This is a genomic window from Pseudomonas sp. W2Oct36 (genome assembly GCF_041060465.1).
GTDB classification, from domain to species: Bacteria; Pseudomonadota; Gammaproteobacteria; order Pseudomonadales; family Pseudomonadaceae; genus Aquipseudomonas; species Aquipseudomonas graminis_B.
Genome location: NZ_JAUERW010000026.1, coordinates 1 through 56201 on the forward strand (window position 1 = coordinate 1; position 56201 = coordinate 56201).

Consider the following 56201-nt stretch of genomic DNA (forward strand, 5'->3'; position numbering starts at 1 on the left):
TGGTAGTGTGGGGTTTCCCCATGTGAGAGTAGGTCATCGTCAAGATTAAATTCCAGAACCCCATTTGCGAAAGCAGATGGGGTTTTGTTTTAAGTGAAGGTCATACATTTTCGCTGGAACGTTACGTCAGTAACGGGTCGGCTACAGAACTTCTTGACGACCATAGAGTGCTGGAACCACCTGATCCCATCCCGAACTCAGCAGTGAAACGGTGCATCGCCGATGGTAGTGTGGGGTTTCCCCATGTGAGAGTAGGTCATCGTCAAGATTGAATTCCGAAACCCCAGTCTGCTTACGGAGACTGGGGTTTTGTCGTTTAGGCCACCGGCACTGAAGCTCCGCAGGCTTCTGCTATGAGGGCATCACGGCTCTCGGCACGTTCTTCATCGCACCATCAGCAAAGCCCTGCAAAAACTCTCTGAAGCCCTCAATGCTCGTCGAGCCGTTGTCCACAGGCTCGGCAATGATCGCCCAAGTAGCAACGCAGCTGACACCGTCCTTGGGGACAACCGTCATTGAGGACCAGAGCTTGCTGACGCCTAGGTTGTTGTAGATGGTTGTCCATGTCATAGCCATTGCGTCATCGTCGTACGAATTGAGTTGTTCGATAACCACCAGACCACCTTCCTTGAATTTCTTGTAACGGACTGAGCCAGGACCGTTACCAATCACTTCGATGCTCGCAAGCTCCGGAATGAATTGAGTGAAACCACCGAAATCGCCCACGACCTTCCAGACCTTACGCGCTGGTGCGTTTATCGAGATAGCAGACACCACCGGTTCCCCGCCAGGGTTGGTAATCAGCGTATCGGGCGACAGGGAGCCAAGGGTGTTGAGCGGCTGAATAGCGTTCATGTTGTTCTCCACAACTTAAGGGAATGTTGCGTTGGGGTGTATCAGATGAAAGCAATCTCTTTCAGGTAATCGCAGCCCTTGCGAAGCAGCGCCGGGGTTTTTGAGGGGTAGCATTCGCCCATCCGTTGAACACCCGCATGGGCGTTCTGATACGCGATCATTGATATGTCTCCGATGTCTTCCTCCAACCCGTCGAGATAAAAACCGAGCACGCCGAATAAAGCGTTCTCGCTGTTCACCCGTTTCAACTGGGTTTGCCATTCACTGACGCTGACCATTTCGAAATCACTGCCCGCTTCACGGAACGCGCTGACGTAATTGCTCCAGCTCAATGGCTCCGGGTTATGGAGGTTGAAGACTGCATGGGATGGCTGGTAACGACTGGCGTGGAATGCGATGAATCGGGCGAGGAAGTCGACAGGCATCAAATCGAAGGTCATGGTGAAGTCCGGGACCTGGCCCAGTTGCATCGAACCCTTGAGCATCAGCATCAAGCGGTTTTTGTGCGGCTGGCAGACCCCCGTCGTGCTGTTGAACGCGATATTGCCGGGCCGGTAGATGTTTACCCACGCGCCTCGCTCCCTGGCTTGCTGCAGGATGCGCTCGGCGACCCACTTGGAAAGGTTGTAGCCGTTCTTGATGTAGATGGGCGGTGTCTCGGCAGCAGGCGCTTCGAGGACGCGACCGTCAGCCCCGACGGCGCTTGAGGCAGACAGCGTCGATACGAAGTTGAACACCTTCTTGCTGCGCCCTTCGCACAGCTTCAGGCATTCGAAGATGGGCTCGACGTTATCTTTGGCCAGGGTCTCGTAATCCTGGACGTGGTTGACGTTAGCGGCGTTATGCACCAGCGCGCCAAACTCGCGATCAAGCCGCTCGTACACCTCGTTGCTCAATCCAAGCTGTGGCCGTGTGACGTCGGCGGCATAGACCCGTACTCGCGCCAGATCCAGATGCTCAAGACGGTTTTCGCGCAGTGCCTGAATAAAGCGATCCTGCGCGGTCATCCCTGCGTTTTCACGCACCAGACAGGCAACCTCGGTTGCGCCCCACGCCAACAGCGCTTCGACGATGTGAACACCGAGAAATCCGTTGGCGCCGGTGACGATGACTTTGTGCACGTCGCCCATGCGCTCCACGGGCAGTACGGGCAGCTCGAAGGGCGCCGAACCATCCAGGAACGCTTGCGGGCTGACGGTCCATGATGTGGTGCCGTCGCTGTCGAGCAGTGACGCCAGATTGGTCAGCGTTGGCGCCTCGATGAAGCGATTGATAGGGATGCTGCGGCCGAACCGTTCGCGGATACCCAGCAGCATCTGCGACAACAGAATCGAGTGGCCACCCAAATTGAAGAAGCTCTCGTCGGTCGAGATTTCGCCGGGCGGAAGTTCCAGCAGGTCCGCCCACAAGGTCAGGAGCAGCCTCTCGCTTTCGCTATCGGGTAAACGACGCGGCGCTTGCTCAAGCATGTTCACGGGCAACTGCAACAGTGCCTTGCGATCAACCTTCCCGTTGCTGGCAAACGGCATGCTCGCCAACTCCGTGTAGGCGGTCGGCCGCATATAGTCGGGCAACGTAGCGGCGACATGGTCCTTGAGCAAACGCCGAGCGGCGTCCGGTTCTGCGCCGTGCGGTTGCGCGAGAAAAGCCAGGATGCGTCGCTGGTCGTCAATCACTACCGCGACTTGGCGGTACAGCTGGCTGTCGCGCAGGCAGTGCTCGATCTCCTCAGGCTCGACCCTGAATCCACGGATCTTCACTTGGTTGTCACGTCGCCCGGACAGCTCGATGCCTTCGCTCGTCCATTTGCCGATGTCCCCGGTTCGGTAAGCCCGAATACTTTGGCCATCACCCAGAGTGACATGCACATAGCGGTCATCGGTGAGCTCAGGGTTGTTGATGTAACCCAGGCACACGCCCGGACCGACGATGTAGAGCTCGCCGGGCGTCTGGTCCGCGACAGGCTGCATGTCCTCGTCGAGAATCAGGACCTGGCTGTTAGCAATCGGGCGACCCAGGTTGCGGTTGCTGCCGCCGAGTTGAAACTGGCCGGCAGTGATCAGCACGGTGGCCTCAGTGGGGCCGTACAGGTTATGGAAGTGACATTGCGCTGCCAGGCGTTCAATCACGTAGGGCTCGCAGACATCACCGCCGGTGCACAAGTGCTTGAGCTTCAGCGGTCGGTCAATCGGCAGGATGCTCAACAAGGCAGGCGGCAGAAACGCGTGGCTGAGATTCTGATCCAGCAGCTCGAACAGTTGCAGCGGATCACGACGCTGGTCATCGCTCGCCACGATCAGTTCAGCGCCGCCGAGCAGCGTCGGGAAGATGTCGATGACCGAGGAATCGAAACTCAGTGTCGAGAACTGCAGTACCCGGCTGTGCTCGGAGAGCTCGACATAGTGTGCGTACCAGGCCGTGAAGTGGCTCAGGTTGCGCTGGCTGAGCATTACGCCTTTCGGGTGTCCGGTCGTACCCGAGGTGTACAGCGCCATGCATGGCGCGTCGGTCTCTGGGCGATAGCGCATCAGCGACTGCGCCGTCGGCACGATCTCGATGCAGCTGATATCCAGCCCCGGCACAACAACGCCCGCCAGCGGGTGGCTGCCATTGTGCAGCAGCAATACGGCATGTGCGTTTTCGAGGATGTACTGCTGACGCTGCAGAGGCTGGCTGGGGTCCAATGGTAGATACACCGCCGCGTTGCCCAGAATGGCGAGGATCCCGGCGAACAGCGCCGCAGACTTCGGCATACAAATGCCAATCACCACCGGTTCAGCTGATGCGTGCGGCCGCATGGCCTGTATCTGCGACTGGATCGCGACGCTGTGTGCCCGCAGTTGGTCATAGCTGATGCGCTCGCCGTCGATACTCAGCGCAATGCGTCCGGCGAATTGGCTGAAGCTCCGGTCCAGTCGTGCGATCAGCGTCTGCTCGGCAACGCGCAGCAATTCCGGCGCCGCGGTAAAGTTGAAACAGTGCTCGAAGGCCAACCGGTCCAGTTGCAGCAGGCTTTCCTGGCGTCCACTGTGCGGCGGGTCGACGCGCTCGGCGCGTGCAAAGTACTCGGTATCGCGCGAGAACCGGCTGATCAGCATCGCAACGTTGTCCACCAGCGTCGCGACCGCCGCGTCCCGCAAGACGCGTCCGTTGCCGGAAAGCGTGGCAGCCACGGTATGGCACGCGATCAAGCGCTGAGCCGTAGCCGTCCCGAGCCAGCACACTATTTCCAGCTCCGGCAGCGCCCGCTCGCTCACCGGTGTCAGTCCTACCCGGAGGCCGAGATGAATGGCTGTCTCGAACACGCCCAATTCTGCGCCGGGCAGGTCCAGCGTGCCGTCCTCGATGAGGATCGACGCGTTCTGCGGTGCGCTCAGCTTCAGCGTTGCCTCGTCGCGCAGGTGGTGAATCAGATGCCCGTGGGCATTCAGTTCTGCACTCAGCTCACTCATTGTCTGGCTATGACCGATGAGCACAATCTCCAGGCGCTTCATTGCGAGCCTCCGACCGGTAGATAGTCGGCAAGGGCATGCTGGACGCAGGGGGAATCGAGCATCGAGCTGGAGGTAAAGAAACGCATGATGTTGCCCACCAACGGATGGTGGCGATTGATCGGAAAGCACATCGCCTGCGTTTCTTCCCTCAGCGCCTGTTTGATCGGCTCTGCGACCGGCAAGCTGTCGATCAGCACGAAGTCGAAAGACTTCTGGATGTCATTGGTCAAATACTGAGCAATGAACACAGGCAGGATCTGCGCGATAAGCTGCTTGTCCTGCTCGGGCGCTGTGTGCCAGTAGATCCTGACGAGGCGCGACCAGAAACCGGAGTGCCGTCCTTCATCGAGCAGGTGGTCCGCCATGAGGCCTTTGACGGATTGCTTCACCGTGTCGTCTTTGGCGAACGCGGCCACGTCGTTGGTCACGGTGTTCTCGGCAATCGCCACGCAGATGAGCTCGACTGCGCTGCGCAAGTGGCCTGGCGCCAATGCCAGAGCAGCGGGGATGGCCCTGCTGAGTTCGATTTCCTGTGGCAACGGGATTGGCTGGATGCCAGTGAGTGCGATGGTTTGCTGCATGAAGTCCATCGCCACCAGTGCGTGGTAATCCTCATCGACAACCACGGTCATGGCGTCGTAGCGGCAAGCGAAGGGAAAGCGGATTGCGAAGTTGTCTTTGGCGATGCTTCGCGCGGTCTTGTCGACGATTTCAGTCTCGAAAATCACCACGTCGTTGATGAACTTGTACAGGCTCTGCACCAGCGCCAGATCGCGCAGATGGGCGCATTCACGGGTGAACGTCTCGCTGAGCACCAATGGCTGGCGGCTGAGCGGGTAGATCAGTTTTTCGTCGTTTTCGACGATGCGGCGCGGGCGTGTCCGAATCGTCGCGCGGCCTTCCCAGGCATCGACGAATGACATGTAGTCTTCGGCTTTCATGATGGCGTCCTTGTGTGGAGGGCTTCTGGGTTGCGGAGGCGGGAGGGGCTCACGCGCTGACTTCCCGCGCCGTCTCACGCAGGGTGTGTTGCAGGGCGTCCCAAAGCGCCATGCGGCTATCAACGGCGGCAATGGCAGCGGCGTACACCTCGCGCTGGTGCTGTTCATTGCCGGCGACTAGCCTGGCCAGCAATGATTCCGCCGCCGGGCCGTGGTCTTCGGAGTCCACCTCGATGTGGCGTTCCAGGTAGTAGCGAAAGGTCGGTGCCTTGTCGGCCGTGATGCCCCAGTCGTCGAGAATTCGCTGAAACATCTGCGGGATAACACTCTCGCGCCCATGCAGAAACGCGGCCGCTACGCAATGCGCCGGTGCATTCAAAGCAATGTCGAGCGTGTCGCGGACGAAGTGCGTGGCCGCTCGGCCTGCGCCGACGCTGTCGAGCGCGGTGTTGTAGTGAATGCCTTCGTGCAACAGTTCGACGAAATGCTCGATGCGGGCCGTACTGGCGCCGACTTCTCGCATGGCATCCAGATACAGTTCGAAGTGGCTGTAATGATCGTGGCGTCCCGGCCGGTCGTCGGACTCCTCACCCAACACGATTTCATTGATGAGCCGCGCTGCCTTCGGGTCTCGCGGTGGCAGCCAGGGCAGCCGGGTGCACGTCAGCTCCTGTTGCAGCCGTTTGGTGAGTGACATGAAGTCCCAGACCGCGAACACATGCACCTCCATGAAGCGCTGCAGGACGTGCAGTGAATTAATTTCGGAAAAAACAGGGTGCGCGCTAAGTGCTGATTTTTTTGCAATAAGTTGCTGTTTGAGACTGTCCATTTTTACGTCCTTGGTAGATTAAGTGTGTCAGCATTTCTTCTAATTGCCACAACGGGTGGTCGTCTTAAGTTGCCGTGCAAACAACGGATAACATGACTCCCGTTAATCTCGGGCAATAAAAGGCCGCAAACCTTATTTCGTGTGTGATCAACAATCGTGCAGGCTGGAATCGGGCATGCGCACTTGGCCTATGCCCTCGCTGCCCAACGTGTGTGGGGGAATAGCCCTTAAACGTTGGCGGCCAGAAAACGTTAGAACAGTTTCAAAGGGTTCCGCAAATACTTTTTAATATAATTAACAGCCTATATAAATCGGGCGTGAGAGATGGCAATAAAACTTCTGAGTGAAATTTTATTGGGGCGAGCGCAACCCTTCCGGCCCATTAAGGCCAGAATTGAAATGAATGAACGAATACCTCGTTCAGCGTTGCGCTTAATCGGGTTAATACAGTTTTTGAGAATTTTCGGTTTGGGCGACATTCAGGGTTTCACTTCAATGTCTCCGCCCGGGGCAATGCTCCTTTTGCCGCTCCATGAGAACTGCTTTCCCTGAATCGGCTGCAGACCGATTCGTCGTTCGAGTTTGCCTGAACACACCGGTACACCGCGTCAACGACGACCAAGTTTCACGATAGGTGCATAAGCCGCGGCCCGAGCGTGGGAGGGCCGGCTTTTAGTCGTAGGAGGCTTCAGGGGGGAGGGGGTAAGGAGTCGATGCAGAAGGAGTGGGCGGCGGTTTCCGTTCAGCCGCCCAGCAAGCCGAGGTGCGTGTTGATGATGTGCAGCAGGCGGTCGCGTTGCGAGCTGAGGAAGTCATGAGTGCCGCGCACTTCGATCAGTTCGAACTCGCGACGTGTGAACTCCCGCCACTTCATCATGCTGGCGGCTGTGGCGACCGGATCATCGCTGCCGTACAGACCGGTCAACGGAATGTCCAGGCCCTCGTCTGCGCGGTGCGACCAGATTTCAGACAGCTTCACGTCGCTGCGCACGACAGCCTCCAGCAGCTTCAGGCGTTTCTTATCCTGGTCGAACGTGTTCGGGAGCACGCCCAGCCTGATCAGCGCTTGAATGAAATCGTCCTGCGGCAGCGTGTGCAAAAACGGCCAGGGTTGTCGGCTGTCAGGGCTGCGGCAGCCGGAAATGAACAGGTGACGCGTCAGATTCGGGTAATGATGCTGCGCCAGCCTGGCCATTTCATAAGCGACACGACCGCCAAAGCTGTGGCCATAAAATGCGTGAGGTTCGCTCAGATAGGGCTGCAACGCGAGGAAGGTGTCTTGCAGCAAGGGCGCCCACTGATCGTAGGGCGTTTCCTTGAGCCGGCTGCCGTGGCCGGGCAGGCGCAGCGTTACCAGTTCGATGTGATCCCCAAGGCCTTCGGACCAGTCACGAAAATGCTCCGGATCGCCACCTACGTGAGGAAAGCAAATCAGGCGTGTTCTGACGGGTTGTCCAGAATTGACAACCATCAGCCATTTGTTCTTTTCGGCTTGCACTCAGCTTCCCCGAGCCTTGATAGAGGCGTCATAACCGTGGAGCCGGGTCCTTCGGCGCATACGCCGTCATGAACGGCGTTCGTTGATCCCTTGTGCTTATCGGCCGATTAGCCAGTGGCGAGCAAGGTCAAGGTTGAAAAAACAGCGAATGTCACTGGGTGACGGCACGTTTTCGTGAGGCCGCCGCAGGTTTTGCCTCTTCCGCCTTACGGGCGCTCAAGTAGGCATTGATGGCTTCAACACCACGATTCAAGTGGTGAGTCAGCGCCTCGACGGTGGCGTCCACATCACCGGCGCCGGCCTTTTCCAGCAATTCGTAGTGGTCGCGCTGGGACACCTTGCCCAGGTTCATTTGCTTAAGATTGAAACGCAAGAAGCGCTCTTCCTCGTTCAAGCCGTCCTCGACCAGTTTGAGCAGGCGTGTGTTGTGCACCTTGGAATACAGCGCCATGTGGAACTGGCGGTTGAGCGTGCCCATGATGCTGTAGTCGGTTTCGACCTCCAACTGTTCGATGTACCCACGCGCCATGCTGATGTCTTCATCGGTCAGCAGCGGGATCGACTGGCGCAGGGCCTCGGACTCCAGCAGGATGCGTAACGCATAGGCGTCCGTAGCATCCTCGTTGATCAACGGGGCAACGACCGCACCTTTGTGGGTTTCGACACGCAGCAACGATTGAGCTTCCAGCTGACGCAGCGCCTCGCGCACGGGCATGCGGCTGACACCGAAAAGTGTCGCCAGCTCTTGCTGGCGCAGGGCGATGCCTGCCGGGAGGCGTCCTTCAAGAATGGCGCTGCGCAGTTTTTCTTCGATGACGGCACGCGCCAGATGTGCAGGCGGCTGCTCATCACCCAGGGTTTCCCGCAGAAATTGCTCTTTCTCAGTCCTGCGCATGCTTGATCTTCTTCAGCTGAACAGTTATTGGATCCAATGAAACACTAGAGACCGCTGCCGGCCTTGTCAAACTTTGCTACAAGTTTAGCGGGCTGTCTCGGCGCGGCATTCTACAAGGGATTAAGCGTAGAGGTATTGCCATCAATCGGGGATTGGGAACGGGCTGCCCGACCTCGGTGACGCAAGTCTTTGCGGCACGCGAGGCTGGCTTCACGGCCGAACGGCGTCAGATATAGCGGCCCGTCACGAAATGCTGCACGTCATTGAAACCCGGCGTGGACGCATGCCCGGGTGTGACGAGGGAGTCGATAAACGCTTCGTCTTCGGCCGTGATGTTCACGCTGAGCGCCTTGGTGTAGCTGTCCCATTGGTCCTCGGTACGTGGCCCGACAATGGCAGAGGTCACAGCCTGATTGTTCAGCACCCAGGCAATGGCGAATTCCACCAGCCCTACGCCTTTGGCCTGGGTGTACACCTGCAGTTTCTGGGCGATGTGCAAGGACTCGGTGCGCCATTCGGTTTCCAGGATGCGCTTGTCCTGACGGCCGGCGCGGGTGCTGCTGTCTGGCGTTACATCAGGGGCGTACTTGCCACTCAACACGCCGCGTGCCAGCGGGCTGTAGGGCACGACGCCCAAACCATAGAACTTCGCCGCAGTGATCTGCTCCAGCTCGGCCTGACGGTTGACGATGTTATACAGCGGCTGGCTGATTACCGGTGTGTCGACGCCCAGACGCTGAGCCACATTCACCACCTCCGCGATACGCCAGCCGCGGAAGTTCGACACGCCCCAGTACCGGATCTTGCCCTGGCGAATCAGATCGCCAATGGCCGACACGGTCACTTCGAGTGGCGTGTTGTGGTCTTCCTTGTGCAGGTAATGGATATCGATGTAATCGGTGTCGAGACGACGCAGGCTGGATTCGATTTCATTGAAGATGTGCTTGCGATTCAGGCCGCTGGCGTTCGGTGCAGTATTGCCCGAGCTGCTGCCGACCTTGGTGGCGAGGACCCACTCGCTGCGCCGCTTGGCAATGGCTTCGCCGACGATCTCCTCAGACCGGCCGGCGTTGTAGACGTTGGCCGTGTCGATGAAGTTGACGCCTTCATCCCAGGCCTTGTCGATGATGCGCAGGGATTCTTCGGTGCCGGTCTGCACGCCGAACATCATGGAGCCCAGTGTCAGCGTTGAAACCTGGAGGCCGGATTGGCCAAGGGTGCGGTATTTCATTGCTCGATATCCTTTTCGTCAGGGAAGTGGAAATCAGGACAGTCTGGAACAGGCTTGCAAGGGGTCTCGTAAAGACCGATCAGACCGAAAGCTCTAGGCCGGACATACTCACCTGTTTGGGCGGGTTTTGAAAAGTGACAAATTGACGAGCCGCAGGTGGCCGAGCACGGCGTCAGAGGGAGAGGTCAGCGTGAGTGAGCTTCCCGTGGCGCCCGGCCAGGAAGCACAGTGTGCCGCCCATGGCGGTCAGGCACGCCAGGACATAAAACATGGTCGGCGCGGGGCTGTTGATCAATAAGTAGCCGCAGATCACCGGGCTCAACGCTCCGCCGAAGGCCGCCAGATTCTGCGCCCCCAAGTAACTGCCGCGAAGGTGATCCGGTGCGATGGTGTCGACGAACAGGTATTCGGCGGGATAGATGATCATCTCGCCCAACGTAAAAACGAACATTGCGGCGCACCAGGCCAGGGTTGTTTCGGCAAAGCTGAAGCCGACAAGGCCGATCGCAAACAATGCGGTGCCAAGGCAAATCCAGTACGGCAACTGCTCGCGTTTGAGAAAGCGGCCGATCTGGTACTGCATCAAAATGACCGTTAACGCGTTGCACGCCAATACGGCTGACAGGATTTTCAGCGCCTGTTCCGCCGTGTGCGTGACCAGCAGAAACTGCGACAGGTACAACGTATACCGGCCATGCACGATGGTGCTGAGCAAGCTGCCGCCCGTGAACAGAATCAGCGTGCGGTCGTTTTTCAGCGTGACCAGGGTGTCGAGAAAGCTGCGCGGTGGGTGCTCGGTATCCGCGACTGTGCGCGGTATGCCGAGCATCAGGAAAAGACTGCAGAACGCGATCGCACTGGCGATGAAAAACGGTGCCAGTGGCAGGTGCCCGGCAATGACCACGCCGAGCATCGGGCCGGTGGCGTAGCCAATGTTGGTGAGGGTATAGCGCAGCGAGAAAACCCTCGCACGCTGCCCGATGGGCAGGTTTTCGCTGATGATTGCTTTGGAGCCGATCAGGAACAGCGCCGAGGCCGTCTCAGTGATCACCAGCGTGAGGGTCGTCAGATAGACGTTGTGGGCGAAGGTCAGCAGGGCGAAGCCGACGGCACTGGACAGCATCGCCAGGATCAGCAACTTGCGCTTTTCCAGCCGGTCGATGATGTAGCCACCGTACAGGCCCAGCAGCGTGGCGATGAACACCGCGATGCCCATCAGCAACCCGACGTCTTGCTGATTGAGCCCCAGCCTTGTGCTCAGGAACAGCGTCAGCAGCGGGCTGGTCATCGCCCGGCTCATGACGATAGTCAACGAGCAGACCATCAAGCGGCGGATGACGAGGGAGTAGGTGGCCACTGTTGTTTTTCCGTCCTTGTTCAAGCCTCGGAGCAGATCCATTGTGGGAGCGACCGGGTTGGTGCTCCCACAAACGCTGCCCGACAGCGCCGCATTCTAGACGACGAGTCATCCCTGACGGGGCTGGCTTGATCGCCTGTTACTTACCCTGATTCATCCCGACCTTGGTCACCGCGCCCTGTTCCAGCTCCCATTTTTTCAAAATCTTGCCATAGGTGCCGTCGTCGACCATGGCCTGCATCGATTCAGAGATGGCCGCCGCCAGTTCAGGGTTGGACTTGCTGACGCCCAGGCCGGTGAACTGTTTCGAGATCGCCAGGCCAAGGGGCTTGTACGTGTCCTTCTCCTGGGACATCAGGTAAGGAATGGTTTCGCTGCCCTGCATCGCGGCGTCGAGCCGGCCCTGACGCAGTTGCGCGCGTGCATCGGCCGAGCCTTCGGAGCCACTGACGATGATCGCCGGCTTGCCTTTCGCTTCGCAGTTTTCCTTGCTCCACCCCGCGATTTCCGCAGGCCAGGTGGTGCGGCGGCTGGTGCCGACTTTTTTGCCGCACAGATCGGCGGGCTCATTCAGATCAGCGTTTTTGGTCAGCGTGTACAGCTGCGGCCCGCTGGCGAAATAGTCGATGAACGTCACCGACTTCTGCCGCTCGGCCGTGTCGGTCATGCCCGACAGAATGATATCGAAGCGCCTGGTGACCAAGCCGCTGACCATCTGCTCGAAAGCGGTCTCCTGCCATTTGATCTTGACGCCAAGGCGCTCGGCCAGGGCGTTGCCGAGATCCACGTCCAAGCCGGTCAGCGTGTTGGTGCTGGTGTCTTTGAAATCCATCGGCGGGTAATTCGGCACGATGGCGGCGGTGATTTCGCCCTTTTCCTTGAGGCTGGCGGGCAGCGCGGCGAACACTGACGCGGACGCCATCAGGCCGGCGAGCAAACTGGGGATGAGGATCTTTTTCATGGTCGTTCTCGTTTGTTCTGGTTTAAGTGCGAACGGCAGAAATGAAGCTTTGGGTTCTTGGATTTTGTGGGCTTATTAGAATGTCTTCCGGGGTGCCGGCCTCCACAATCTGGCCGCCGTCCATGAACACCATCCGGTTGGAAACTTCGCGGGCAAAGCCGAGTTCGTGTGTCACGACGATCATGGTCATGCCGCTGTGCGCCAGGTCACGCATGACCGACAACACTTCGCCCACCAACTCCGGATCGAGGGCGGAAGTGGGTTCGTCGAACAGCATCAGCTTGGGCCGCATCGCCAATGCGCGCGCGATCGCGACACGCTGTTGCTGGCCGCCGGAGAGCTCCACGGGATAGGAATGGCGCTTGTCCGCCAGCCCGACGCGGGCCAGTAGCTCGGTGGCTTCTTCATTGGCCTCTTTGGGCGAGCGCTTGAGCACCTGGATCGGGCCTTCGATCACGTTCTGCAACGCCGTCATGTGCGGGAAGAGGTTGAAGCGCTGAAACACCATGCCGGTGCTCAAACGCTGACGGGCGATCTGAGCGTCCGTCAGTTCGTGCAGTTTATTGCCGACGATGCGGTAGCCCACCAGTTCGCCATCGACCCACAAACCGCCCTTGTCGATTTTTTCGAGCTGATTGACGCACCGCAGCAGGGTGCTCTTGCCCGAGCCCGAGGGCCCGATGATGCACAGGACTTCGCCTTGTTCGACTTCAATGCTGACGTCTTTGAGGGCGTGGAACTGGTCGTAGTATTTGTTCAGGCCGACGGCTTTGACGATGTTTCTCATGCTGATTCTCCTGGGCCTGACTTACGAACGCTTGCCGGCGCCGCGGGCGAAGCGCAGCTCCAGCCGGCTTTGACCGAACGACAGGACAGTCACCACCGCCAGGTACCAGATCCCCGCGACAATCAGCAGCTCCATGACCCGGGCGTTGGCGTAGTAGATGTTCTGCGCGTTGTGCAGCAATTCGGAATACTGGATGACGCTGGCAAGGCTGGTCATCTTCACCATGCTGATGAATTCGTTGCCAACCGGCGGGATGATCACGCGCATCGCCTGGGGCAGGATCACCCGACGCAATGCCTGCAGGCGCGGCATGCCGATGGATTTGGCGGCTTCGTACTGACCGGTGTCTACGGACAGCAAGCCTGCGCGCACGACCTCGGCGGTGTACGCGCCCTGATTGATGCTCAGGCCCAGTAGCGCGGCAACGAAAGGTGTCATCAGGCTGACCGTATCGATCTCGAACACACCGGGAATGCCGATGACCGGGAAGATGAGCGCCAGGTTAAACCACAGCAGCAACTGCAAGATCAGCGGCGTGCCACGAAACAGCCAGGTGTAGGTGATCGCGACGTAACGCAAAATCGGGTTCGCCGACATGCGCATGATGGCCGTGATCACGCCGATCACCACCCCGAGGGCCATCGCCAGAATCGACATGATGATCGTGTTCAGCAGACCCCAAAGAATGGCCTCGGACGTGAGGAACTGGCCGATATAACCCCACTCGATCTGCCCGTTGGCAAACGCACGGGCCAGGCCGGCGAGGGCAACGATGATGAGGGTCGCGAAGAAAATGCGCCCGTAATAGCGGCGTGGGACGTGTTCGTACTGGGTGATGTCGAACGCGTTTTCGGTCTTCCTGCGCTCGGCTTGCAGCTGCTCCGCCTGATTCTGATTCATGTGTCTCTCCGAAGCTGTGTGCAGACCGCGCCTGCCTGATCTGGGCAACCCTACCCAGCCTCCCCGCCCCGACGTAGGCCCGCCGCTGCAGCATGGAATCGTCCTGGATAGAGGGCAGTTACTAATTGAAAGTCCTGATCAAAGTGTCAGGTTATTTAATGTTGGATCCGCTTTCTGCCTATGTTGCAGAGTACCGCGTGCGCGGTTGCCAATCGGGTTTTTCTGTGTTCATTATTATCAACCGGGCACGTTTTTGTTGTGAGTCAGAGCCTGTTGAATCCAATAGGCGAGGTCAATAAGCATTATGGAAACTCCACTTTCCAATTCTGGAAACGTGCCGCCTAAACCGGGAATACGCCCGCCTCTTACTCTCAGCGGAATGGACTTCAAGCTGTTGCGGGTGTTTCAGGCCGTGGTCGAGGCGGGTGGCTTCAGCGCCGCCCAGAATGAGCTGAATGTGGGCCTTGCAGCCATCAGCAAGCAGATTTCGGACCTTGAAATCCGCATCGGCATGCGCCTCTGTACACGAGGCCGGGAAGGGTTTCATCTCACTGAAGAGGGCAAGCTGGTCTATCAGGCGGCGATCGAATTGTTCGCGTCTGTGGACAGTTTTCGCGACCGGATTAGTTCTGCGCAGAATGAGTTGATTGGCGATTTGAGTATCGGCGTAATTGATAACACCCTGACCGATAAAAGTTCGCCGCTCATTGCCGCACTTAGACTAATGCGCGATGAAGCGCCCAAAGTCAGACTGCGCCTGCAAGCGTCTCAACTGGATGAAGTCGAGCGTGCCATGGTCGAAGGACGGGTGAGTCTTGGCATCGTGCCGGTGTATCAGCGGCGCGAAGAGTTTGATTATTTCCAGTTGTACGAAGAGACCTCCCACGCGTATTGCGCAGTGGGGCATCCGCTGTTCGAGGCGGACGACGGTGCCCTGAGCATCGACAGCCTGCGCGCATTCGACATCGTGAATCACCGCTATGCGATCCATCGCGACAAGGCGAGCTTCGTCAATTCCGACAGCCAGTGCGCCTCCGCCTCCCAAGTCGAAGCCGTCGCCATGATGATCCTGACCGGGCGCTTCATCGGCTTTCTTCCCGAACACTATGCGCGCAATATGATCCGCGACGGTCAGCTGCGCGCCCTGCGCCGCGACCTGATCTTTCTACAAACGCCCGTCAACCTCATCCTGAGGCACAACGCCCCCCGGAGCCCGCTGGTCAAGGCGTTCGCTCGGGCGTTGGGGGTGGATTTAAGGGTTGGGGTGTAGCGTAAATGTCACGCAATTGCCGCGAACGTAAGCCCGGTGGCGCGCAGCAAACACCGTCCCTGTGGGAGTGAGCTTGCTCGCGAAGGCGCCCTTTCGAACGCCTGCGACCTAGCGGATGTGCCGGCCTCATCGCGAGCAAGCGCGGTCCTGCGCCTACAGCGTGATCAGCGGGCAAAGCCCGGCAAACCCCAATCTTCCAGCGGAAACTCGGTCAGCGAGCCCAGTATCAGGTCGGCGTGCGCATATTGCTCGACCGGCATGTGCGAGTCAGGCACCGCCACGGCATACATCCCTGCGGTCTTGGCAGCGGTGACGCCGAAAGGCGAGTCTTCAAACACCAGACAATCCTTCGGGTCCACGCCCAGGTGGCGCGCCGCAGCCAGGAAGATATCCGGCGCAGGCTTGGCCGCGGTGACCTCGGCGTGATCTGCCGTCACCACGTCTTTAAACAGCTCAAACCAGGCGCGGTGATTGCTCGTTTTCACGTGGAAGTAGTGAAGGGAAGAACTGGTGCCCACCGCGATGGGGATGTTGTGCTCGGCGAGGTGACGCACCAGTGCCTCGGCGCCACGCATCGGCACGGCGTGCGGGAAGCGCTCGTCCAGCATCGGCTGGCGAACGGTCAGGAACTCCTCGGGAGACATCGGCAGCTCAAGCGCGCTGATCACGTACTCGGCGAAATCCTGGGAGCCGCGGCCAATGGAGTGCTGTTTCACCGCCCAGTCGAACGTCCTGCCGTGCCACTTGGCGATGGTGTCGGTCACTTCGGTGTAGATGCCTTCGGTGTCCAGCAGCAGGCCGTCCATGTCGAAAATCACCGCCTTGACCGGACCCTTGGGCTTTTGCACGTCGCTCATCTCATCGATTCCCTTAGCAAATTGGCGTCCAGCCTAACGCCTCGGCGAACGTCGTGGCTAGGCGCAACGGCTGCAAAACGTCCTCGCCAAGTGCTAATCTCGCCGGGCTCTCGGCAGCGCAAGGTGCTGCACGGCCGCTCTGTGTGGCGCCGAAACCCTCCGGGGTCAAGGAAGGCAAGACCTCTCTTCAAGAACGGACATCTTCGAGTCGACACATGAAAAAATCAGTCAACATCGCCGTAGGCGTCATTGTGGTTGCGGGCGTCCTCGTTACCGCTGGCGCCTGGTACACCGGAAAACGGCTGGAGGGCGCGCTCAACGACGCCATCCAGCAAGGCAATCAGCAGCTTCAAGCCGCGTTCGTCGGGCATGAAGGCAAGGCGAGTGTTGAGCTCCTTTCCCTTGACCGTCACTTCTTCACCAGCACCGCGCACTACAAGCTGAATATCCAGGACCCCCAATTCAATGAGGGCAAGCCGGTCGAGCTGCTGTTTGTCGACAACATCGAGCACGGGCCATTGCCGTGGAGCCGCGTGAAATCGCTGCAACTGCTGCCGGTAATGGCCGCCAGCAACGTGCAGATTGAGAAGAACGCTTTCTCCGAGAAATGGTTTGCCATGACCAACGGCCAGCCGCCGCTGACCGGCCACTTCAGCATGGGCTACGACCGCGCCGCATTGGGCCGGGTGGACTTGCTGCCGTTTGAATTCACCGATCAGACCGGCGCGTTCAAGTTTTCCGGTTTCACCGTGAATGCCTCCGGCTCGGGCGATGGCCAGAAGCTTGAGGCCAACGGTGTGCTGGGCAGCGTCGACGTCACCGCCACCTCCGAAGAAGGCCCGGTGCATCTGACGCTCAAGGATTTCACCTTCAACACCGGTGGCACAAAAGGCAAATCGGGTTTCTACCTGGGCCACACCGACGCGAAAATCGCCTCGGCCACGTTCCAGGCGGCAGGCCAGCCGGCTATTCAGTTCAAGGACTTCGTCAACACCAGCCTGTTGCAGGAAGTGGAAGGCAACCTGAATGCGCAGGTGACCTACGACATCGGCAACGTCAGCTTCAATGGCAATGACGTTGGCGCCATGCAGATGCTCTGGAAGTTCGGCAATTTCGACATCGCCTCAACCCAGGCACTGATGAAGATCTATCAGGAGAAAGTGCAGCCTCAAGCCCAGGCCGCCGCGGCGGTGGGTGAAGCCTACACGCCACATTTGAGCCCGGCTGATCAGGCCTTGGTGCAGGCTGAAGTCAGCAAGTTGCTGAGTGCCAAGCCGCACATCGAGCTGGAAAAGCTTTCACTGAAAACAGCCAGCGGCGAGAGCCAGTTCAGCCTGTCGATGGACTTGGCCAATCCTTCGGCACTCGATCAGCCAGGCGCGGAATTGCTCAAGCAGCTGCTGACCCAGCTGGACGCCAAGCTGGTGCTCTCCAAGCCGATGATCAAGGATCTGGCCGCACTGCGCGCCAAGTCTGCCGGTCTGACCGACCCCGCCGCCATCGCGCAGCAGGCGCAGGGCGCAGCGGATTCGGTGGGCGGCATGGCGGTCATGTTGCAAATGGGCAAGGTCGATGGCGACAACATCGTGTCCAGCCTGCACTACGCCAACGACGTGGTGGACTTCAACGGCGTGAAGATGCCGGCGCAACAGTTTGCCGCAATGATGATGGGCAAGTTTGTGATGTTCAGCGGCGGTCAATAAGTCTTGCCTGGCCACCGCTGAGGTGGCCGGGCAGCTTGCTTTGACCTGTCTTCAGACTGGCGGCTGACGCGCGATTTCCGTGGGCGCTTCGTGGCCTTCGCGCTCCGGCTGAACAGTGCGCGACGACATCTCCGCACGCAGCTGAGGCAGGCACTGCGGGTATTGCCGTGCGACGAAACTGATCAGCCGCTCGCGCATGTGGCATCGCGCATCCCAACTGCGCGATGAATCCGCCGAACTCAACAACACCCGCAACTGCATCGCTTTGTCGGTGGTGTCCGTGACCTGCAATACGCAGACGCGGCCATCCCAGAGGTGCGGAATTTCCTTGCAGATGCGCTCCGCTTCTTCGCGCAGCTCCTCCAGTGGCAACGCGTAATCCACCCACAGAAACACCGAGCCAATCAGGCTCGACGTGCTGCGCGTCCAGTTCTGGAAGGGCTTCTCGATGAAGTACTGCAACGGAATCACCATCCGCCGCTCATCCCAGATCTTCAGCACCACGTACGTGCCGCTAATCTCTTCAATGCGACCCCACTCGCCCTCAACGATCACCACGTCATCCAGGCGAATCGGCTGGGATATCGCGATTTGCAAACCCGCGATCAAGTTACCCAGCACCGGCTTGGCGGCGAAACCGGCGGCCAATCCCGCAAGCCCTGCCGACGCCAGCAGACTGGTGCCGATCTGACGCACCGGCGGGAAGCTCATCAGAATCAGCCCGGTACCGAACAACAACACCAGCACATTCAGGCAGCGCACCAGCACCCGCACTTGCGTCTGAATCCGGCGGGCTTGCAGGTTGTCCTCGATGTCCAGCGGGTTTCGGATCGCGACCGCTTCGCCAATGGCTTTCACGCAACTCAACGCCAGCCAGGTGAACCCGGCCACCACCAGCATGCCGTTCAAATGCCGAACACCCTTGATCAACATCAGATCATCAGGCGCAGACGTCCACACGGTTTGCAGGGCCAGCAGCGGGATCAGCCACAAGGTCGGCGGTTCGGCGCGGTGAATGAGCTGCTGGGCGAAGACGAAGGACTTGGCGACGCGACGGAGCAACACCAATGCGATCCAGCGTCCCAACAGTGCGATGCAAATCGCGAAGGCGGCGGCCACCAAGGTGTTGAGCCAGGGCAACGGCAGTGCGTTCAGCCAGGCTTCCGGGAGTACGTGTTCCATAGAGGGGGTCACCAACAGGACGGTTCAAAGGCAAGAGGTGTGAGCTCCCTCAGCGCTCAATGTTCCCCGATCCACCCGCCGCCGTAGAAATCGTGACGGGCTGCAATCAGCGAGCCAGAGCATCCGACACGTTTACTACATGTCGAATGCGCTGACCAGATCAGGCCAATGTCGGGCGAAGCCTGAATCTCTGACTCATGCTGCAGCGGCCGGCATTGCTTGCGCGCAACGCCATGGCGAAGGCTCGTCTATTACATACGTTGCATCCAGATGCCGGCAGTCCGCGACCGCCGCTCAATCCCAAAAGCGAAGCTCTCAACGCAGCAGACGGAAGGTTTCACGCACATGCTCGGTGAGCGTCGCCGGGTTTTCCATGGCAGCGAAGTGGCCGCCGTGCTCGGCCTCAGCGAAGAACCGCAAGTCGTCGAAACGCGCCTCTGCCCAGCGCCGGGACAGGCGAAGTAGCTCGCCCGGGAACATGCTCACCCCAGCTGGGATGGGCACAGCGCGTGCAGGGCCTTGCTGCTGCATTGCGCGCATCCCTTCCCAGTAGAAACGGACCGAGCTGGGTCCCGCATTAGGCAGCCAATACAGCATGATGTCGTCGATCAGCGCGTCGAGCTCATGACCCGCTCGGGCTCTCCGCCGCTGTCGGAAGCGTCCTGAAACAGCGCGTAAACCCACGCCGCTAAGCCAACGGGCGAATCCGACAGGGCGAAGCCTATCGACTGCGGCCGGGTGCTGTGCACCTTCATGTAACCGGACAGCTCCCGCTCATAGCGTTGCGCATCGGCCAACATGCGCTGCTCTTCAGGAGTGGCCTGCGCGATCTCCTCTTCAGTGGGTTGGTACATGACCATGTTCAGGTGAATGCCAATCAGACCAGGCGGACGCATGTGCCCAAGTGCGCTGGTCACGGCCGCCCCCCAATCCCCACCCTGGGCGGCCCAGCGCTGGCCATATCCCAAGCGGTCCATCAATTGCGCCCAGGCCGCAGCGGTTTTACCCACGCCCCAACCCGGCGAACGTGGCTTATCACTGAAACCAAAACCCGGAAGCGCCGGGATCACCAGATGAAACGCGTCGCTCGCCGCGCCGCCATGAACGGTCGGGTCGGTGAGGGGGCCAACCATCGCCCTGAACTCCAGAATGGAGCCTGGCCAGCCGTGGGTCATCAGCAAGGGCAGGGCGTCAGGGTGAGGCGAGCGTATGTGAAGAAAGTGAATGCCAAGGCCGTCGATCTCGGTCCGGCTGCTGTTCCACTGGTTGAGTTGGGTTTCGGTGGCGCGCCAGTCATAGCCGTTACGCCAGCGCTCGACCAGCGCGCGAATACGCTCAAGCCTGGGCCCTTGGCTGTTGTCGGAGACTGTTTCTGGGTCAGGCCAGCGGGTTTGCGCCAGGCGCTGGGCCAGATCGTCGAGTTGTGTCTGGGGGATATGAAGGGGAAAGGACTCGACAGGGTGGGTCATGGGTTGGTCCCTTGCACATGGGTACGGGCCAATGTGTCATGGACGGATGCCCATTCACGTTGGCCATAGCGATCGTTGTCCAGATTGAGCAGCTTGCCGCGCCCACTCATCATGTCTCGCAGGTATTGCATGCCTTGCCAGGCGGGGAAGGGCTTTTCACTGGCAGGCGTAAGCGCGCGCACCACGGAGATAAGGGCGGACAGCGTGCCGATATTCCCGGGGCGCAGGGTGCGGTAATGCTGCCCGGTCAGCTCGGTCAGGATGTTGGCAATCTGCGCAGGCGACACACTGTTGCCGGCAATGCGCAGGAAACGCGGCGTGTTGTGATCAAGCGCGGCATCGGCGGTAAAGGCGGCTACGTCGTCCTTGGCAGTGAAGTCCAGTAGCTGTTGCGCATCGCCGAAATGCAGCACTCGGCGGCCGGGAAGCACGATAGGCGCGTCGCCTTCGAGCAGTTCCAGAAACCCACCGTTGAGGATTGAGGTAACGGCGATGTTGGCTGAATCGAGCTGGGTGGCGAAGCGCCGGCGAAGGTCCAGGTTGCGGTTGTCGCCAGGGCGGGTATGGGTGTAGTCGAGCGAATAATCCGAGGGAATGAACCTGGGTACCCCAGCAGCGACAGCGGCCTCCAACAGCCTGCTTTGCTGTTTGATGATCACCTCCTCCAGGCCGTTGAGCGTGGACACGACGCAACCCGCGCCGGCAATGGCACCGCGCAGGCCCTGAGCGTCGTCCAGAGAAACGGGCGTGACGGTGACGCCGCTGCTGGGTAGACCAGTCAACCGGGTTTGTTCAGTGCCTGGTCGAACCAGTGCGATGACATGGGCGCCGCGCTCAACCAGCGCCCGGACCAGGCGTTGGCCCAAGTCTCCTGATGCGCCAGCAACCACAATCGGTAAAGCAGTAGTGTGATCCACAAAGAGCCTTCCTGGTCGGTGTGAAGGGGGTGAAGAGCGCCGGCTGCCTGCGCCGATTTAACTAAACGTTACCGTTTAGTTGACGCGCAAACAAGAGGTCGGTAAGTTGCCGGCCATGACGTTGATCACGACCAAATCCAAAGGCGGCAGGCCCAGGCAAAGCCAGGCGGGCGAGGCCGAGCGTCGATTGCTGGATGCTGCGCTGCAGCGCTTTCTGGCCAAAGGCGTCGAGGGCACTTCATGCGAAGACATCGCCCGGGCGGCAGGCGCCAGCAAAGCCACTCTCTATGCGCGCTATGCCAATAAAGAGGCGTTGTTCGAAGCCGTGGTGCGGCGCCACGTAGCGACTTTGCTGGTGCCCGCCGAGGCGATTCCCGCGCTCCCGCTCCAATGCCGCCTGAGGCATGTGGGCCATGGCATCCTCGAACATGCGCTGCAACCCGATACCCTGGCCATGATGCGCCTGGTGATAGCCACTTCCAGTCGGGCCCCGCTGCTGGCGGCCGAAGTGAATCGAATCGGGTGGGAAGGTGGATTCACCAGAGTGCGTTCCGCCATCATGGCGGGCCCGGACCAACCCTCGGATCCTGATGCGCTGGCCCTTCAATTCATCGACGTGGTGTTCGCGCCCCATCAGCTCAGAGCGCTGCTGGGCGGAGACCGGGAGCAGCTGATTCAAGCCATTCCCGAACGAGTGGAGTGGGGGCTGAAGTTGGTTCAAGCCGTCGGTCTGCTGGAATGAGTGTTTGGTTTCTATCGGTTCACCAAACAATGGTTCTGAACGGTAAAGAACTTTAAGTGGCGGTCAATTAGCGGTAATCAGCGCAAGCACTGAATCTTTCACGATGACGGCACCCAATATCGAAGTGCAAAGTTGCCAGCGGGGTGGCATTATCCGCGCTGAATAAAAAGAACAACTGTCTTTAGTAGTGGGCTGAAACTGTTCCCATCCATCGATAGCGCTATGGCCAACTATTCAGCCCTGAATGGCCTAATCCTTGGGGGGCGGGGTCGTAGTAAGCAGCAGCCGTGACCTCTAAACCGCAATTGATCTCCAGCCTCTGACTCAGGCGACCTTCCATCGGACAACAAAAAAACAAGCAAAATAATTTGAACTTTTCGTCCGGAATAGATACCGCGAAGCAAGTAACCTATTGCGCCGATAGTGTATGAAAGGACGATTTTTTCCTAAAGTTTTTTTGCGGCAGGCCGAAGTTTAAGGCTGTAGGAATGGCATGGAGTGGCCCTCTCCTATGTGAATACCTAAAACTTCAGAGGGCGCCATGCTAAAGAACATATTAATCAACATGACCGTCAGGTCGAAGCTCGTACTCGGCTTCACCCTGGTGATCATATTCACTGTCCTTATCGCCCTCACGGGGTGGACAGGCATCTCCTCACTCAGCGAGCGAAGTGAGCGCGTGTCTGACATCGCGAAACTCACAACGCTGACGCGGGACATGCGCATCGCCCGGCTGGTCTACGGCCAGAATTCTGACGACGCCAACGCTGCCACCTGGCTAAAAGCCTATGACAACCTCGACAGTCATTTGGCGTATTTGCGCGAAATACTCGACTCCGAGCTCAATATTCCCCATGTAAAAACCGCGACCGCCGCGATGACGGTCTACAAGGGCTTTTACAACGACATCATCAATGCGACCCATACGCGCGAAGCGAGCCGAGCCGTGTCTGGCAGCGCCGCCGATGAGGCATTGGAGGTGCTGCTACGCTTGGACACGCTCTCCAATTCGCCCGAGGGCACTGCCGCACAGCGAGATGCAATCGGACAAGCGCTGACGCTTTTTCAGAAAATGCGCTTTGATGTGCGTGGGTACACCTTCACGCTAAAGCCTGACGCGCAGCAGCTGGCGAACGCTTCAATCGCTGCGGCCGTAAGCAACGCCCAATCCCTGCAAGCCGCTGGATTTCAACCCGATGCCATCAAAGGCTTTCAGGCTTCACTGAATAAATACCAGGCTGCCATTGCCCAGTTTTCGGAAGCACAGGCCGCCATTAACCAGGGCCAGGCAGGTATTACCAAAAACATCGAAGTCCTGCTGGCTTCCGCCGATCAGTTGGCGCAGAACCAGGTTTCGCTGCGTATTGAGGATGTGGGCCAAGCCAATAAGATGTTGATCATATGGCTCAGCATTGCGCTCATCATCAGCGCACTGGCTGCATGGGTCATCACCCGCCTGATCGTGGGGCCGCTTCGCGAAGCACTGCAGTTGGCTGATCGAGTCGCCAACGGCGATCTGACCTACAGCGAAATAACGCAAAGGCGAGACGAGCTGGGCCTGCTGCAAGCCAGCATGCACAGAATGACCACCAACCTGCGGCAGTTGATTGGTGGCCTGCGTGATAGCGTCACTCAGATTGCGAGCGCTGCCGAACAGTTGTCCGCAGTCACCGAGCAGACCAGCGCAGGGGTCAATAGTCAGCGAACCGAAACCGACCAAGTCGCAACAGCCATGAACCAAATGGCCGCCACGGTTCAGGAAGTGGCGAGGAACGCAGAGCAGGCGTCGGATGCGGCGGTCAGCGCCTCCAAAGAAGCCCGCGATGGTGATGCAGTTGTCGCCAAGGCAGTGCTCCAGATCGAAAAACTCGCCACAGAAGTCGGCTATTCGAAAACCGCGATGGATGAGCTCAAGCAAGAGAGCAACAAAATCGGCGGCGTGCTCGACGTGATCAAGGCCGTTGCCGAGCAAACCAACTTGCTGGCACTCAATGCCGCCATCGAAGCCGCGCGTGCTGGCGAAGCCGGCCGAGGTTTTGCGGTTGTTGCGGATGAGGTGAGAAGCCTGGCGCAGCGCACACAAGCGTCGACCGAAGAAATTGCGACATTGATTGGTGGTCTGCACAGCCGAACCGCACAGGTTGCGACCACGCTGGAAAACAGCCGCCTTCTGACTGATAACAGCGTCGAGCTGGCGCGTGATGCGGGCGCTTCGATTGGAAACATCAGTCGCTCGATTTCAACCATCGAATCGATGAACCAGCAAATCGCCGCCTCTGCTGAAGAGCAAAGCGCGGTGGCCGAAGAAATTAACCGCAGTGTCCTCAGTGTGAGGGACATCTCCGAACAGACTGCCTCAGCGAGTGAGCAGACAGCAGCTTCGAGCGTTGAGCTGGCGCGTTTGGGTGTGCATTTGCAGGGGTTGGTTAGCAAGTTTGTCGTCTAAGCTCGGAGAACATAGCTAGCCAATTATTTGCCCTTCAAACGCTTACTCACGTCTTGGAGCATCGGGGTGTCATTGCGCAGACAGCTCGATGTTCTACTTCGAGGACGTGCCTTGCAGTCGTCGGTCAATGAGTTGATGAAAGGGAGTGCGGCCAGGCCCGACCAACAGACGAAGATGCCTCAATTGATTTTGATCGCGGGTGACAAGGCTTGGGCGTCAGACTTGATTTTGAGAGGTTTCTGCTGGGCTGGTTAGCTTTTGAAGGGTGCGCTTTGCGCACTGTCGTTTGCGCCATCGCCGCAAAAACGACTCTCAGGCCCTGAGCAGGTATCTGGCAGTAACGCTGACCCGTTGCGATGCAAGGGCAGAAGAAGATGGTGCACCTGACGGGATTCGAACCCATGACCCCTGCCTTCGGAGGGCAGTACTCTATCCAGCTGAGCTACAGGTGCAACGCGGGCGCCATAATACTCATCTGGCCTGCACGCGTCCATGCCGATGACCCGCTGTTAACAATTTAGTGAGACCAGGCCAGGCAGCAAAGCCACCCCCGCATGACAACCCCATACGCATCCTCCCGGCTACGCTGACCCATATCCATCCCCATCCGAAGCTCAACCCGTTCTTTTTTTCGAACGCACTATTGTCCTTTACCCCTGTTGTCCCTAGGATTCGTTTGAGATTTCAAACGCCCCGCCCGGCCTTTCTTCTATTCTCCAATCAGGGCCGGCGACAGTCTTATCCGGCGGCGGCCTCGGTGGAGGCGCCCGCACACAACCATTCGCTCCGCCGCGCGCGGTGCTGTTCAGGAGGCCGCAATGCAGCTCAAAGACTCGAAGTTGTTCCGCCAGCAGGCGTACATCAATGGCGCCTGGGCTGATGCCGACAGTGGCCAGACCATCAAGGTCAACAACCCGTCGACCAACGAGATTCTCGGTACCGTGCCGAAGATGGGCGCTGCTGAAACCCGCCGCGCCATCGAAGCCGCTGACAAGGCGCTGCCGGCCTGGCGTGCCCTGACCGCCAAAGAGCGTGGCGCCAAGCTGCGTCGCTGGTTCGAGCTGATGATTGAAAACCAGGACGACCTCGGTCGCCTGATGACCCTGGAGCAGGGCAAGCCGCTGGCCGAAGCCAAAGGCGAAATCACCTACGCCGCTTCCTTTATCGAGTGGTTTTCCGAAGAAGCCAAGCGCATCTACGGCGACGTGATTCCGGGCCATCAGCCGGACAAGCGCCTGATCGTCCTCAAGCAGCCGATCGGCGTTACTGCAGCGATCACGCCGTGGAACTTCCCGGCCGCGATGATCACACGCAAGGCCGGCCCGGCGCTGGCGGCAGGCTGCACCATGGTGCTCAAGCCCGCTTCGCAAACCCCTTACTCCGCACTGGCACTGGCTGAACTGGCCGAGCGCGCGGGCATCCCGGCGGGCGTGTTCAGTGTGGTGACTGGCAGCGCCGGCGATATTGGCAGCGAGCTGACCAGCAACCCGATCGTGCGCAAGCTGTCGTTCACCGGCTCGACCGAGATCGGCCGCCAGTTAATGGCTGAATGCGCCCACGACATCAAGAAGGTGTCGCTGGAACTGGGCGGCAACGCGCCGTTCATCGTGTTCGACGACGCTGACCTGGATAAGGCCGTTGAAGGCGCGATCATCTCCAAGTACCGCAACAACGGTCAGACCTGCGTGTGCGCCAACCGTATCTACGTGCAGGACGCGGTCTACGACGCTTTCGCCGAGAAGCTGCAGGTTGCCGTTGCCAAGCTGAAAGTGGGTGATGGCCTGGCCGACGGCACCACCACCGGTCCTCTGATCGATGAAAAAGCCGTGGCCAAGGTCAAGGAGCACATCGCTGATGCGTTGAGCAAAGGCGCGAAAGTGCTGAGCGGCGGCAACAGCCTGGAAGGCAACTTCTTCGAACCGACTATCCTGGTCAACGTGCCGAAAAACGCAGCCGTGGCCAAGGAAGAAACCTTCGGTCCGCTGGCCCCGCTGTTCCGCTTCAAAGACGAAGCCGAAGTGATCGCCATGGCCAACGACACCGAGTTCGGGCTGGCGTCGTATTTCTATGCGCAGAACCTGAGCCGCGTGTTCCGTGTGGCTGAAGCCCTGGAGTACGGCATGGTGGGCATCAACACCGGCCTGATCTCCAACGAAGTCGCGCCATTCGGCGGCATCAAGGCGTCCGGTCTTGGTCGCGAAGGCTCCAAGTACGGCATCGAAGATTATCTGGAAATCAAATACCTCTGCCTCAGCATCTGAACCCGCTGAGTGGCAGAGTGAAGTAACTGTTCGACAACCTGCGGGACGCGAGAGCGCCGTTTCGCAGGTTTCAGTGGCACCAACCTATGGGTGGCCGGGAGGCCGCGACAGTCGATCATCGTATGCTGTCGCTGTTGACCCCCGCTGCTTGATCCTTGAACCGCGCCGCCCGATGAGCGGCGAATGAGGAAATGATGAGCAAAACTAACGCATCCCTGATGAAACGCCGCGAAGCTGCTGTCCCACGCGGCGTTGGTCAAATTCACCCGATCTTCGCTGAATCCGCGAAGAACGCCACCGTCACCGACGTTGAAGGCAATGAGTTCATCGACTTCGCCGGCGGTATTGCTGTACTGAACACCGGTCACCTGCACCCGAAGATCGTTGCCGCCGTGCAAGAGCAACTGACCAAGCTGACCCACACCTGCTTCCAGGTGCTGGCGTACGAGCCTTACGTCGAACTGTGCGAGAAGGTCAACGCCAAGGTCCCTGGCGATTTCGCCAAGAAAACCCTGTTGGTCACCACCGGTTCCGAAGCGGTTGAAAACGCCGTCAAGATCGCCCGCGCCGCGACAGGCCGTGCGGGCGTCATCGCCTTCACCGGCGCGTACCACGGCCGCACCATGATGACCCTGGGTCTGACCGGTAAAGTCGTGCCGTACTCGGCCGGCATGGGCCTGATGCCGGGCGGTATCTTCCGCGCCATCTACCCGAACGAGCTGCACGGTGTCAGCGTTGACGACTCGATCGCCAGCATCGAGCGCATCTTCAAGAACGACGCCGAGCCTAAAGACATCGCCGCGATTATCATCGAGCCGGTGCAGGGTGAGGGCGGGTTCTACGTGGCGCCGAAGGCGTTCATGGCGCGTCTGCGCGAACTGTGCGACAAACACGGCATTCTGCTGATCGCTGACGAAGTGCAGACCGGCGCTGGCCGTACCGGCACTTTCTTCGCCATGGAGCAGATGGGCGTAAGCGCCGACCTGACCACCTTCGCCAAATCCATCGCCGGTGGTTTCCCGCTGGCCGGCGTGTGCGGCAAGGCTGAATACATGGACGCCATCGCCCCGGGCGGTCTGGGCGGCACGTACGCCGGTAGCCCGATCGCGTGCGCTGCGGCGTTGGCGGTCATGGAAGTGTTCGAAGAAGAGCATTTGCTTGATCGTTGCAAGGCCGTTGGCGAGCGTCTGGTCACTGGCCTGCGCGCCATCCAGGCCAAGTACCCGGTCATCGGTGAAGTCCGCGCGCTGGGCGCCATGATCGCCGTCGAGTGCTTCGAGAACGGCGACACCCACAAGCCGAACGCTGCTGCCGTCGCGCAAGTGATCGCCAAGGCCCGTGACAAAGGGCTGATCCTGCTGTCCTGCGGCACCTATGGCAACGTCCTGCGCGTGCTGGTCCCGCTGACCTCGCCGGACGAGCAGTTGGACAAAGGCCTGAAGATCATCGAAGAATGCTTCGCTGAAATCGCCTGACTTCATGCCGATGCGCCGCGGGCACGCTTGATCAACGTGTGACCGCTTCATCAGAAAAAACCTGCTTCGGCAGGTTTTTTCGTTTATGGACGCCGGAAAATTCCGTCTCAGTCTGTCTCCCTGCGCAGTCTTTGACTATGGTGAAGAGACTGATGCCGGAGAGTCATGATGACCGTAGTAGAGGCGCTAGCCGTTCCCCGCGTGTTGATCGCTGAATCGGACCCCTGGGCCCGGGAGATGCTCAACGAATTGGTCCTCGACGTGCGTTGCGACGCGCAGCTGGACATCTGTTCGAACGGCCGGGAAGCCATTGAGCGGATGAGCGGGTATATCCCCGACCTGGTGATCGCTTCCCGCGAGTTGCCGGGCGTCGATGGCCTGAGCCTGCTGCGCGGGCTGCGGCAGTTGCGTCGTCAGCCGCCGGTTCGTTTCATTCTGCTGAGCAGTCGCAGCGACAGCGTCAGTGTCCGCGAGGCCGTGCAACTGGCGCCCACCGCCTACCTCACCAAACCCCTGAACATGGAAGGCCTGCGTCAAAGGCTGGAAACGCTGCTGTTGCAGGACGGCGCGCAGGTTGCCTGTGCAGTGCCTGCGCTGGCGCCGGGTGTCGGGCTGGATGCGTTTCTGGAGAAGCGCCGTGAAGTGGCCGATGGCGGGCCGCTGTTCGTTGACGTGAGGGCGGCGGTGGCGAGCAGTCGCGGGGCGTCGGGTGTGGATCTGACGTTGCTTGAACAGGCGCTGACCCTCGACCCCCATGTCACCGCGATGTTGATTGCCGCCGCTAACAGCGCTTCCCATCATCAGGGCAAACCGGTGCAGACCCTGGGGCAGGCGCTCGCCGTGCTGGGCGCCACCCAGAGCGTCAATCTGGTGCAAGGTCTGGCCCTCAAGCGCGGCGCGGTGCTGACGGATGCAACGTTGTTGCTGCACGCCACCGAAATCTGGGAGGTCTCGCAACGCACCGCCGACTGTGCGCGGACGCTGGCGCGCAAGCTGGATCTCGATCACGAGCGCTGTTACTGCGCCGGTTTGCTCAGGGGCCTGGGCGAACTGACGGTGTTGCGCTGTTTGCAGGATTGGCTGATCGCCGGCGGCTCGCTGGATGAGGCCACGATTCGCCGCGCGTTGGCGCAGTATTCGGCCTCGTTTGGCTCCGCATTACGGACGCGCTGGCGGCTACCGCTGGAGCTGCGTGAGTTGATTGCGGCGGTGTATCAGTACAACACCGGGGTTTTTACCCGGGAAATCCTGGCGATGAATGTGGCGGGGCAAATGGGCCTGCTTGGGCTCGAAGACCCGCTCGAGGCGCTGGCGAAAAGCAAATCGGCGCGGCTCTTGAAGGTCAGCAGGTCAGATCTGGAAGGGGTGCGCAGCAAGACGGTGGCTTGACCGGGAGGTTGATTCAAAAAAAGCAGGGTTACACCAGCACGATCTGATTTTTGCCCTGGCGCTTGGCCTGGTACATCGCAGCGTCGGAGCGTGCATAGAGCGCTTCGAGGCTCTGGTCCTGATCGCCGAGGTTGGTCAGCCCCTGGCTGGCGGTGATGCCGAAGGTTTTGTCATTGCACTGAAAGCTCAGGCGCTGAATCTCACGCTGCAACCGCTCGGCAATCTGCTGGGCCATTTCCGGCGCACAGCCCGGGAACACGGCGGCGAACTCTTCCCCGCCAATTCGGCCGAACAGATCACCCCGACGCAGCGTCTTGCGCCCGCATTCGGCGATGCGTTGCAGCACCAGATCGCCTTCCTGGTGGCCGTAGGTGTCGTTGACCAGCTTGAAATCATCCACGTCCAGCAACAGGAACGCCATTGGCGTGCCCTGCAGACGCGCCTGCTCGAACTCGCGTTGGGCGCACTCGAAGAAGTGCCGGCGGTTGCTGCTCTGGGTGAGCACATCGGTGGTGGCCAGACGCTGCAGCTCGTCTTCGAGGTGCTTCTTCTCGGTGATGTCTTCGGCGATGCCGACCACAATCAGCCGCTGACTGTGCTCGGCCTGATGACTGACAAAGCATTTGTCACTGAGCCAGCGGACCTGGCCGTCGGCGCGGATGATGCGGTACTCGCGGTCTTCGATGGAGCCTTTTTCGAGCACTTCGCTCAGGCTGCGCTCGGCGTAATCGAGGTCGTCGGGGTAAATGCTGTCGCGCCACTCGCTGTAGTCCGCCAGCAACAAACCGGCGGATCGGCCGAAAATGCGCTCGTAGGCAGGGCTGACATAGATCATGCGTTGCGTCTGCCAGTCGAACGCCCACAACACGGCGTTGACGCTGACCAGCAGAGAGCTGAACAGCTGCTCGCGCTCGCTGAGGCGCGCCACTTCCGCCTGGGCATGCATCAGCGCCAGAAGGGTTTCTGCTGCGGCGGGGGTCTCAACGTGGGGAGTCTGGTTGTCCATGAGCACTGCATCTCAGAATAAGGTGCGGCGCATGCCACAAAATGTCACACAGCATAGTGCGAAGGTGTTAATGAGATAGGACTAATGGCACTAAGTTCCGATCGGTGCCACTCGGACGAATGGTCACCGATCAACGGCATCAAGCGTGTTGAGGCCGCAGCGAGTAGGTTTTCAGCTGATCGGCGAACTCACGCAACGACTGAATACCGCTGGCTTCCGCCTCGTGCACCCAGTCCTTGATGGCCGCCAGCATGTCGTGACCATTGCTGCTGGTCTTCGCCCAGATCTGCTGCAGCGCCAGGCGTTTTTCGTAAATCACTTTCAGAGCGTGGCTGTGCTCCAGCATGGTCTGGATGCGCGCTTGATGCTTGTCTTCAAGCAGGCTCGGCTCCCGGGAAAGCAGGCGTTTGGCGCGGCGGAACTGGTGACGTACGGAGGCGTCGGCTTTCGCCAGTTCCTGCGCCACCAAAGGCTTGATCACCAGCTTGCGGTACTGAGCCATGATCTGGAAACGGTTGTTGAGGATGGCCATTGCCGTGTCCATGTCCAGATGGCCCTTGCCTTCAACGCGGTGCGCGATCGGCGCGACCCGCTGCACCTTCGCCAGGCGCAACCAGCTGAACACCTTGATCCACGCCCAGCCCATGTCGAACTCCCAGCGCTTGACCGACAGCTTGGCCGAATTGGGGTAGGTGTGGTGGTTGTTATGCAGCTCTTCGCCGCCGATCAAAATGCCCCAGGGCACCAGGTTGGTGGCGGCGTCGCGGCATTCGAAGTTGCGATAGCCGACCGCATGGCCGAGGCCATTGACCACGCCCGCCGCCCACACCGGAATCCACATCATCTGAATCGCCCAGACCGTGATGCCGATGACGCCGAACAGCGCCAGATCGATCACGCCCATGATGGCGATGCCCAGCAGGGGATAGCGCGAATACAGGTTGCGCTCGATCCAGTCCTCGGGGCAGTTTTTGCCGTAGATGCGCAGCGTTTCCGGGTTCTCCGCTTCGGCGCGGTACAGCTCGGCCCCTTTGCGCAATACGGTCGACAGACCCTTGATGACCGGGCTGTGCGGGTCATCGACGGTTTCGCATTTGGCATGGTGCTTGCGGTGGATAGCCGTCCACTCGCGGGTATTCTGCGCCGTGGTGAGCCACAGCCAGAAACGGAAAAAGTGCTTGAGCCCTGCGTTGAGTTCCAAGGAGCGATGCGCTGAATAGCGATGGAGATAGACCGTGACGCCGACGATGGTGACGTGTGTCATCGCCAGGGTGACTGCGACCAATTGCCAGACGGAAAGGTCGAGCAGACCGTTGTTCCACATAGGCTGAGTTGCCCTCGGTTGTAACGCGTGCAATATACGGATCCGCCTGAGCAGACCCTGAGACAGAAGCGCGCATTATCACTTAGCTCACAGATAAAACCACCCGCTCTTTGAGATAAGCGTCGCAAGATGTTTCTTGTTCTATAATTTCGATCTTTCGCAAGGTTGTTTCTATCTATGTCGAGCACTACCCGGGATGCGCTACGCACCGCAACTTTGTACGGGGTTGTATCGATTGGGTGGTCGGCGGTCATGGACCATGTGCTGCCGCGGCTGATCGACGACCCGACCCAACTGGGCCGGGCGCAGCAGGCCGGCGGTTATATGTGGCTGGCCCTCAGCGCGGTGCTGATCTATCTGGCCCGCTCGCGGTTGCTCCGATTCATGGGCGTCACCGAACTGGCGCGCCGGGATGAAGACATGCAGCGTCTGCGACTGGCAGCGGCGGTGTTCGACACCACGCTGGAAGGCGTGTTGGTCACCGATGCCACGGGTGTGATCGTGCACGTGAACCGCGCCTTCAGCGAGATCACCGGGTATCAGCAGGATGAAGTGCTGGGTCTGCGGCCGAGCAAATTTAAATCAGGGCGCCATGGCCCTGAGTTCTACGAACGCATGTTCAAGACCATTCACAGCGCAGGGCAGTGGAGTGGCGAAATCTGGAACCGGCGCAAAAGCGGCGAAATCTACCCGCAGTGGCAAAGCATCCGTCCGATCCGGGACGAGCATGGTGCAATTACTCAGTTCGTCGCGGTGTTTTCCGACATTTCCTCGATCAAGCATTCCGAGCGCGAGCTGGCGCATCTGGCCCATTACGATCCGCTGACCGGTCTGCCCAATCGCCTGCTGTTCACCGACCGTGCCGAGCAGGCGCATACCCACGCCCGCCGCAATAAGCGCACCTTGGCACTTCTGCTCGTCGATCTCGATCACTTCAAGCACATCAATGAAAGCCTCGGCCACAACGCCGGGGACGAGGTGCTGAAAGCTGCCGCCGAGCGCCTCGAAACCCATCTGGAGAAGGGCGTCACGCTGGCGCGGCTGGGCGGCGACGAATTCGCGATTCTGCTCGAAAACGCCCAGCAGGTCGTTCAGTCCGCCGAACTGGCGCAGAGCATTCTGGAAGGGCTGCGGGAGCCTTTTCTGGTCAGCGGGCAATCGCTGTTTCTGACCGCCAGCGTCGGCATCAGCATCTTCCCCCACGATGCGCTGACCGCCGAGCAGTTGCTGCGTAACGCCGATGCCGCGCTGTCACAGGCCAAGCATCAGGGCCGTGAAAGCTACGCGATGTACACCGCCGAACTGACCGCCCACGCCCAGCGTCGTGTCGAGTTGGCGGCGGAGCTGCGACAGGCTGTCGAGGAAAACGAGCTGCGGGTGTTTTACCAGCCGATTCACAACCTTCACAGCCGCGCCATCGAAGGTGTCGAAGCGCTGGTGCGCTGGGAGCACCCGGCACGGGGCATGGTCTCGCCGGGTGAATTCATCCCCATCGCCGAGCAAAGCGGGCTGATTGCCGACATCGATAACTGGGTGCTGACCGAAGCCTGTCGGCAGATGAACCAGTGGCTGGCGGAGGGCGTGAATGTCTCGTTCGTCGCGGTGAACGTGTCCAGCCGTTTGTTCGGCCGTGGTGATCTTGATCGGCGGGTGGCCAAAGTGCTGAACGAAACCGGACTGGCGCCGCAGTTTCTCGAGCTGGAGGTCACCGAAAGCGCGATCATGGACGACCCCGATCAAGCCATCGAGCAGATGCACCGGCTACGGGATCTGGGCCTGAAACTGTCCATCGACGATTTCGGCACGGGCTATTCGTCACTGCTGCGGCTCAAGCGCATGCCGGTGCAGAAACTGAAAATCGATCAGGGCTTTGTCGCCGGTTTGCCGGATGACGATGACGACATCGCGATCGTCAACGCCATCATCGCCCTGGCACGGGCGATGGGTATGCGCGTGTTGGCAGAAGGCATCGAGCAGGCCAGTCAGGCCGGTTTCCTGCTGAAGCACAACTGCGAACTGGGCCAGGGCTACTGGTTCGCGCGGCCCATGCCGGCGGAACAGATCGACTGGCACCATGCGCCGGTTTTTGTCTCTGCTTAAGACGGCAGCATGGCCACCGCTTACAGGTCCCATCGCCGCTTTTGAAGCGGCTGGCTGACCACACCCCCGTAAATGCCTTTTGGTTATATCTGCATTCTTAAATAGTCTTTTTAAGAATATCTCTGCGTCTCTAATATCGCGCTCACGCCACAAGCAGCGGTCGCCCCCACGCTGCGGCAAATCTTTCAAGGAGCACGAACATGAGCGCATCTCTACGTAGCGTTGACGGCCAGGACGAAGCAAGCATTTTGCGTGAAATTCAAAGCGCGCTGCGCGACCTGCGTTTTGGCGCGGTTGAAATCACGGTGCACAACGCGCAGGTGGTGCAGATCGAGCGCAAAGAGAAATTCCGTCTGCAGAACCCGAGCAACAAGCAGGGCTGAGCCACGCTCCCGCATAACGAACACTGCACGACCTGCAACTCGAAAAGCCAACAAAAGAAAATTCGTCCAGGAGCTTGATTCATGTCCATTCGTCGTTATGCGCTGGCCGCGCTCGCCAGTGCGGTGTTTGCCGGTTCTGCTGTCGCCAAGGATTTCACCCTGCTGAACGTGTCGTATGACCCTACGCGCGAGCTGTACCAGGACTACAACGCCGAATTCATCAGCTACTGGAAAAAATCCCACCCGGGCGACACCGTGAAGATCAACCAGTCCCATGGTGGCTCCGGCAAGCAGGGCCGCTCGGTGATCGACGGCTCGCCTGCCGACGTGGTGACCCTGGCGCTCGCCGGCGACATCGACGAAATCGCCAAGCTGGGCAAGACCCTCCCTGCGGATTGGCAGACCAAACTGCCGGACGCCAGCACCCCGTACACCTCGACCATTGTGTTTCTGGTGCGCAAGGGCAACCCGAAAGGCATCCATGACTGGGCCGACCTGATCAAGGACGGCGTGTCGGTCATCACGCCAAACCCGAAAACCTCGGGCGGCGCTCGCTGGAATTTCCTGGCGGCTTACGGCTACGGTCTCAAATCCAATGGCGGCGATGAAGCCAAGGCCAAGGAATACATCGGCAAGCTGTTCAAGCATGTGCCTGTGCTGGACACCGGTGCGCGCGGTTCGACCATCACTTTCGTCAACAACGGTCAGGGTGATGTGTTGCTGGCGTGGGAAAACGAAGCGTTCCTGGCGCTGAAAGAAGGCGGCGGCGCCGACAAGTTCGACATCGTCGTACCTTCGCTGTCGATTCTGGCCGAGCCTCCCGTGGCCGTTGTCGAGAAGAACGCCGAGAAGCACGGCACCACCGAAATCGCCACCGAATACCTCAAGCACCTGTACAGCAAGGAAGGCCAGGAAATCGCGGCGAAAAACTTCTATCGTCCCCGTGACGCTGAAGTGGCCGCCAAGTACGAGAAGCAGTTTCCTAAACTGAATCTGCTGACCATCGACAAAGATTTCGGCGGCTGGAAGTCGGCCCAGCCCAAGTTCTTCGATGACGGCGGTGTGTTCGATCAGATCTACATTCCGCAGTAACCGCAGCGCTCCACGGAATAAAAGGACCCGGACTTGTTCCGGGTAACGTGTGTAAACCAAGGACTTTTATGTCGCGACGCATATCCCCCGTCATACCCGGCTTCGGGCTGACGCTGGGTTACACATTGGTGTACCTCAGCCTGATTGTGCTGATACCGCTTGCGGTCATGTTCATCCACGCGTCCCAGCTGAGCGCCGCTCAGTTCTGGAACATCGTCACCGCGCCTCGCGTGCTCGCAGCGCTCAGGCTGAGTTTCGGCACCGCGTTTTTCGCGGCGATCATCAACGGCGTCATCGGCACGCTGCTGGCGTGGGTGCTGGTGCGTTACACCTTCCCCGGTCGCAAGATCATCGATGCGATGATTGATCTGCCGTTCGCATTGCCCACCGCCGTTGCCGGTATCGCGCTGACCGCGCTGTACACACCCACCGGTTTCATCGGCCAGTTCGCCGCCGACATGGGCATCAAGATCGCCTACAGCCCCTTCGGCATCACCCTGGCATTGACCTTTGTCACCTTGCCCTTCGTGGTGCGCACGGTTCAGCCGGTGCTGGCGGACATCCCCCGGGAAGTCGAAGAAGCGGCGGCGTGCCTTGGCGCCAAACCCCTGCAAGTCTTCCGTCACATCCTCGTGCCGGCCTTGTTGCCTGCCTGGCTGACCGGCTTTGCGCTGGCCTTCGCCCGGGGCGTGGGTGAGTACGGCTCGGTGATTTTCATCGCCGGCAACATGCCGATGAAGACCGAAATCCTGCCGTTGCTGATCATGGTCAAGCTCGACCAGTACGACTACACCGGCGCCACGGCAATTGGCGTGATGATGCTGCTGGTGTCGTTCGTGCTGTTGCTGCTGATCAATCTGTTGCAGCGACGCATCGAAACCCCTAACTGAGGAGGCGCACCTATGTCTGATTCATCGCTCATTGCTGCGTCCTCCGCCAACGCTGCCCGTCGTGGCAGCGCGGTGTCGCGGCGCATTCTGATCGGCCTTGGCTGGCTGGTCTTTGCGTTCTTCCTGTTGCTGCCATTGGTGGTGGTGATCGGCCAGGGTTTGAGCAACGGCCTCGGCGGATTCTTCGCGGCCATCCTGGAGCCCGATGCGCTGTCGGCCCTCAAGCTCACCGTGTTCGCGGTGCTGATTTCGGTGCCGCTCAACGTGGTCTTCGGCGTCGCCGCGGCCTGGTGCGTGAGTAAATACTCGTTCCGTGGCAAGGCGATTCTGGTCACCCTGATCGACCTGCCGTTCTCGGTCTCGCCGGTCATCGCCGGTCTGATCTACGTGCTGATGTTCGGCGCCCGTGGCGTGTTCGGCCCCTGGCTGCAGGAGCACGACATCCAAATCGTCTTCGCCCTGCCGGGCATCGTACTGGCGACCATCTTCGTGACCGTGCCGTTCGTGGCCCGCGAACTGATCCCGCTGATGCAGGAGCAGGGCACGCAGGAAGAGGAAGCCGCGCGCCTGCTCGGTGCCAATGGCTGGCAGATGTTCTGGCACGTGACCGTCCCCAACATCAAGTGGGGCCTGATCTACGGCGTGGTGCTGTGTACCGCGCGGGCCATGGGCGAGTTCGGTGCGGTGTCTGTGGTCTCGGGCCACATTCGCGGCGTGACCAACACCCTGCCGCTGCATGTCGAGATTCTCTACAACGAGTACAACCACGTGGCTGCATTTGCCGTGGCGAGCCTGTTATTGATCCTTGCGCTGTTCATCCTGCTGCTCAAGCAGTGGAGCGAAGCGCGCATTAGCCGTCTGCGCAAAAACGCGGCGGAGGAATAATTCATGTCGATCGAAGTCCGTAACGTCAGCAAGAATTTCAACGCCTTCAAGGCCCTCGACGGCATCAGTCTGGATATCCAGAGTGGCGAGCTCGTGGCGCTGTTGGGCCCGTCCGGCTGTGGCAAGACCACGCTGCTGCGCATCATTGCAGGGCTGGAAACGCCGGATAAAGGCAGCATCGTGTTCCATGGCGAAGATGTCTCCGGCCACGACGTGCGTGATCGCAACGTGGGTTTTGTGTTCCAGCATTACGCGCTGTTTCGCCACATGACCGTGTTCGACAATGTCGCCTTCGGCCTGCGCATGAAGCCGAAGAACCAGCGCCCGAACGAAAGCCAGATCGCGGTCAAAGTGCATGAGTTGCTAAACATGGTGCAGCTGGACTGGCTGTCGGATCGCTATCCGGAGCAACTGTCGGGCGGTCAGCGTCAGCGGATTGCCCTGGCCCGTGCCCTGGCGGTGGAGCCCAAGGTTTTGCTGCTGGACGAGCCGTTCGGCGCGCTGGATGCCAAGGTGCGCAAGGAACTGCGTCGCTGGCTGGCGCGGCTGCACGAAGACATCAACCTGACATCGGTATTCGTGACCCACGACCAGGAAGAGGCGATGGAAGTCGCGGACCGCATTGTGGTGATGAACAAGGGAGTGATCGAACAGATCGGCTCCCCTGGCGACGTCTACGAGAACCCGGCCAGCGATTTCGTCTATCACTTTCTGGGTGACTCGAACCGCCTTCACCTGGGCGATGACAACCACGTGCTGTTCCGCCCGCACGAGGTGTCGTTGTCACGGCATGAAGTGGAAGGGCACCACGCAGCGGAGGTACGGGACATCCGTCCGTTGGGCGCCACGACGCGGGTGACGCTGAAGGTCGAAGGGCAACCCGAGCTGATCGAAGCCGAAGTGGTGAAGGACCATGACAGCCTGACCGGACTGGCGAGGGGCGAGACGTTGTTCTTCAAACCGAAGGTCTGGCAGAAAGTCGACAACCTCTAAGCGTACCCCTGTAGGAGCGTGGCTTGTCCCGCGATCTGCCGGGGACCGGCAGCAATCCTGATAATGCGTTCTGCCTGATGCACCGCATTATCCAGTTTGCGACGACTGCGTCGCCGATCGCGGGACAAGCCACGCTCCTACAGGTTCGTGTGGGTACTCACAATCCGGGCCGGACGCAAATCCCTTGTAGGAGCAATCGGAGGTTACTACGGTCGCGAAGGCGGTGGGTCTGAGCTTTAAACCGCAGCCTTTTTCAAGTCCCGCCGATGCGTCTTGCCCACTCGCGCTTCGATGGCGTGCAGCAACTTCTTTCTCATTCCCAGCAAAAAAGCCGCTTCGGCGACGACAAATAGCGGGCCGATGATCAGGCCTGTGAGGTCGTCGACAAACGCCGGCTTGCGGCCTTCGTAATAATGGCCCACAAACTGAATCACCCAACCGAGCACGAACAAGCCGACGCCTGCGCCGAGCCAGACCATGGTGGTCTGTTGCGCCAGATGGGCGCCGAGCCACAGGCACAGCGCAAGCAGAACACCCATCAGCACGCCGAAGAAGGCATCCAGCCGCAGGTAGAAAAACGTCGCGGCCAGACTCACCAGCAAAGCGGGCGACACCCAAATCCCGCCGAGGGACCAACTGGTCCAGCCGGGGCGTGACAGCAGCACGGCCACCGCGATCACGATCAGGGGAATGCCGACGAAGTGGGTGAGGATATTGCGGGTGTCGCGGTGGTAGGCCGCGTACTGGCTGAGGTGATCGACGAGGTTTTTCATTGTTATTCCTCTGTGGATACGTGGATCATGCCGCTGATTTTTTAAGGCTGAGCCCGCTGCACGGCTCAGCCTGCAACAAAACGCCGGCTATCAAAAGGAGATTCACATGACGAATGGAACCCAATGGCGCTCATGGTTTATCAACGACCGATGGTTCCGCGATCTGCCTGCGCTGTTGCAGGATAGCTTGCTGAGCAGCATGCGGCAGCGCCGGGTGACGCCCGGCAAATCGATCTTCCAGCGCGGCGACCCGGCGCCCGGTCTGTACGCGTTGCTCACGGGCTCGTTGCGCATCAATCCCCTCAAGCCGCAGCAGGGGGACATGCCCCCGGCAGAAGGCTATCGGCCCTTCTGGTTCGGCGAGGCCTCGTTGTTCGACGACCTCCCCGCAACCCACGATGTGTTCGCTCAGGATGCAGTCATCCTCCTGCACATGCCCCACGCGCCACTCAAGCAACTGCTGGCCGAGCACCCGGCCTTTTGGCGGCACTTCCGCGATTTGCTGGGACGCAAGCTCGGCCTCGCCGTGCCCGCCATCGAAGACATCACCCTGATGCCGACTGAAGAGCGCGTGGCGTTTCGGCTGCTGATGCTGGCCGAAGCCTATGGCGAGATGGACCGCTCCGTGCGCAGCGTGCCCCTTGCCGACATGGCCTCGAATCGCTGCCTCGGGTTGAGCGGTGAGGTGGTCGAGCTGGTGTTGGGGCAGCTCGCCGAACGGCAGCTCGTCCGGCGCGATCACGATCTTATCGGCGTGCTGGACATTGAATGGCTGCGTGAGGCGGCCCTTCATCGCCTGACCGGCGCATGCGGCTGAGGGCGTCACCCGTCAGCGCAGCATTCCTTCGCGATACTGGCTTGGCGTGATGCCGGTCCAGCGCTTAAACGCGCGGCTGAAACTGCTGGTGTCGGCGAAACCGAGCAGATAGGCGACTTCACTGAGCGAGCAACCGGGGTCGCGCATGTGCTGCAGGGCCAGATTCTGCCGGCATTGATTGAGCAGCAAGTCGTAGCGGCAACCCTCGTCGGCCAGATGGCGTTGAAGGCTGCGCAGGCTCAGGTGCAGGGTGTGGGCGATGTGTTCGGCGGACGGCTCGCCCTCCGGCAAGTGGGTCTCGATGGCGCCACGCACCTTGCGCTCCCACGTCAGTGCACTGATTTGCTCGAGGGTGCGGTTGAGCACCGCCTCGTTGTGCACGGCCAGCTCCGGATTTCCATCGTCCAGGTGCCTGTCGAAATCCTCGCTGGCAAAACTCAGCAGATTTTCCGCCGCGCCGAAAAACAGCGGCGCACGGAAGACGTCATGCCACGGCTGAGGGTCTTCCGGTTGCGGACGCATCAGGTGCACGGCCAGCGGCGCGTAATGACGGCCCAGGCGGTTGCGACAGGTGCGCACATAGATTGCGGCGAAGGCGTCCATGGCCTCATTGGCCGGCACCTGGCTGCCGTCGGGCACGCGGAAACGAAATTCGTAACGCTCATCCACACGTTCAAAGCTCATCACCAGCGCGTCGCTCACCACCGGGTGATAACGCACGATGCGTTCGAACACCTCACGCAACGAGCCGCTGGCGACCAGCGCGTAACCCAGTGCGTGAAAGGTCGTCGGGCTGACGAAACGAGACACCCGCAAGCCCAGCGCCGGATCGCCACTGGCCTGCACCGCCAGCTCCCAGAAACGGGTGGTCACTGTCACCGGGTATCGCGCGTTGGGATCATCCATCAGCTGCGGATCCAGGCCTGCAGCCTGACTCAGCGCGAGGCTATCGAGGCCGAGAGCATCGAGTTGCTTGCGCAGGGCGCGGGTCCAGCTGGCGAGAATGCTCGGCTCAGACATACAGGTTGGCGCCTCCGGTCTACAGATTGGCGTTCACGGTCAGGCAGCTTCCCTCCCCAAGCGGCACAGTGGTGCCACGTTTTCTCATCCTGAAACCGGAGAATGGAATCATGCACGACACTTCTGCAAGTGCTGCCGGACTGAATGCACAACAACGATCAGCGCATATTCGTGCCGTGGTTTCCGCCCACGGCGCCGCGTTGCGTGAGCGCTATCCGCTGCTACGGCATCAGGACGCCATTGGCGCCGGCATCCTGTTCTTCGCACTGGCCGGCATGATCGGCAGCGCGGCGCTCTATCTCGGGGGTTACCTGGCCTGGTGGGCGTGTCTGCTGCTGAATGCGTTCTTCGCCTCGCTGACCCACGAGCTTGAACACGACCTGATCCACAGCATGTATTTCCGCAAACAGCGCGTGCCCCATAACCTGATGCTGGCACTGGTCTGGCTCGCGCGGCCGAGCACGATCAACCCATGGATTCGTCGGCATCTGCACCTCAACCATCACAAGGTCTCCGGCACCGAGGCCGATATGGAGGAGCGCGCCATCACCAACGGCGAGCCATGGGGCGTGGCGCGGTTGCTGATGGTGGGCGATAACGTCATGTCGTCGCTGATCCGCATGCTGCGCGCGAAAATCTGGGCGCATAAGTTCAGCATTCTCAAGCGCACCCTGCGTGTCTATGCGCCTCTGGCGCTGGCGAATTGGGGCACGTGGTATGTGTTTCTCGGCTTCCATGCCGCCAATGGCATTGCCGGTCTGATGGGCAGCCCGATTGAATGGTCGGCGGATACGCTGGCGGTCATGCACGTCATCGACATCGCTGTTGTGGTGTTGGTGGGCCCGAACGTGCTGAGGACCTTCTGTCTGCATTTCGTCAGTTCGAACATGCATTACTACGGCGACGTCGAGATGGGCAATGTCATGCAGCAGACCCAAGTGCTCAACCCGTGGTGGATGTGGCCGCTGCAGGCGTTCTGCTTCAACTTCGGCAGCACCCATGGCATCCATCATTTTGTGGTGAAGGAGCCTTTCTACATCCGCCAGATGACGGCATCCGTTGCGCACAAGGTCATGGCTGAGATGGGCGTGCGCTTCAATGACTTCGGCACCTTCGGGCGGGCCAATCGGTTTGAACGGATGACTGAAAATGACTCGGTGCTCAAGCCTGCGCGCGGTTGATACCTGACGGACCATTGCGCCAGTCTGTCCCTTTTGTAGGAAATTTCTCCGGATAAAAATTTCTGTAACAACCGCCCCTTAATCTCTGCTCATCCCCGGCGAGCTGGGGGCAGACAGCGTGATTCTCAGGGTCACCCCTTTAAGGCAGGGGGTGGCCCTCTTTTTTGGCGCCTTCTTCTGATGCAGCGGCATATATTTTCGAGCTATTAATAAATAGCTTCTTATTCTTTTTCGAATATATGTCCGATCCCTATACTCGCCCCCATGAACGCAACATGCAGGAGGCGAAGGCCATGCATAACGAATCGATCCGTTACCTGATCGTGCCAGGCTGGCAAGGATCTGCCGACGACCATTGGCAAACCCACTGGCAGAACAGCCTGCCCAACAGCGTGCGTGTGGAGCAGGCCGACTGGCTCAAGCCGCGTCGAGAAGATTGGGTGGGTGAGCTGCAACGCGTCATTGCCTCTGATAGCTCGCCGGTGATTCTCATCGCCCACAGCCTGGGTTGCGTCACCGTCGCCCATTGGGCGCAGCTGGCGCCTTTGACGAGTTTGCGTCAGGTGCGAGGGGCCTTGCTGGTGGCCCCCGCTGATGTCGAACGCCCCAATTGCCCGCCGGCGATCCGCAATTTCGCGCCGATTCCCGAGCGCCTGCTGCCGTTCCCGATCCAAGTGGTCAGCTCGGACAACGATTCAGCCGTCAGTGCGTTGCGCGCAATGGAAATGGCCCGCAACTGGGGCGCCGAAATCGGCATCCTCAGCGGCGCTGGCCATATCAACGTGAAGTCCGGCCATCAGCGTTGGGAGCAGGGTTTCGCTTACCTGTACCGGCTGCAAGGGCGTATCGAGCAACTTACCCGCCGCCGCGCATGACATCAGCACACGTCACCGTCGTTGCGCACGAGCCCACTGTTCTCAGCATCATTTTCGCCGCAGTGAACCGACAGGTGCTGCGGCTTTTTTTTCAACGCCCGGGTCCATGAATGGCCGGGGCGGGAGCCTGCCATGAGCCTTTCCAACATTTCGAGCCACCCGCTGTTGACCTTCCCTGATGCTGAAAAAAGCCCGCTGAGCATCCGCGCCAAGGCCTTGGTGTTCGTCGATCCTCGATCACGGCAGCTGCGCGAAGAGATGGAGCTGCTGGCGCCACTGGACCTGCCGGTTCTGATCCGCGGCGAATCCGGCACAGGTAAGGAATTGCTCGCGCGTCATATTCACCGTGGCAGCGACCGGGCCGGGTTGTTCGTGTCGGTCAACTGCGGCGCCATCAGCTCGACTTACGCCGACGCCGAGCTGTTCGGTTACGCCGCTGGCGCCCACAGCGGTTCTGCCAGCAGTCGTGCCGGCTGGTTCGGCTCGGCAACCGGCGGCACCCTTTATCTTGATGAGATCGCCGACCTGCCAATGGCGATCCAGATCAAGTTGCTGGCGGCGCTGGAAAACCACGAAGTCACCCGCGTCGGCGCCACGCAGCCCAGCCAGGTCGACGTCAGGCTGGTCGCAGCGACCAGCATCGATCTGCGCCTGTCAGTCGCCGCCGGCAAATTCCATGAGCGGCTTTATCGCTACTTGAATGAAGGGCGCCTCGATCTGCCGGCGTTGCGCGAGCAGCCGGGCAACATCCTGCCACTGGCCGAGTACTTCCTGGGGATTTACAGCCAGCGCTTCGGCTTCGAGATGCCGTTGATCGGCGAGGACGCGCAGCGCGTGCTTGAAGCCCATTACTGGCCGGGCAATACGCGGGAGCTGGAGAACGTCATTCACTTCGCGCTGCTGGTCAGCAGCGGTGCGGAAATCCTGCCGGAACACCTGAATCTGCCTGTTCGCTGAGGGCACTCGGGCTCATGTATTTGATGGGCCGGTGGGAAAACGCCCCATGAGAACGAAAAAGCATAACCATCCGACTAAAAAGTATTGTCTCGGAATAAAAAATCTCGGTACTGTCCGCATCAGCCGCCACCCTGCCAAGGGTCGATCCCGCGGCAGATCGAAGGCACAGTCGCCCACGAGGCGACCCGATTTCTATTAAGGACATCGCATGAAGAAGACGTTTCTGTTCACCGCACTGGCGGCCGCTCTCTCCCTGGGCATCAGCGCTGCACACGCCGCCGAGAAGCTCGTTGTGGGCGCCACCGCTGTTCCGCACGCCGAGATCCTGGAGCTGATCAAGCCTGAACTGGCCAAAGAAGGCGTGGACCTGCAAATCAAGGTCTTCACCGACTACGTGCAGCCGAACGTGCAACTGAACGAGAAGCGTCTGGACGCCAACTACTTCCAGACCAAGCCTTACCTGGACGGCTTCAACAAAGGCAAGGGCGCTACCTTGGTGACTGGTGTCGGCGTACACGTCGAACCGTTCGGCGGCTACTCGAAGAAGTGGAAGTCGATCGCCGAGCTGCCTGATGGCGCAACCGTTGCCATCCCTAACGAAGGCAGCAACGCCGGTCGCGCCCTGCTGCTGTTGCAGAAGAACGGCCTGATCACCCTGAAAGACCCGAAAGACGCTCTGGCGACGCCGAAAGACATCGCCACCAACCCGAAGCACCTGAAATTCCGCGAGCTGGAATCGGCGCTGCTGCCGCGCGCGCTGGATCAGGTTGACCTGGATCTGATCAACACCAACTACGCGCTGGAAGCCAAGCTCAGCCCTAAAAAGGATGCGCTGATTCTGGAAGGTGCCGACTCGCCGTACGTGAACTATCTGGTGACCCGTACCGACAACGCTCACACCGACGCGATCGAGAAGCTGTCCAAAGCGCTGACCAGCCAGCAAGTCAAAGACTTCATCAACAAGAAGTACGACGGCGCGGTACTGCCGGCGTTCTGATGAAGGCCTGAGCGAGCAACTGCCGCGCGCTCAACGATAAAAAACGCGCTTGCCCGCCGCTGCTCCCGCTTCGCTGACGCACTGTCATCGGCTGCAGGGAGTGGCGACGGGCAAGCGCGTTTTTGCGTTTTAACGTAGAAATTCGTCAACGTTTCCGGGCCTGCGGCTGCGGTGATGACAATGAGTACCGACGGCCTTCGATAGGTTGTTCGGCGCTATGCATATGCTCTAACGATATTTAAACTTCCGTTCTTATAGCTTTAAAGTCCTCCCTCCTCAGCCACGCCTTTTGGAGTCGGAGTTCTCATGCCAGCAGCCTCCCACGCTTCGTCCGCGCAAGCGCCCGGTCAGCCGTTCGATGTGCGTCCATTCGCCGAAAAGGTGGGCGCGGAAATCGTCGGTCTGGATCTGTCCCGTCCGCTTAACGACGCCGATTTTGCCCGCGTGCATCAAGCGCATCTCGATCATCACGTGGTGGTTTTTCGCGATCAGCACATCACTCCGCAGCAACAGATCGATTTCAGCCGCCGATTTGGCGTCCTGCAGATTCATGTGCTCAAGCAGTTCCTGCTCGCCAATCATCCCGAAATTTTGATCGTCTCCAATATCGTCGAGAACGGTCAGCCGGTGGGGCTGGGCGATGCGGGCAAGTACTGGCACTCGGACCTGTCCTACAAAGAACTGCCAAGCCTGGGCTCGATGCTCTACGCCCAGGAACTGCCGAGCGAAGGCGGCGACACCCTGTTCGCCGACATGCACCTGGCGTGGGACACGCTGCCCGAGCACCTGCGCAAGGCCGTTGAAGGTCGCAGCGCCGCGCACAGCTACACCTCGCGTTACAGCCATGGGCATAACGCCGATAACTGGCGCCCGACCCTCAGCGCTGAACAGCTGGCCCAAGTTGCGGTGGTCAGCCATCCGATTGTGCGCACCCACCCGGAAAACGGGCGCAAGGCGCTGTTTGTCAGCGAAGGCTTCACCACCCACATCGTCGGCCTGCCGGAAGACGAGAGTCAGGCGATTCTCACTGAGCTGTACGCCCACAGCGTTCGCCCGGAAGGCGTTTACCGCCACAAGTGGCAGGAGAACGACATGGTGTTCTGGGACAACCGTTCGCTGATTCATCTGGCCGGCGGCACGCCCGATCACCTGCGCCGTCGCTTGCACCGCACCACCATTCAGGGCGATGCGCCGTTCTGATCTAGGAGAGCTCCATGAATGCTGTTCTGCAAAGCCACACGGCTAGCGATCGCTTGAACGCGCACCAGGCCAATCAGCCCACCGCTGAAGCGCTGCTGCAAGTACAGGGCGTCAGCCTTGAGTACCGCACGCCGGAACGCGTAGTGCGGGCCACCCATCAGGTCAGTTTTGAAATCGATCCGGCCGACCGCTTCGTGTTGCTCGGCCCGTCGGGCTGCGGCAAGTCCACGCTCCTTAAAGCCGTGGCCGGATTCATTCAGCCCAGCGAAGGACAGATTCGTCTGGCTGGCCAGCAGGTCAGGGAGCCGGGGCCGGACCGCATTGTGGTGTTTCAGGAATTCGACCAGTTGCCGCCGTGGAAGACGGTGATCCAGAACGTCATGTTTCCGCTGCTGGCCTCGCGCACCCTCAAGCGTCGTGAAGCCGAGGAACGTGCGCGGTATTACCTGGAGAAGGTCGGCCTGAGCGCCTTCGCCGATGCCTATCCGCACACGTTGTCCGGCGGCATGAAGGCACGCGTGGCGATTGCCCGGGCGCTGGCGATGCAGCCCAAGATCCTGCTGATGGACGAGCCCTTCGCCGCGCTCGACGCATTGACCCGTCGCAAGATGCAGGAGGAGCTGCTGGAGTTGTGGGAAGAGGTGCGCTTCACGCTGCTGTTCGTGACCCACTCCATCGAGGAAGCGCTGGTGGTGGGCAACCGGATTCTGCTGCTGTCGCCCCATCCGGGCCGCGTGCGCGCCGAGATCAACAGCCATCAGTACAACTTGAAAAGCCTTGGCGGGGTTGAGTTCCAGGCGTCTGCTCAGCGCATTCACCGGCTGTTGTTCGACGAGGGTGAAGCGCCTGCAGTCGAGCCGGATCTGCGGTTTCAGGATGTTCGGATTGCCTACTGATCGCGGTTCGTCGCGCTACCCCATCAAGAGATTGCACCCATGAGCCTTTCACCCCCTCTGCGGGAAGAATACGAAGTCGTGCTGGAGCCTTTCACGCAGGAAGACCTGGCCCGCGACATTTCCCTCGCGCAACGCATCTGGCAGGTGAGCTGGGTGCGCAAGGCCGTCATCCTCGCCGCCCTCGCGATCATCTGGGAAGTCGCCGCGCGCATTCAAGGCAACGACTTGCTGCTGCCGAGCTTTCTGCAAACCGCTTCGGCGTTTATCGACGGCATCGCCAGTGGCGAATTGCTGACCAAGGTCTGGATCTCCCTGACGGTCCTGGTCAAGGGTTACCTGATCGGCATCGTCCTGGCGTTCGGCCTGACCACGCTGGCGGTGTCGACCCAACTGGGCCGCGACCTGCTCGGCACGCTGACGGCGATGTTCAACCCGTTGCCGGCCATCGCGCTGCTGCCGTTGTCGCTGCTGTGGTTCGGCCTGGGTGAAAACAGCCTGATCTTCGTGCTGGTGCACTCCGTGCTCTGGGCACTGGCGTTGAATACCTACGCGGGATTTCTCGGGGTCTCTGAAACCCAGCGCATGGCCGGGCGCAATTACGGGCTCAAGGGGCTGCGGTTCGTCTGGTACATCCTGATCCCCGCGGCGCTGCCGTCGATTCTCGCCGGTCTGAAGATCGGCTGGGCGTTTGCCTGGCGAACCCTGATTGCCGCTGAGCTGGTGTTCGGCGCGTCCTCGGGCAAGGGCGGTCTGGGCTGGTACATCTTCCAGAATCGCAACGAGCTGTACACCGACAAGGTGTTCGCGGGTCTGGCGGCGGTAATCATCATCGGTCTGCTGGTGGAAAACCTGCTGTTCAGCAACGTCGAGCGCCTGACCGTGAAGCGGTGGGGCATGCAGCGCTGATCTGCCTTATCAACGAACGCTCCGCCTTGTGGCCGCTGGATGGGCAATGAGGCCGTCACCCCCTTTCGCCTTCATCGTGAGAAATGTATGGATTTTTCAAAGACAGCTGCACCGTTCAAGCGCCCGGCACTGACCGCGCTCGCCGCCGCCTTGGGTCTGGCTGGCGCATTGTTGAGCAGCGGCGCCCACGCTGAAGGCAAGATCAGCATCGCCCAGCAGTTCGGTATCGGTTATCTGATTCTGGACGTCGTTCAGCAGCAGAAGCTGATCGAGAAGCACGGCAAGGAACAGGGCCTGGACATCAAGGTCGACTGGAACAGCATCTCCGGCGCCACCGCGATGAATGAAGCCCTGCTGGCTGGCGCGCTGGACGTGGTGTCGGCGGGCGTGCCGCCGATGCTGACCATCTGGGACCGGACCAAGGGCAAGCAGAACGTCAAGGCGATTGCTTCGTTGGGCTCGATGCCCAATTACCTGCTCAGTAACAATCCGAACGTAAAGACCCTCAACGACTTCACCGACAAGGACCGCATCGCGGTGCCGGCGGCGGGCGTGGGTTTCCAGTCGCGCACCTTGCAGATCGAAACCGCGAAGCTCTTCGGGAGCGACAATTTCAAGAAATTCGACAACATCTCGGTCAGCCTGCCGCACCCGGATGCAACCTCGGCGCTGATCGCCGGCGGTTCGGAGATCAGCGCGCACTTCTCCAGCCCGCCCTTTCAGTATCAGGAGCTGGAAAACCCCAAGGTGCATAAGGTGCTGAGTTCGTACGATGTGCTGGGCGGCCAGGCGACGTTCAACGTGCTCTACACCACCCAGAAATTCCACGACGAAAACCCGAAGACCTACAAAGCGTTCTACGACGCGCTGGCCGAGGCCGAGAAAATCATCAAGGCGGACAAGCCTGCGGCGGCGAAGACCTACATCGACGTCGAGAAATCGAAACTGCCGTTGCCGCTGGTGGAGAAGATCGTCTCTGACCCGGAAATCGACTTCACCGTCGTGCCCCAGCGCACGTTCATCTACGCCGAAAAACTGCACGAGCTGGGTGTGCTGAAAAACAAGGCCGACAGCTGGAAGGATTTCTTCTTCGAAGAAGCCCACGGCGGCGCGGGGAGTTGATTCTTGATGTTTGATCGGGCTGTTTAGGCACGTCAGATAGGGAGGCGGTGTGCCGGTTACACCGCCTTCGCGACCGTCGTAACCTCCGATTGCTCCTACAGGGGATTTGCGCCCGAGCCAGATGTTTGGGACGCAGCGAACTTGTGAGATATCCCGTCGTCCAGACGACGCGCTGTTTCGCGTCAAACACAACCCCTGTGGGAGTGGGCTTGCTCGCGAAGGCGGTGGGTTAAACGGGGACGGGTTAAACGGGGACTGATTTATTTACAGCGCTTCTCCGTAAATTAATCTGTCCCCGAGTGCGGTAATCCAAAAGCCGGCATCTGCTCTTGCCGGGGCGCCTTGGGCTTGGGGGGATGTGACGCGAAGCGTTGGCAAGACTCAGTAACTCAAAATGCCTGCGGCAGACTGCTAGCGCGGGGACAGATTAATTTACGGTGGAGTTGTAAATAAATCAGTCCCCTTTAAGCAGTGTCCGCAGGCAGAGCTGCGGCGTTGTCATGTTCATGAGAGCGAGCTTGCTCGCGAAGGCGGTGTGTCTGCCAACATCGATGTCATAGATCCGCCCCCATCGCGAACAGGCGCGCTCTAGCGTAAATTGGCGTGCGACCTAGAGCCCGGCAGAGTTCCTTACCCCAAGGAACCCTGATCTACGCTCACAGTCGCATGACCACATCGCAACGGCGTTCGGCGGCGCGGTGTCGTAATGGCTTGGCACAAGGAGCTTGCATGCCCGCCCAACTCCCTCTTTTTCGTGGTCGTCTGACCGTTATTTCCATCGGTCTGTGCCTGGCCGTTCTCGCCGGCTGTGGCAAGGAAAAGCCCCAGGAGCCCGTGCGCGCACGCGTGCAGGCGCAGGAGGTCAAAACGGTCGATTTCGCTGCGGACGTGGCACTGACCGGGGACGTGCAGGCGCGGGTGCAGACGCAGCTTTCGTTCCGGGTGGGCGGCAAGATCATTCAGCGTTCGGTCGATGTCGGCGATCGGGTGTCGGCCAAGCAAGTGCTGGCCAAACTCGACCCTAAAGACCTGCAAACCAACGTCGACTCCGCCATCGCTGCCGTTGCCGCCGAGCAGGCGCGCGTGAAACAGACCTCCGCCGCCTTCGTGCGTCAGGAAAAACTGCTGCCCAAGGGCTACACCAGTCGCAGTGAATACGATTCGGCCCAGGCGCAATTGCGCGGCAGTCAGAGCGCGCTCAAAGCCGCCCAGGCGCAACTGGCCAACGCCCGCGAGCAACTGAGTTACACCGCCTTGATCGCCGACGCGCCGGGGATCATCACCGCGCGGCAGGCCGAAGTCGGCCAGGTCGTGCAACCGACGGCACCGATCTTCAGTCTGGCCCGTGACGGTGAGCGCGATGCCGTGTTCAACGTTTACGAATCGCTGTTCGTTAACCCGCCCACCGACCAGCCGGTTGAAGTCACGTTGCTGGACAACTCCAAGGTCAAGGCCGTCGGTAAAGTCCGTGAAGTCACGCCAGCCGTGTCAGCGCAGACGGGCACGCTGCAAGTGAAGATCGCACTCAGCTCGCTGCCGCCGGGCATGGACTTGGGTTCGGTGGTCAGTGCCGCCCTGAGCGTGCCGGCCAGGACCAGCGTCGAACTGCCGTGGTCGGCCCTCACCAAGGGCCTGGGCGATCAGCTCGGCCAGCCTGCCGTTTGGGTGGTCGATGGTGACAACAAGGTGAGCCTGCGCGGCGTCACGGTCGGGCGCTACCTGACGGGCAAAGTGATCATCGTCGACGGTTTGAAGAACGGTGAAAAAGTGGTCGTTGCCGGCAACCAGTTATTGCACCCCGACATGCAGGTCGAACTCGCCGACGTGTACCCCGATCCCTCCAAACAACCGACAGGAGACAAGCCATGAAGCGCCTGTCGGGAATCATATTGACCGGTCTGCTGTTAAGCGCCTGCAGCAAGGAAGAGCCGCCGCCGGAGCCGGTTCGGCCGGTGCTGTTCATCGAAGTGAAGCCCCAGGCGCAAGAAAGCCTCGGTCGCTTCGCCGGCAACATTGCCGCGCGCTATGAAAGTACCTTGGGTTTTCGCGTCTCGGGCCGCATCGCCCAGCGCAGTGTCGATGTCGGCGCACAGGTCAAGAAGGGCGACATGCTCGCGGTGCTCGACCCGACGGACCAACAGAACCAGGTGCGCTCGACCCAGGGCGATCTGGCCCGGGTCGAAGCCCAGTTAATCAACGCCCAAGCCAACGCCCGTCGGCAGCACGAGCTGTTTGATCGCGGCGTCGGCGCCCAGGCTGCGCTGGATGTCGCCGTCACCGACCTGAAAACCACCCAGTCTTCCTACGACCAGGCCAAGGCCGCGACGCAACAGGCCAAGGACCAGTTGAGCTACAGCGAGCTGCGCGCCGATCACGATGCCGTCGTCACCGAATGGAAAGTCGAGGCCGGCCAGGTGGTCAGCGCAGGTGAGCAGGTGGTGACACTGGCGCGCCCGGACATCAAGGAGGCAGTCATTGACCTGCCGGCGCAATTGAGTGATCAACTGCCCAGCGACGTCGTCTTCACAGTCGCCAGCCAGTTGGAGCCAGAGATCAACACCACCGCGACCGTGCGAGAACTCGAACCCCAGGCCGAAAGCACCACGCGCACCCGTCGCGCACGTTTGACCCTGGCAGAAACGCCGTCGGCCTTCCGCTTGGGCACAGCGATCAGCGTGACCCTGAGCTCGGCGATCAAACCGCGCATCGAGCTGCCCGCCACCTCCGTGCAGGAAGTGGATGGCAAAACGCAGATCTGGGTCATCGACACGCAGAATCAAACGGTTTCCCCACGCGTCGTCACGGTCGTCAGCCGCAGTGATGATTCCGTGGTACTGGCCGGTGGCGTCAACGATGGCGATCGCATTGTGACCGCCGGCGTCAACAGCCTCAAGCCGGGGCAGAAAATCAAAGTCGATAAGGAAAGCCCACGATGAAAGGGACGTTCAACCTCTCCGATTGGGCGATCAAGCATCAGTCTTTTGTCTGGTACCTGATGTTCGTCGGCCTGCTGATGGGCGTGTTTTCCTACATGAACCTGGGACGCGAAGAAGACCCTTCGTTCACCATCAAGACCATGGTCATACAAACCCGCTGGCCGGGCGCGACCGTGGATGAAACCCTTGAGCAGGTGACCGACCGCATCGAGAAAAAGCTCGAAGAACTCGACTCCCTCGACTACGTGAAGAGCTACACCCGGCCGGGCGAGTCCACTGTTATGGTTTACCTGCGCGACACCACCAGCGCGGAGGCCATTCCTGACATCTGGTACCAGGTGCGCAAGAAGATCGACGATATTCGCGGGCAATTTCCCCAGGGGATTCAAGGCCCGGCGTTCAACGATGAATTCGGCGACGTCTACGGTTCGATTTACGCCTTTACCTCCGACGGCCTGACCCTGCGCCAGCTGCGCGACTACGTGGAGCAAGTGCGCGTCCAGATCCGCGACGTGCCGGGTCTGGGCAAAGTCGAGATGATCGGCGAGCAGGACGAAGTGCTCTACCTGAACTTCTCCACCCGCAAGCTGGCCGCCCTGGGGCTGGATCAACGTCAGGTCGTGCAAAGCCTGCAATCGCAAAACACCGTGACGCCTGCCGGGGTCATCGAGGCGGGTCCTGAGCGCATATCAGTGCGCACCTCCGGCCAGTTCGCGTCGGAAAAAGACCTGGAAAACGTCAACCTGCGCCTCAACGATCGCTTCTATCGCTTGAGCGACATCGCCGAAATTACCCGCGGCTACGTGGATCCGCCCAAGCCGCTGTTCCGCTTCGACGGCAAGACCGCCATCGGCCTGGCCATCGCCATGAAGAAGGGCGGCAACGTTCAGGAGTTCGGCAAGCAGTTGCACGAACGCATGAGCGCCGCGACCGCCGACCTGCCGATTGGCGTGGGCGTGCACGTGGTGTCCGATCAGGCGCAAGTGGTAGAGAAAGCCGTCGGTGGTTTCACCAGCGCGCTGTTCGAGGCGGTGGTGATCGTACTGATCGTGAGCTTCATCAGCCTCGGCATGCGTGCGGGGCTTGTGGTTGCCTGCTCGATCCCGCTGGTGCTGGCGATGGTCTTCGTGTTCATGGAATACAGCGGCATCACCATGCAGCGTATTTCGTTGGGCGCGCTAATCATTGCCCTCGGCCTGTTGGTCGATGACGCGATGATTACCGTGGAGATGATGGTGTCACGCCTTGAAAAAGGTGAGACCAAAGCCCAGGCCGCGACCTACGCCTACACCTCGACGGCCTTCCCGATGCTCACCGGTACGCTGGTGACGGTCGCGGGCTTCGTGCCGATCGGCCTGAACGCCAGCTCGGCAGGTGAATACACCTTTACGCTGTTCGCAGTGATTGCCGTCGCCATGCTGGTGTCGTGGGTCGTTGCCGTGCTGTTCGCGCCGGTGATCGGCGTGCACATCCTCAGCGAAAACGTGAAAAAGCACGATGAGAACGCCAAGCCCGGTCGCATCGCACGGGCGTTCAACGGCTCGATGTTCTGGGCCATGCGCCATCGCTGGCTGACCATCATCATCACGATTTTGCTGTTCGCCACCTCGCTGTTCTGCATGCGCTTCGTGCAAAACCAGTTCTTCCCGTCATCGGACCGGCCGGAGATTCTGGTCGACCTCAACCTGCCGCAGAACGCGTCGATCAACGAGACCCGCCGCGCAGTGGACAAGCTTGAGGCGACCCTCAAGGACGATCCGGACATCGTCAGCTGGAGCACTTACATTGGCGAAGGCGCGGTGCGTTTCTACCTGCCACTGGATCAGCAGCTGGAGAACCCGTACTACGCGCAGTTGGTGATCGTCAGCAAAGGGCTGGAAGAGCGCGGCGCGTTGACCGAGCGCTTGCAAAAACGCTTGCGTGATGACTTCGTCGGCATCGGCACTTATGTGCAGGCGCTGGAAATGGGGCCGCCGGTGGGTCGTCCGATTCAGTACCGGGTCAGCGGCGAGAACATTGATGAAGTGCGCCAGCACGCCATCGAACTCGCCACGCTGTTGGACAAAAACCAGCACATCGGCGAGATGATCTACGACTGGAACGAGCCCGGCAAAGTCCTGCGCATCGACATCAACCAGGACAAGGCGCGGCAGCTGGGCTTGTCGTCCGAGGACGTTGCGCAGTTGATGAACAGCGTCGTGACCGGCTCGGCGGTGACTCAGGTGCGCGACGACATCTACCTGATTAACGTCGTCGGTCGTGCGGTGGATGCCGAGCGCGGGTCACCGGAAACCCTGCAAAACCTGCAGATCGTCACGCCCCAAGGCACGTCGATTCCGCTGCTGGCCTTCGCCAATGTGCGCTACGAACTGGAACAGCCGCTGGTGTGGCGTCGCGATCGCAAACCGACGATCACGCTCAAGGCCGCCGTGAGCGACGACATGCAGCCGACTGACCTGGTCAAGGAACTCAAGCCCGAGATCGACAAATTCGCCGCCGGGTTGCCGGTGGGCTACAAGGTCGCCACGGGCGGCACGGTGGAGGAGAGCGGCAAGGCGCAGGGGCCGATCGCCAAGGTCGTGCCGTTGATGATCTTCCTGATGGCCACGTTCCTGATGATTCAGCTGCACAGCGTGCAGAAGATGTTCATCGTCGCCAGCGTTGCGCCGTTGGGATTGATCGGCGTGGTGCTCGCGCTGGTGCCGACCGGGACGCCGATGGGGTTTGTGGCAATCCTCGGGATTCTGGCGCTGATCGGCATCATCATCCGTAACTCGGTCATTCTGGTGACGCAGATTCATGAGTATGAAGTGGCCGGCTATCTGCCGTGGGATGCGGTGGCGGAGGCGACTGAACACCGTCGTCGTCCGATCCTCCTGACCGCTGCGGCGGCAAGCCTGGGCATGATTCCCATCGCCCGCGAAGTGTTCTGGGGGCCGATGGCCTACGCGATGATCGGCGGGATCATCATCGCGACTCTGTTGACGTTGCTGTTCCTGCCAGCGCTTTACGTGGCCTGGTACAAGATCAAGGAGCCGAGTGACGAAGAGCGTCAGAACGCTGAGCGGGAGAAGCAGGAAAAGAGCGCAGACAATGAGCGCGATCAAGGTGGCGCGGACGAAAGGCCGACGCCTGCTCGATAAACGAACGGCGAGCCGGGATCTGTGCCGGCTCGCCCCGTTGGTGGCGAATCTTGTGACGCGTGAAATGCCTGAATCCCTTCAAGCCTTGCGCCAGACACTCGCCAGCCAGGGTTGCTGATCCCTGGGTAATCCAGCAGGTCGATAGTAGTGCTCGACCTCGGTGAATCCGGCTTCGGTCAGCAGTCCGGTCCATGACGCCAGGTCATGAAACGCGCCATAGCGCTCGCCTTTCCAGCCTTCCTGATTGTCACCCCGGGGATTGGAGCTGAACAATACGCCGCCGGGCTTCAACGCGGCGTGCAATTCGCGCAGCACCCGAGGCAACTCCTGACGAGGGACGTGGAACAGCGAAGCGTTGGCGAAGATGCCGTCGAAACGTTCAGTCGGGAGGTTCAGCTCAAGGAAGTTCTGATGGAGCACGTCGCAGCCGCTGTCGACACGGGCCATGTCGGCGAAACGTTCGGAGCCGTCCAGGCCGGTGGCGATGTGGCCCATGGCGGTGAAGGTTTGCAGGTCACGGCCTGGCCCGCAGCCAAAATCGAGAATCAGAAACGGCGCCGGGCCAGTGATATTGCGCAGCAGCGCGTCGATATTCTGGCTCACATCATGGTCGCGGGTCCCTTCGCGAAAGCCCTCGGCGACCTCGTTGTAATTGCCGAGGGTAGTGGCGGTGATCTGGGCGAGGTCTTCTGAGTCGAGTTTCATGGGGGGGTGTCTGGGCAAATAAGGCCGCCAATATACCCCGCTCGCGAATTGCAATCTCCTGGCGGGACTGCATGCCGTTAGTAGGACCGGCTTCAGCCGGGAAGAGGCCTGTATCAGCGCCATCCATTTTGCAGTGTGACGCCCGACGCATTCCCGGCTAAAGCCGGTTCTACTGAATGAACCCGTGCCAATAGTAGGACCGGCCAAATCCAGTCCTACTGAATGAACGCTGTAAGTGGGACCGGCTTCAGCCGGGAAGAGGCCGGTGGCAGCGCCATCCATTTTGCAGTGTGACGCCTGACGCTTTCCCGGCTAAAGCCGGTCCTACTGAATGAACCCATGCTGTTAGTGGGACCGGCTTCAGCCGGGAAGAGGCCCGTGGCAGCGCCATCAATTTTGCAGTGTCGCACCCGACGCATTCCCGGCTAAAGCCGGTCCTACTGAATGAACCCTGCAGTGGTCTAATTTCCCCGGACACCTCGATAAGTGGAAAATACATTTATCGAGGTGTCTTTCATGACTAGAAAACGCAACAGGTTTG

Annotated in this window: 43 protein-coding genes, 1 tRNA gene, 1 rRNA gene and 2 pseudogenes; 26 read left to right on the plus strand and 21 right to left on the minus strand. The window is 60.1% G+C overall.

All coding sequences use genetic code 11. The features are described 5' to 3' along the window. Window positions 1-152 precede the first annotated feature (152 nt). Window positions 153-268: ribosomal RNA gene (rrf, locus tag QWI18_RS23480) — 5S ribosomal RNA — on the plus strand. 83 nt (window positions 269-351) lie between these two features. Here the strand turns inward: rrf and QWI18_RS23485 are convergent. From QWI18_RS23485 to QWI18_RS23535, 11 genes are all read right to left on the minus strand, one after another. Continuing rightward, window positions 352-855, minus strand: coding sequence for an SRPBCC family protein (locus QWI18_RS23485; RefSeq protein ID WP_369319995.1), 504 nt, complete (start codon window positions 853-855; stop codon window positions 352-354). 41 nt (window positions 856-896) lie between these two features. Further along, on the minus strand, window positions 897-4349 hold the full coding sequence (locus tag QWI18_RS23490) for a non-ribosomal peptide synthetase (protein ID WP_369319996.1): 3453 nt from the start codon (window positions 4347-4349) through the stop codon (window positions 897-899). Continuing rightward, entirely contained in the window at window positions 4346-5290 is a 945-nt protein-coding gene (locus QWI18_RS23495) for a diiron oxygenase (protein WP_065990907.1), read from the minus strand. The genes QWI18_RS23490 and QWI18_RS23495 overlap by 4 nt, the downstream gene beginning before the upstream one ends. Window positions 5291-5339: 49 nt before the next feature. Further along, window positions 5340-6119 (minus strand): DUF3050 domain-containing protein, encoded by a 780-nt coding sequence (locus QWI18_RS23500; protein WP_369319997.1) that lies wholly within the window; start codon window positions 6117-6119, stop codon window positions 5340-5342. A 742-nt stretch (window positions 6120-6861) separates the two neighbouring features. Next, window positions 6862-7590 carry a thioesterase II family protein gene (locus QWI18_RS23505; RefSeq protein WP_197986119.1) on the minus strand — a complete coding sequence of 243 codons (729 nt, stop codon included), beginning with the start codon at window positions 7588-7590 and terminating at the stop codon, window positions 6862-6864. A 178-nt stretch (window positions 7591-7768) separates the two neighbouring features. Beyond that, a complete protein-coding gene (locus QWI18_RS23510) occupies window positions 7769-8512 on the minus strand; it encodes a GntR family transcriptional regulator (protein ID WP_369319998.1) in 744 nt (247 codons plus the stop codon). 226 nt (window positions 8513-8738) lie between these two features. Beyond that, window positions 8739-9743, minus strand: a complete 1005-nt coding sequence (locus QWI18_RS23515; RefSeq protein WP_192135830.1) for an aldo/keto reductase — start codon at window positions 9741-9743, stop codon at window positions 8739-8741. Between the two features lie 172 nt (window positions 9744-9915). Continuing rightward, window positions 9916-11100 (minus strand): MFS transporter, encoded by a 1185-nt coding sequence (locus QWI18_RS23520; RefSeq protein WP_369319999.1) that lies wholly within the window; start codon window positions 11098-11100, stop codon window positions 9916-9918. 139 nt (window positions 11101-11239) lie between these two features. After that, window positions 11240-12061 carry an ABC transporter substrate-binding protein gene (locus QWI18_RS23525; protein ID WP_369320000.1) on the minus strand — a complete coding sequence of 274 codons (822 nt, stop codon included), beginning with the start codon at window positions 12059-12061 and terminating at the stop codon, window positions 11240-11242. A 22-nt stretch (window positions 12062-12083) separates the two neighbouring features. Further along, window positions 12084-12848 (minus strand): amino acid ABC transporter ATP-binding protein, encoded by a 765-nt coding sequence (locus QWI18_RS23530; protein WP_065990920.1) that lies wholly within the window; start codon window positions 12846-12848, stop codon window positions 12084-12086. Window positions 12849-12869: 21 nt separating this feature from the next. After that, complete coding sequence (locus QWI18_RS23535; RefSeq protein WP_192135836.1) at window positions 12870-13748, minus strand: amino acid ABC transporter permease; 879 nt, start codon at window positions 13746-13748, stop codon at window positions 12870-12872. A 304-nt stretch (window positions 13749-14052) separates the two neighbouring features. Here QWI18_RS23535 and QWI18_RS23540 point away from each other — a divergent pair, with 304 nt between their 5' ends. Continuing rightward, window positions 14053-15018, plus strand: a complete 966-nt coding sequence (locus QWI18_RS23540; protein ID WP_192135838.1) for a LysR family transcriptional regulator — start codon at window positions 14053-14055, stop codon at window positions 15016-15018. 164 nt (window positions 15019-15182) lie between these two features. Here QWI18_RS23540 and QWI18_RS23545 read toward each other — a convergent pair whose 3' ends face one another. Continuing rightward, complete coding sequence (locus QWI18_RS23545) at window positions 15183-15875, minus strand: HAD-IA family hydrolase (RefSeq protein ID WP_296308859.1); 693 nt, start codon at window positions 15873-15875, stop codon at window positions 15183-15185. A gap of 215 nt (window positions 15876-16090) precedes the next feature. Between QWI18_RS23545 and QWI18_RS23550 the strand changes: the two genes are divergently transcribed. Then, window positions 16091-17578: a YdgA family protein gene (locus tag QWI18_RS23550; protein WP_369320001.1), complete on the plus strand. Its 1488-nt coding sequence runs from the start codon at window positions 16091-16093 to the stop codon at window positions 17576-17578. Between the two features lie 51 nt (window positions 17579-17629). On the opposite strand, the gene QWI18_RS23555 is transcribed toward QWI18_RS23550, so the two are convergent. From QWI18_RS23555 to QWI18_RS23565, 3 genes and pseudogenes are all read right to left on the minus strand, one after another. Then, a complete protein-coding gene (locus tag QWI18_RS23555; protein ID WP_065990932.1) occupies window positions 17630-18760 on the minus strand; it encodes a mechanosensitive ion channel family protein in 1131 nt (376 codons plus the stop codon). A 315-nt stretch (window positions 18761-19075) separates the two neighbouring features. Next, window positions 19076-20229 (minus strand): annotated as a pseudogene (locus QWI18_RS23560) (epoxide hydrolase family protein). Next, window positions 20226-21146, minus strand: a complete 921-nt coding sequence (locus QWI18_RS23565) for an NmrA family NAD(P)-binding protein (RefSeq protein ID WP_369320002.1) — start codon at window positions 21144-21146, stop codon at window positions 20226-20228. The pseudogene QWI18_RS23560 and the gene QWI18_RS23565 overlap by 4 nt, the downstream one beginning before the upstream one ends. 115 nt (window positions 21147-21261) lie before the next feature. On the opposite strand from QWI18_RS23565, the gene QWI18_RS23570 reads away from it, so the two are divergent. Both QWI18_RS23570 and QWI18_RS23575 read left to right on the plus strand, forming a co-directional pair. Then, entirely contained in the window at window positions 21262-21888 is a 627-nt protein-coding gene (locus QWI18_RS23570; protein WP_369320003.1) for a TetR/AcrR family transcriptional regulator, read from the plus strand. A 541-nt stretch (window positions 21889-22429) separates the two neighbouring features. After that, complete coding sequence (locus QWI18_RS23575; RefSeq protein WP_369320004.1) at window positions 22430-24334, plus strand: methyl-accepting chemotaxis protein; 1905 nt, start codon at window positions 22430-22432, stop codon at window positions 24332-24334. Between the two features lie 375 nt (window positions 24335-24709). On the opposite strand, the gene QWI18_RS23580 is transcribed toward QWI18_RS23575, so the two are convergent. Beyond that, window positions 24710-24786, minus strand: a tRNA-Arg gene (locus tag QWI18_RS23580). 366 nt (window positions 24787-25152) lie between these two features. Here QWI18_RS23580 and gabD point away from each other — a divergent pair. The 3 genes from gabD (at window position 25153) to QWI18_RS23595 (ending at window position 29459) form a co-directional block, all read left to right on the plus strand. After that, on the plus strand, window positions 25153-26595 hold the full coding sequence (gene gabD, locus QWI18_RS23585) for an NADP-dependent succinate-semialdehyde dehydrogenase (RefSeq protein ID WP_065990969.1): 1443 nt from the start codon (window positions 25153-25155) through the stop codon (window positions 26593-26595). A gap of 194 nt (window positions 26596-26789) precedes the next feature. Next, window positions 26790-28070: a 4-aminobutyrate--2-oxoglutarate transaminase gene (gene gabT / locus QWI18_RS23590; protein WP_192135860.1), complete on the plus strand. Its 1281-nt coding sequence runs from the start codon at window positions 26790-26792 to the stop codon at window positions 28068-28070. A gap of 165 nt (window positions 28071-28235) precedes the next feature. Further along, window positions 28236-29459: an HDOD domain-containing protein gene (locus QWI18_RS23595; protein WP_369320005.1), complete on the plus strand. Its 1224-nt coding sequence runs from the start codon at window positions 28236-28238 to the stop codon at window positions 29457-29459. Between the two features lie 28 nt (window positions 29460-29487). On the opposite strand, the gene QWI18_RS23600 is transcribed toward QWI18_RS23595, so the two are convergent. Continuing rightward, window positions 29488-30465: a sensor domain-containing diguanylate cyclase gene (locus tag QWI18_RS23600; protein WP_065990974.1), complete on the minus strand. Its 978-nt coding sequence runs from the start codon at window positions 30463-30465 to the stop codon at window positions 29488-29490. Between the two features lie 139 nt (window positions 30466-30604). After that, a complete protein-coding gene (desA, locus tag QWI18_RS23605; RefSeq protein WP_192135862.1) occupies window positions 30605-31789 on the minus strand; it encodes a delta-9 fatty acid desaturase DesA in 1185 nt (394 codons plus the stop codon). Window positions 31790-31966: 177 nt separating this feature from the next. Here desA and dibA point away from each other — a divergent pair, with 177 nt between their 5' ends. From dibA to QWI18_RS23635, 6 genes are all read left to right on the plus strand, one after another. Then, window positions 31967-33889, plus strand: coding sequence for a phosphodiesterase DibA (dibA, locus tag QWI18_RS23610; protein WP_369320006.1), 1923 nt, complete (start codon window positions 31967-31969; stop codon window positions 33887-33889). A 200-nt stretch (window positions 33890-34089) separates the two neighbouring features. Continuing rightward, window positions 34090-34272, plus strand: coding sequence for a sulfur starvation response protein OscA (gene oscA / locus QWI18_RS23615; protein ID WP_065990977.1), 183 nt, complete (start codon window positions 34090-34092; stop codon window positions 34270-34272). 81 nt (window positions 34273-34353) lie between these two features. Next, complete coding sequence (locus QWI18_RS23620; protein ID WP_065990978.1) at window positions 34354-35364, plus strand: sulfate ABC transporter substrate-binding protein; 1011 nt, start codon at window positions 34354-34356, stop codon at window positions 35362-35364. A gap of 68 nt (window positions 35365-35432) precedes the next feature. Further along, window positions 35433-36254, plus strand: coding sequence for a sulfate ABC transporter permease subunit CysT (gene cysT, locus QWI18_RS23625; protein WP_065990979.1), 822 nt, complete (start codon window positions 35433-35435; stop codon window positions 36252-36254). A gap of 12 nt (window positions 36255-36266) precedes the next feature. Beyond that, window positions 36267-37139, plus strand: coding sequence for a sulfate ABC transporter permease subunit CysW (gene cysW, locus QWI18_RS23630; protein ID WP_065990981.1), 873 nt, complete (start codon window positions 36267-36269; stop codon window positions 37137-37139). A 3-nt stretch (window positions 37140-37142) separates the two neighbouring features. Next, a complete protein-coding gene (locus tag QWI18_RS23635; protein WP_065990983.1) occupies window positions 37143-38132 on the plus strand; it encodes a sulfate/molybdate ABC transporter ATP-binding protein in 990 nt (329 codons plus the stop codon). Between the two features lie 236 nt (window positions 38133-38368). On the opposite strand, the gene QWI18_RS23640 is transcribed toward QWI18_RS23635, so the two are convergent. After that, complete coding sequence (locus tag QWI18_RS23640) at window positions 38369-38905, minus strand: DUF962 domain-containing protein (RefSeq protein WP_065990986.1); 537 nt, start codon at window positions 38903-38905, stop codon at window positions 38369-38371. Between the two features lie 106 nt (window positions 38906-39011). Here QWI18_RS23640 and QWI18_RS23645 point away from each other — a divergent pair, with 106 nt between their 5' ends. Continuing rightward, window positions 39012-39722 carry a Crp/Fnr family transcriptional regulator gene (locus tag QWI18_RS23645; RefSeq protein WP_369320007.1) on the plus strand — a complete coding sequence of 237 codons (711 nt, stop codon included), beginning with the start codon at window positions 39012-39014 and terminating at the stop codon, window positions 39720-39722. A gap of 12 nt (window positions 39723-39734) precedes the next feature. Here QWI18_RS23645 and QWI18_RS23650 read toward each other — a convergent pair whose 3' ends face one another. Beyond that, window positions 39735-40742 carry an AraC family transcriptional regulator gene (locus QWI18_RS23650; protein WP_369320008.1) on the minus strand — a complete coding sequence of 336 codons (1008 nt, stop codon included), beginning with the start codon at window positions 40740-40742 and terminating at the stop codon, window positions 39735-39737. 110 nt (window positions 40743-40852) lie between these two features. Here QWI18_RS23650 and QWI18_RS23655 point away from each other — a divergent pair, with 110 nt between their 5' ends. The 11 genes and pseudogenes from QWI18_RS23655 to QWI18_RS23705 all read left to right on the plus strand — a co-directional run bounded on the left by QWI18_RS23655 (window position 40853) and on the right by QWI18_RS23705 (window position 54955). After that, window positions 40853-41923, plus strand: a complete 1071-nt coding sequence (locus QWI18_RS23655) for a fatty acid desaturase (protein WP_369320009.1) — start codon at window positions 40853-40855, stop codon at window positions 41921-41923. 293 nt (window positions 41924-42216) lie between these two features. After that, window positions 42217-42798: an alpha/beta hydrolase gene (locus tag QWI18_RS23660; RefSeq protein ID WP_369320010.1), complete on the plus strand. Its 582-nt coding sequence runs from the start codon at window positions 42217-42219 to the stop codon at window positions 42796-42798. Window positions 42799-42930: 132 nt separating this feature from the next. Continuing rightward, a pseudogene (locus tag QWI18_RS23665) lies at window positions 42931-43746 on the plus strand (sigma 54-interacting transcriptional regulator); the annotation flags it as partial. 217 nt (window positions 43747-43963) lie between these two features. Beyond that, window positions 43964-44752 carry a MetQ/NlpA family ABC transporter substrate-binding protein gene (locus tag QWI18_RS23670; protein WP_065990991.1) on the plus strand — a complete coding sequence of 263 codons (789 nt, stop codon included), beginning with the start codon at window positions 43964-43966 and terminating at the stop codon, window positions 44750-44752. 306 nt (window positions 44753-45058) lie between these two features. Beyond that, window positions 45059-45952, plus strand: coding sequence for a TauD/TfdA family dioxygenase (locus QWI18_RS23675; RefSeq protein WP_065990993.1), 894 nt, complete (start codon window positions 45059-45061; stop codon window positions 45950-45952). Between the two features lie 53 nt (window positions 45953-46005). Beyond that, window positions 46006-46848, plus strand: a complete 843-nt coding sequence (locus tag QWI18_RS23680; protein WP_192173232.1) for an ABC transporter ATP-binding protein — start codon at window positions 46006-46008, stop codon at window positions 46846-46848. Window positions 46849-46887: 39 nt separating this feature from the next. Beyond that, on the plus strand, window positions 46888-47754 hold the full coding sequence (locus tag QWI18_RS23685; RefSeq protein WP_369320011.1) for an ABC transporter permease: 867 nt from the start codon (window positions 46888-46890) through the stop codon (window positions 47752-47754). Between the two features lie 87 nt (window positions 47755-47841). Continuing rightward, on the plus strand, window positions 47842-48876 hold the full coding sequence (locus QWI18_RS23690; protein ID WP_369320012.1) for an ABC transporter substrate-binding protein: 1035 nt from the start codon (window positions 47842-47844) through the stop codon (window positions 48874-48876). Between the two features lie 729 nt (window positions 48877-49605). Beyond that, entirely contained in the window at window positions 49606-50745 is a 1140-nt protein-coding gene (locus tag QWI18_RS23695; protein WP_192135882.1) for an efflux RND transporter periplasmic adaptor subunit, read from the plus strand. After that, window positions 50742-51812: an efflux RND transporter periplasmic adaptor subunit gene (locus QWI18_RS23700; RefSeq protein ID WP_192135884.1), complete on the plus strand. Its 1071-nt coding sequence runs from the start codon at window positions 50742-50744 to the stop codon at window positions 51810-51812. The genes QWI18_RS23695 and QWI18_RS23700 overlap by 4 nt, the downstream gene beginning before the upstream one ends. Continuing rightward, complete coding sequence (locus QWI18_RS23705) at window positions 51809-54955, plus strand: efflux RND transporter permease subunit (RefSeq protein WP_369320013.1); 3147 nt, start codon at window positions 51809-51811, stop codon at window positions 54953-54955. Before QWI18_RS23700 ends, QWI18_RS23705 begins: the two co-directional genes overlap by 4 nt. Before the next feature lie 78 nt (window positions 54956-55033). Here QWI18_RS23705 and QWI18_RS23710 read toward each other — a convergent pair whose 3' ends face one another. After that, a complete protein-coding gene (locus QWI18_RS23710; RefSeq protein ID WP_369320014.1) occupies window positions 55034-55660 on the minus strand; it encodes a class I SAM-dependent methyltransferase in 627 nt (208 codons plus the stop codon). Window positions 55661-56201 lie beyond the last annotated feature (541 nt).

Excerpts from the sequence above, each read along its gene's own strand:
- QWI18_RS23485 (WP_369319995.1), bottom strand. The coding sequence starts at position 855 with ATGAACGCTATTCAGCCGCTCAACACCCTTGGCTCCCTGTCGCCCGAT.
- QWI18_RS23490 (WP_369319996.1), bottom strand. The coding sequence starts at position 4,349 with ATGAAGCGCCTGGAGATTGTGCTCATCGGTCATAGCCAGACAATGAGT.
- QWI18_RS23495 (WP_065990907.1), bottom strand. The coding sequence starts at position 5,290 with ATGAAAGCCGAAGACTACATGTCATTCGTCGATGCCTGGGAAGGCCGC.
- QWI18_RS23500 (WP_369319997.1), bottom strand. The coding sequence starts at position 6,119 with ATGGACAGTCTCAAACAGCAACTTATTGCAAAAAAATCAGCACTTAGC.
- QWI18_RS23505 (WP_197986119.1), bottom strand. The coding sequence starts at position 7,590 with ATGGTTGTCAATTCTGGACAACCCGTCAGAACACGCCTGATTTGCTTT.
- QWI18_RS23510 (WP_369319998.1), bottom strand. The coding sequence starts at position 8,512 with ATGCGCAGGACTGAGAAAGAGCAATTTCTGCGGGAAACCCTGGGTGAT.
- QWI18_RS23515 (WP_192135830.1), bottom strand. The coding sequence starts at position 9,743 with ATGAAATACCGCACCCTTGGCCAATCCGGCCTCCAGGTTTCAACGCTG.
- QWI18_RS23525 (WP_369320000.1), bottom strand. The coding sequence starts at position 12,061 with ATGAAAAAGATCCTCATCCCCAGTTTGCTCGCCGGCCTGATGGCGTCC.
- QWI18_RS23530 (WP_065990920.1), bottom strand. The coding sequence starts at position 12,848 with ATGAGAAACATCGTCAAAGCCGTCGGCCTGAACAAATACTACGACCAG.
- QWI18_RS23535 (WP_192135836.1), bottom strand. The coding sequence starts at position 13,748 with ATGAATCAGAATCAGGCGGAGCAGCTGCAAGCCGAGCGCAGGAAGACC.
- QWI18_RS23540 (WP_192135838.1), top strand. The coding sequence starts at position 14,053 with ATGGAAACTCCACTTTCCAATTCTGGAAACGTGCCGCCTAAACCGGGA.
- QWI18_RS23545 (WP_296308859.1), bottom strand. The coding sequence starts at position 15,875 with ATGAGCGACGTGCAAAAGCCCAAGGGTCCGGTCAAGGCGGTGATTTTC.
- QWI18_RS23550 (WP_369320001.1), top strand. The coding sequence starts at position 16,091 with ATGAAAAAATCAGTCAACATCGCCGTAGGCGTCATTGTGGTTGCGGGC.
- QWI18_RS23555 (WP_065990932.1), bottom strand. The coding sequence starts at position 18,760 with ATGGAACACGTACTCCCGGAAGCCTGGCTGAACGCACTGCCGTTGCCC.
- QWI18_RS23570 (WP_369320003.1), top strand. The coding sequence starts at position 21,262 with ATGACGTTGATCACGACCAAATCCAAAGGCGGCAGGCCCAGGCAAAGC.
- QWI18_RS23575 (WP_369320004.1), top strand. The coding sequence starts at position 22,430 with ATGCTAAAGAACATATTAATCAACATGACCGTCAGGTCGAAGCTCGTA.
- gabD (WP_065990969.1), top strand. The coding sequence starts at position 25,153 with ATGCAGCTCAAAGACTCGAAGTTGTTCCGCCAGCAGGCGTACATCAAT.
- gabT (WP_192135860.1), top strand. The coding sequence starts at position 26,790 with ATGAGCAAAACTAACGCATCCCTGATGAAACGCCGCGAAGCTGCTGTC.
- QWI18_RS23595 (WP_369320005.1), top strand. The coding sequence starts at position 28,236 with ATGATGACCGTAGTAGAGGCGCTAGCCGTTCCCCGCGTGTTGATCGCT.
- QWI18_RS23600 (WP_065990974.1), bottom strand. The coding sequence starts at position 30,465 with ATGGACAACCAGACTCCCCACGTTGAGACCCCCGCCGCAGCAGAAACC.
- desA (WP_192135862.1), bottom strand. The coding sequence starts at position 31,789 with ATGTGGAACAACGGTCTGCTCGACCTTTCCGTCTGGCAATTGGTCGCA.
- dibA (WP_369320006.1), top strand. The coding sequence starts at position 31,967 with ATGTCGAGCACTACCCGGGATGCGCTACGCACCGCAACTTTGTACGGG.
- oscA (WP_065990977.1), top strand. The coding sequence starts at position 34,090 with ATGAGCGCATCTCTACGTAGCGTTGACGGCCAGGACGAAGCAAGCATT.
- QWI18_RS23620 (WP_065990978.1), top strand. The coding sequence starts at position 34,354 with ATGTCCATTCGTCGTTATGCGCTGGCCGCGCTCGCCAGTGCGGTGTTT.
- cysT (WP_065990979.1), top strand. The coding sequence starts at position 35,433 with ATGTCGCGACGCATATCCCCCGTCATACCCGGCTTCGGGCTGACGCTG.
- cysW (WP_065990981.1), top strand. The coding sequence starts at position 36,267 with ATGTCTGATTCATCGCTCATTGCTGCGTCCTCCGCCAACGCTGCCCGT.
- QWI18_RS23635 (WP_065990983.1), top strand. The coding sequence starts at position 37,143 with ATGTCGATCGAAGTCCGTAACGTCAGCAAGAATTTCAACGCCTTCAAG.
- QWI18_RS23640 (WP_065990986.1), bottom strand. The coding sequence starts at position 38,905 with ATGAAAAACCTCGTCGATCACCTCAGCCAGTACGCGGCCTACCACCGC.
- QWI18_RS23645 (WP_369320007.1), top strand. The coding sequence starts at position 39,012 with ATGACGAATGGAACCCAATGGCGCTCATGGTTTATCAACGACCGATGG.
- QWI18_RS23650 (WP_369320008.1), bottom strand. The coding sequence starts at position 40,742 with ATGTCTGAGCCGAGCATTCTCGCCAGCTGGACCCGCGCCCTGCGCAAG.
- QWI18_RS23655 (WP_369320009.1), top strand. The coding sequence starts at position 40,853 with ATGCACGACACTTCTGCAAGTGCTGCCGGACTGAATGCACAACAACGA.
- QWI18_RS23660 (WP_369320010.1), top strand. The coding sequence starts at position 42,217 with ATGCATAACGAATCGATCCGTTACCTGATCGTGCCAGGCTGGCAAGGA.
- QWI18_RS23670 (WP_065990991.1), top strand. The coding sequence starts at position 43,964 with ATGAAGAAGACGTTTCTGTTCACCGCACTGGCGGCCGCTCTCTCCCTG.
- QWI18_RS23675 (WP_065990993.1), top strand. The coding sequence starts at position 45,059 with ATGCCAGCAGCCTCCCACGCTTCGTCCGCGCAAGCGCCCGGTCAGCCG.
- QWI18_RS23685 (WP_369320011.1), top strand. The coding sequence starts at position 46,888 with ATGAGCCTTTCACCCCCTCTGCGGGAAGAATACGAAGTCGTGCTGGAG.
- QWI18_RS23690 (WP_369320012.1), top strand. The coding sequence starts at position 47,842 with ATGGATTTTTCAAAGACAGCTGCACCGTTCAAGCGCCCGGCACTGACC.
- QWI18_RS23695 (WP_192135882.1), top strand. The coding sequence starts at position 49,606 with ATGCCCGCCCAACTCCCTCTTTTTCGTGGTCGTCTGACCGTTATTTCC.
- QWI18_RS23700 (WP_192135884.1), top strand. The coding sequence starts at position 50,742 with ATGAAGCGCCTGTCGGGAATCATATTGACCGGTCTGCTGTTAAGCGCC.
- QWI18_RS23705 (WP_369320013.1), top strand. The coding sequence starts at position 51,809 with ATGAAAGGGACGTTCAACCTCTCCGATTGGGCGATCAAGCATCAGTCT.
- QWI18_RS23710 (WP_369320014.1), bottom strand. The coding sequence starts at position 55,660 with ATGAAACTCGACTCAGAAGACCTCGCCCAGATCACCGCCACTACCCTC.